This is a genomic window from Deltaproteobacteria bacterium CG11_big_fil_rev_8_21_14_0_20_42_23, assembly GCA_002796345.1.
In the GTDB taxonomy this organism is placed as follows: Bacteria; UBA10199; UBA10199; order 2-02-FULL-44-16; family 2-02-FULL-44-16; genus 1-14-0-20-42-23.
Genome location: PCXC01000011.1, coordinates 1 through 48141, shown reverse-complemented (window position 1 = coordinate 48141; position 48141 = coordinate 1). Strand labels below are relative to the sequence as shown.

The 48141-nt window shown below is 42.7% G+C and carries 47 protein-coding genes and 3 tRNA genes; 44 read left to right on the top strand and 6 right to left on the bottom strand.

The genetic code is table 11. From position 1 onward, the window contains the following. The first annotated feature begins 300 nt into the window (after positions 1 to 300). The 30 genes from lipA (at position 301) to COV43_01580 (ending at position 28418) form a co-directional block, all read left to right on the top strand. A complete protein-coding gene (lipA, locus tag COV43_01725; GenBank protein ID PIR26465.1) occupies positions 301 to 1191 on the top strand; it encodes a lipoyl synthase in 891 nt (296 codons plus the stop codon). A 20-nt stretch (positions 1192 to 1211) separates the two neighbouring features. Further along, positions 1212 to 2201: a fructose-bisphosphatase class II gene (gene glpX / locus COV43_01720; GenBank protein ID PIR26464.1), complete on the top strand. Its 990-nt coding sequence runs from the start codon at positions 1212 to 1214 to the stop codon at positions 2199 to 2201. Then, a complete protein-coding gene (locus COV43_01715) occupies positions 2202 to 2624 on the top strand; it encodes a hypothetical protein (protein ID PIR26463.1) in 423 nt (140 codons plus the stop codon). A 40-nt stretch (positions 2625 to 2664) separates the two neighbouring features. Beyond that, on the top strand, positions 2665 to 3765 hold the full coding sequence (locus COV43_01710; protein ID PIR26462.1) for a rod shape-determining protein RodA: 1101 nt from the start codon (positions 2665 to 2667) through the stop codon (positions 3763 to 3765). Positions 3766 to 3847: 82 nt separating this feature from the next. Next, positions 3848 to 4174: a thioredoxin gene (trxA, locus tag COV43_01705; protein PIR26461.1), complete on the top strand. Its 327-nt coding sequence runs from the start codon at positions 3848 to 3850 to the stop codon at positions 4172 to 4174. A gap of 231 nt (positions 4175 to 4405) precedes the next feature. Further along, positions 4406 to 4482, top strand: a tRNA-Val gene (locus COV43_01700). 31 nt (positions 4483 to 4513) lie between these two features. After that, positions 4514 to 6250 carry a threonine--tRNA ligase gene (locus COV43_01695; GenBank protein PIR26460.1) on the top strand — a complete coding sequence of 579 codons (1737 nt, stop codon included), beginning with the start codon at positions 4514 to 4516 and terminating at the stop codon, positions 6248 to 6250. Positions 6251 to 6314: 64 nt separating this feature from the next. After that, positions 6315 to 6848 (top strand): translation initiation factor IF-3, encoded by a 534-nt coding sequence (locus COV43_01690; protein PIR26459.1) that lies wholly within the window; start codon positions 6315 to 6317, stop codon positions 6846 to 6848. A 27-nt stretch (positions 6849 to 6875) separates the two neighbouring features. Then, the gene (locus COV43_01685) at positions 6876 to 7070 is read left to right on the top strand and encodes a 50S ribosomal protein L35 (GenBank protein ID PIR26458.1); all 195 of its coding nucleotides are present in this window, start codon (positions 6876 to 6878) and stop codon (positions 7068 to 7070) included. Between the two features lie 56 nt (positions 7071 to 7126). Continuing rightward, positions 7127 to 7474, top strand: coding sequence for a 50S ribosomal protein L20 (locus COV43_01680; protein PIR26457.1), 348 nt, complete (start codon positions 7127 to 7129; stop codon positions 7472 to 7474). Between the two features lie 69 nt (positions 7475 to 7543). After that, on the top strand, positions 7544 to 8566 hold the full coding sequence (locus COV43_01675) for a phenylalanine--tRNA ligase subunit alpha (GenBank protein ID PIR26466.1): 1023 nt from the start codon (positions 7544 to 7546) through the stop codon (positions 8564 to 8566). A gap of 37 nt (positions 8567 to 8603) precedes the next feature. Beyond that, positions 8604 to 10667: a phenylalanine--tRNA ligase subunit beta gene (locus COV43_01670; GenBank protein PIR26456.1), complete on the top strand. Its 2064-nt coding sequence runs from the start codon at positions 8604 to 8606 to the stop codon at positions 10665 to 10667. A 129-nt stretch (positions 10668 to 10796) separates the two neighbouring features. Further along, positions 10797 to 11105 (top strand): integration host factor subunit alpha, encoded by a 309-nt coding sequence (locus tag COV43_01665; protein ID PIR26455.1) that lies wholly within the window; start codon positions 10797 to 10799, stop codon positions 11103 to 11105. A gap of 23 nt (positions 11106 to 11128) precedes the next feature. After that, positions 11129 to 11752: a hypothetical protein gene (locus COV43_01660; protein ID PIR26454.1), complete on the top strand. Its 624-nt coding sequence runs from the start codon at positions 11129 to 11131 to the stop codon at positions 11750 to 11752. Between the two features lie 81 nt (positions 11753 to 11833). After that, a tRNA-Pro gene (locus COV43_01655) sits at positions 11834 to 11907 on the top strand. 126 nt (positions 11908 to 12033) lie between these two features. Then, positions 12034 to 13167, top strand: a complete 1134-nt coding sequence (locus COV43_01650) for a tRNA 2-thiouridine(34) synthase MnmA (GenBank protein PIR26453.1) — start codon at positions 12034 to 12036, stop codon at positions 13165 to 13167. After that, entirely contained in the window at positions 13164 to 14495 is a 1332-nt protein-coding gene (locus tag COV43_01645; protein ID PIR26452.1) for a tRNA (N(6)-L-threonylcarbamoyladenosine(37)-C(2))-methylthiotransferase MtaB, read from the top strand. Before COV43_01650 ends, COV43_01645 begins: the two co-directional genes overlap by 4 nt. Beyond that, positions 14483 to 15214: a ribonuclease III gene (rnc, locus tag COV43_01640; GenBank protein PIR26451.1), complete on the top strand. Its 732-nt coding sequence runs from the start codon at positions 14483 to 14485 to the stop codon at positions 15212 to 15214. The genes COV43_01645 and rnc overlap by 13 nt, the downstream gene beginning before the upstream one ends. Before the next feature lie 10 nt (positions 15215 to 15224). Beyond that, the gene (locus tag COV43_01635) at positions 15225 to 16103 is read left to right on the top strand and encodes a GTPase Era (GenBank protein ID PIR26450.1); all 879 of its coding nucleotides are present in this window, start codon (positions 15225 to 15227) and stop codon (positions 16101 to 16103) included. A gap of 71 nt (positions 16104 to 16174) precedes the next feature. Further along, positions 16175 to 16717 carry a hypothetical protein gene (locus COV43_01630; protein ID PIR26449.1) on the top strand — a complete coding sequence of 181 codons (543 nt, stop codon included), beginning with the start codon at positions 16175 to 16177 and terminating at the stop codon, positions 16715 to 16717. 71 nt (positions 16718 to 16788) lie between these two features. After that, positions 16789 to 16865 (top strand) — tRNA-Met (locus COV43_01625). Positions 16866 to 16962: 97 nt separating this feature from the next. After that, on the top strand, positions 16963 to 18264 hold the full coding sequence (der, locus tag COV43_01620; protein PIR26448.1) for a ribosome biogenesis GTPase Der: 1302 nt from the start codon (positions 16963 to 16965) through the stop codon (positions 18262 to 18264). 64 nt (positions 18265 to 18328) lie between these two features. Further along, positions 18329 to 19192 carry a hypothetical protein gene (locus COV43_01615; protein ID PIR26447.1) on the top strand — a complete coding sequence of 288 codons (864 nt, stop codon included), beginning with the start codon at positions 18329 to 18331 and terminating at the stop codon, positions 19190 to 19192. Further along, a complete protein-coding gene (locus COV43_01610; protein ID PIR26446.1) occupies positions 19189 to 20709 on the top strand; it encodes a sodium-dependent transporter in 1521 nt (506 codons plus the stop codon). Before COV43_01615 ends, COV43_01610 begins: the two co-directional genes overlap by 4 nt. A gap of 15 nt (positions 20710 to 20724) precedes the next feature. Then, the gene (locus COV43_01605; GenBank protein PIR26445.1) at positions 20725 to 21450 is read left to right on the top strand and encodes a hypothetical protein; all 726 of its coding nucleotides are present in this window, start codon (positions 20725 to 20727) and stop codon (positions 21448 to 21450) included. Beyond that, positions 21414 to 22652, top strand: coding sequence for a hypothetical protein (locus COV43_01600; GenBank protein PIR26444.1), 1239 nt, complete (start codon positions 21414 to 21416; stop codon positions 22650 to 22652). Before COV43_01605 ends, COV43_01600 begins: the two co-directional genes overlap by 37 nt. A gap of 24 nt (positions 22653 to 22676) precedes the next feature. Continuing rightward, the gene (locus COV43_01595; GenBank protein ID PIR26443.1) at positions 22677 to 24620 is read left to right on the top strand and encodes a hypothetical protein; all 1944 of its coding nucleotides are present in this window, start codon (positions 22677 to 22679) and stop codon (positions 24618 to 24620) included. Between the two features lie 91 nt (positions 24621 to 24711). Next, on the top strand, positions 24712 to 26178 hold the full coding sequence (locus COV43_01590; GenBank protein ID PIR26442.1) for an IMP dehydrogenase: 1467 nt from the start codon (positions 24712 to 24714) through the stop codon (positions 26176 to 26178). A 29-nt stretch (positions 26179 to 26207) separates the two neighbouring features. Next, positions 26208 to 27749, top strand: a complete 1542-nt coding sequence (locus COV43_01585) for a glutamine-hydrolyzing GMP synthase (protein ID PIR26441.1) — start codon at positions 26208 to 26210, stop codon at positions 27747 to 27749. Between the two features lie 159 nt (positions 27750 to 27908). After that, a complete protein-coding gene (locus tag COV43_01580; GenBank protein PIR26440.1) occupies positions 27909 to 28418 on the top strand; it encodes a hypothetical protein in 510 nt (169 codons plus the stop codon). A 58-nt stretch (positions 28419 to 28476) separates the two neighbouring features. Here COV43_01580 and COV43_01575 read toward each other — a convergent pair whose 3' ends face one another. Next, positions 28477 to 29649, bottom strand: a complete 1173-nt coding sequence (locus tag COV43_01575) for a hypothetical protein (protein ID PIR26439.1) — start codon at positions 29647 to 29649, stop codon at positions 28477 to 28479. A gap of 116 nt (positions 29650 to 29765) precedes the next feature. Here COV43_01575 and COV43_01570 point away from each other — a divergent pair, with 116 nt between their 5' ends. The 5 genes from COV43_01570 to COV43_01550 are packed head-to-tail and all read left to right on the top strand — an operon-like array spanning position 29766 to position 36427. After that, a complete protein-coding gene (locus COV43_01570; GenBank protein PIR26438.1) occupies positions 29766 to 33224 on the top strand; it encodes a DNA polymerase III subunit alpha in 3459 nt (1152 codons plus the stop codon). Between the two features lie 12 nt (positions 33225 to 33236). Then, positions 33237 to 34496, top strand: coding sequence for a GTPase HflX (gene hflX, locus COV43_01565; protein ID PIR26437.1), 1260 nt, complete (start codon positions 33237 to 33239; stop codon positions 34494 to 34496). Between the two features lie 32 nt (positions 34497 to 34528). After that, positions 34529 to 35143, top strand: coding sequence for a hypothetical protein (locus tag COV43_01560; GenBank protein ID PIR26436.1), 615 nt, complete (start codon positions 34529 to 34531; stop codon positions 35141 to 35143). A 9-nt stretch (positions 35144 to 35152) separates the two neighbouring features. Beyond that, complete coding sequence (locus COV43_01555; protein ID PIR26435.1) at positions 35153 to 35749, top strand: hypothetical protein; 597 nt, start codon at positions 35153 to 35155, stop codon at positions 35747 to 35749. Then, positions 35750 to 36427, top strand: a complete 678-nt coding sequence (locus tag COV43_01550) for an octanoyltransferase (GenBank protein PIR26434.1) — start codon at positions 35750 to 35752, stop codon at positions 36425 to 36427. It begins immediately after the preceding gene. A 45-nt stretch (positions 36428 to 36472) separates the two neighbouring features. On the opposite strand, the gene COV43_01545 is transcribed toward COV43_01550, so the two are convergent. Then, the gene (locus COV43_01545; protein PIR26433.1) at positions 36473 to 36685 is read right to left on the bottom strand and encodes a hypothetical protein; all 213 of its coding nucleotides are present in this window, start codon (positions 36683 to 36685) and stop codon (positions 36473 to 36475) included. 53 nt (positions 36686 to 36738) lie between these two features. Further along, the gene (locus COV43_01540; protein ID PIR26432.1) at positions 36739 to 37719 is read right to left on the bottom strand and encodes a hypothetical protein; all 981 of its coding nucleotides are present in this window, start codon (positions 37717 to 37719) and stop codon (positions 36739 to 36741) included. Between COV43_01540 and COV43_01535 the strand changes: the two genes are divergently transcribed. Continuing rightward, positions 37651 to 39378, top strand: a complete 1728-nt coding sequence (locus COV43_01535; GenBank protein PIR26431.1) for a hypothetical protein — start codon at positions 37651 to 37653, stop codon at positions 39376 to 39378. The genes COV43_01540 and COV43_01535 overlap by 69 nt on opposite strands. Positions 39379 to 39496: 118 nt before the next feature. On the opposite strand, the gene trmB is transcribed toward COV43_01535, so the two are convergent. Both trmB and COV43_01525 read right to left on the bottom strand, forming a co-directional pair. Then, positions 39497 to 40111: a tRNA (guanosine(46)-N7)-methyltransferase TrmB gene (gene trmB, locus COV43_01530; GenBank protein ID PIR26430.1), complete on the bottom strand. Its 615-nt coding sequence runs from the start codon at positions 40109 to 40111 to the stop codon at positions 39497 to 39499. 33 nt (positions 40112 to 40144) lie between these two features. After that, positions 40145 to 40930 carry a hypothetical protein gene (locus COV43_01525; GenBank protein PIR26429.1) on the bottom strand — a complete coding sequence of 262 codons (786 nt, stop codon included), beginning with the start codon at positions 40928 to 40930 and terminating at the stop codon, positions 40145 to 40147. A gap of 54 nt (positions 40931 to 40984) precedes the next feature. Between COV43_01525 and COV43_01520 the strand changes: the two genes are divergently transcribed. From COV43_01520 to COV43_01485, 8 genes are all read left to right on the top strand, one after another. Next, the gene (locus COV43_01520) at positions 40985 to 41908 is read left to right on the top strand and encodes a site-specific tyrosine recombinase XerD (protein PIR26428.1); all 924 of its coding nucleotides are present in this window, start codon (positions 40985 to 40987) and stop codon (positions 41906 to 41908) included. A gap of 67 nt (positions 41909 to 41975) precedes the next feature. After that, the gene (locus tag COV43_01515) at positions 41976 to 42641 is read left to right on the top strand and encodes a site-2 protease family protein (protein PIR26427.1); all 666 of its coding nucleotides are present in this window, start codon (positions 41976 to 41978) and stop codon (positions 42639 to 42641) included. Between the two features lie 18 nt (positions 42642 to 42659). Beyond that, on the top strand, positions 42660 to 43658 hold the full coding sequence (gene trpS, locus COV43_01510; protein PIR26426.1) for a tryptophan--tRNA ligase: 999 nt from the start codon (positions 42660 to 42662) through the stop codon (positions 43656 to 43658). A gap of 15 nt (positions 43659 to 43673) precedes the next feature. Beyond that, on the top strand, positions 43674 to 44474 hold the full coding sequence (locus tag COV43_01505; protein PIR26425.1) for a segregation/condensation protein A: 801 nt from the start codon (positions 43674 to 43676) through the stop codon (positions 44472 to 44474). Further along, positions 44475 to 45440 (top strand): SMC-Scp complex subunit ScpB, encoded by a 966-nt coding sequence (scpB, locus tag COV43_01500; protein PIR26424.1) that lies wholly within the window; start codon positions 44475 to 44477, stop codon positions 45438 to 45440. Next, on the top strand, positions 45259 to 46116 hold the full coding sequence (locus COV43_01495) for a pseudouridine synthase (GenBank protein ID PIR26423.1): 858 nt from the start codon (positions 45259 to 45261) through the stop codon (positions 46114 to 46116). Before scpB ends, COV43_01495 begins: the two co-directional genes overlap by 182 nt. Before the next feature lie 145 nt (positions 46117 to 46261). After that, positions 46262 to 47533: a glucose-6-phosphate isomerase gene (locus COV43_01490; GenBank protein ID PIR26422.1), complete on the top strand. Its 1272-nt coding sequence runs from the start codon at positions 46262 to 46264 to the stop codon at positions 47531 to 47533. Positions 47534 to 47795: 262 nt separating this feature from the next. After that, positions 47796 to 48056, top strand: coding sequence for a hypothetical protein (locus COV43_01485; protein PIR26421.1), 261 nt, complete (start codon positions 47796 to 47798; stop codon positions 48054 to 48056). A 2-nt stretch (positions 48057 to 48058) separates the two neighbouring features. On the opposite strand, the gene COV43_01480 is transcribed toward COV43_01485, so the two are convergent. Further along, a partial coding sequence (locus tag COV43_01480; GenBank protein ID PIR26420.1) for an IS5/IS1182 family transposase occupies positions 48059 to 48141 on the bottom strand: 83 nt, incomplete at its 5' end.

Below are 48141 nucleotides of genomic sequence, written 5' to 3'. Positions count from 1 at the left end.
AAGCTAAGGATATCAAGAAGTTACCAACAGGGGAGGACATTCTATCCTTGGAATAAGGGAGGACATTTTACCGTGGGAGTAACACCTTGATATGATAGAGATCCAGCTTCCCTCAGTCGTTGAATTTTCTCCAATTAATGAACGAAACGCTGAACAAACTCGCGTGAGAGTGGAGAGAAGTGTGCGTGATTTTATTTCAGCCCATAGATCATTGCAGATGTTTTTGCGATGAGACGATTAAAAAACTGAAGCTTCTTTTCGTTTGACTTGGCATGAGCTCATGCTAAACCCCGGGCTACTATGGAAAAATCAACTCCTATTATGCCGCGTGTGGAGAGAAAGCGATTGCCCAGCTGGCTTAAAAAGCCGGCGAGTGACTGGGATAAAGTTCACAACTTAAAGAAAGACTTGCGTATTCGTAAGCTGGCTACGGTGTGCGAAGAAGCGCGTTGCCCAAACCTGGGCGAATGCTGGTCGCGCGGCACCGCCACCATTATGGTGATGGGCGACACCTGCACCCGCGCTTGCAAATTTTGCAATGTCAAAACGGGAAAGCCGCTTCCACTCGATGCTGGCGAGCCGCTTCAAACTGCCGAACAAGTGAAGGCCTTGGGCCTCAAGCATGTGGTGATTACTTCCGTAGACCGCGATGACATGCCCGATGGTGGCGCAGCACATTTTGCAGAAGTGGTGCGCGAAGTAAGAAGGCTTAATCCTCAAACCAGAATTGAAGTGCTCACGCCAGATTTTGATGCTGTGCGAGAACACCTTGAAACATTCTGTGCGTCAGATCCTGATGTGATGAGCCACAACATCGAAACCGTGGAACGTCTTACACCGCTCATTCGCAGCCGTGCAAAATACCGTCGCTCCCTCGAAGTGCTACGCATTTCAAAAGAACTGTTGCCACATCGCTTGCTGAAGTCTGGAATCATGCTTGGTATGGGTGAAACTTCTGAAGAAGTCATTCAAACTTTGCGCGATCTCTACGATGTCGGTGTTCGCGCCATCACTATTGGTCAGTATTTGCAGCCAACGCAAAAACATTGGGAAGTAAAAGAATTTATTGAACCCGCGCAGTTTGATGTCTACCGCGATAAAGCGCTTGAGATGGGATACACTCACGCCTTCAGCGGACCATTTGTGCGTAGTTCTTACATGGCAGAACAAGTGTTTGAAAAAACTGTTTAGCTTTTATTTTTGGAGAAATCATGGAGCGAAATTTAGCCTTAGAAATGATTCGAGTTACCGAACTTGCAGCCCTTGCAGCGGCCAGGCTTATGGGCCGAGGTGACGAACACTTAGCCGACAAAGTTGCGGTTGAAGCCATGCGACATGCTCTCAATGACATGGACATCAGCGGCAGAGTGGTAATTGGTGAGGGCGAGCGGGACGAAGCCCCCATGCTCTACATTGGCGAAGAAGTGGGAAGAGGCGGACCCGAAATTGACATTGCACTTGATCCGCTTGAAGGCACCACCATTTGCGCCACAGGCAGAGAAAATGCCTTGGCCGTTATTGCTATGGCCGATCGAGGAAATTTTCTTCACGCGCCAGATAGCTACATGCAAAAACTTGCGGTGGGTCCCGAAGCCAGAGATTGCGTAAGTTTGGAGCAATCAGCAAGCGAAAATTTGAAGGCAATTGCAAACGCAAAAAAGTGCAGCGTTCAAGATCTTACTATTGTGATTATGGACAGGCCTCGTCACGAAGACCTCATTCAAGAAGTTCGCAAAGCAGGTGCGCGCATTCATCTTATTACCGATGGTGATGTCTCAGCGGCTATTGCTACCTGCCAACCGCGCTCTGGTATAGATGCACTCATGGGTATAGGCGGAGCGCCAGAAGGCGTATTGTCTGCCGCTGCGCTTCGTTGTTTGGGCGGTGGTTTTTACGGCAAAATGATGTGGCGAAACGATCATGAACGCGAACGCGCGCTCAAAATGGGCGTTACAGATTTAAATCGTATTTACGGCACTGAAGATTTGGCCAAAGGCAATGTGATGTTTGCGGCCACCGGAGTAACCAACGGAGATTTCTTGCGTGGAGTTCATTTTGAGGCGGGGAAAGCCATGACCACATCTGTGGTGATGCGATCCGCTACGGGAACGGTGCGTTACATCAGAACTCATCACGATTTCACGCGCAAACCTTACCGCCCCGAAAAAGACGGAAGCATTTCAACGCACAAGGAAAACTAAATGGCAAAGCTCTCCCGTACGCTTGAGCTCTGCACCTCCGCCGATGTGTTTTACAAGCAATTGCTTGATTTTTCTGCTTATCCCTCATTTTTAAGCCACATAAAATGTGTCCGGATTTTGTTTCAAGATAAGGATGAAGCAGAAGTGGTATTTGGCATCGACCTTGTTCAGTTTTTCGAGGCAAAACTTCACTTCGTTTTTGACTCAGACAAAAAAATTTCATGGAGCTTAGTTGAAAGCGAAATACTTAAAACCTATGAAGGTTCATGGCAACTTTCTCAAAAGGGAAAAAAACTTTTTGCCTCTTATGAAGTAAACTTCGAACTCAAACTCTGGATGCCAGAGATAATGCTTCAAAGTCTTATCGATGCTTCCTTGCCAAAAATGTTAAATGAATTTAAAAGACACGCCGAACAGAAATAAACTCGCTTCACTTTTCTCTTCGTAATCATGAGGAGTAAACATGACAAAAAGATTTTCCGAAACTTTTAACTGGCCGTTCTTTTTTGTTGTTTGTGCACTTGTTGGCGTTGGCTTGCTTAATCTTTACAGTGCGGTTTTTTATTGGGAAGAAAGTGGTTCCCTTTCTATTTTTTGGAACCAACTTATCTGGATTGCTCTTGGCTTGCTGGTGATGGCAGCCACAACCTTTATTGATTATCGCCTCTTCAAAGATTGGGGGAAATATTTTTACCTCATTGTTTTGTTTATGCTTTTATTCACCGCACTTTTCGGCCAAGAAATCCGTGGAACCAAAGGCTGGATACGCATCGGCTCTGTAGGCATTCAGCCAGCTGAATTTGCGAAGCTCACCTATATTTTTGTGATGGCGAAATACTTCAACGATCATCCAAGTGCCGATGGCTATGGTGTTCGTGAATTATGGAAGCCCGCTTTGCTTACCTTTCTTCCTTTTGGAATTATTTTGTACCAGGGCGATATGGGCTCAGCCTTTTTTCTTTTGGCTATTTTTGTTTCTATCTCACTTTTTCTTGGCGTGAAAAAGAAAACGCTGTTGGTGTGTATCGCTCTTGCCTTATTGGCAGGCTTTGGAACGTACAAATTTGGCCTTAAAGAATATCAACGCAATCGTATCTTGGCCTTCATGCATCCTGAAGAAGATGTGCGAGGAAAAGGTTATCACCTCATGCAGTCAAAGATTGCAGTGGGCTCGGGAAAATTTTTTGGAAAAGGATATCTGAAGGGCAACATCAACAAGCTTCAGTATTTACCAGAGAGGCACACCGATTTTATTTTTCCCGTTCTTGCTGAAGAGTGGGGGTTTGTAGGTTCTCTTTTTGTCTTGAGTTTGTACCTTTCTTTTTTGTTGCTTGGGGTTGATATTGCAAAAGGTGCGCGTGATCGTTTTGGTATTTTTTTGGTCATGGGCATTGTGTCGTGGCTTTCTTGGCAGCTGGTCATCAACCTTGGCGGGGTGTTGGGGTTAATTCCGCTTACGGGAGTAACGCTTCCTTTCTTAAGTTATGGAGGTTCTTCCATTATCGTAATGCTTGCTGCATCTGGATTTGTGCTGAATGTCAGTTTGCGAAAACATATGTTTTAAATCAGGCTAAAAAAATTGCACCCGTTGTTGACGTGTATGATATGATGCGCTACGAGCGTGAGACAAAATGTAAGGAGGAGTTATGGCTGAAAATATTATTGAAGTGAGCGACGCAAGTTTTGATGGTGATGTTCTTCAATCCGACGTTCCCGTTGTGGTAGATTTCTGGGCTACTTGGTGCGGGCCGTGTAGAGCCTTGGCACCAACGCTAGAAACGCTTGCTACCGAGCAAAGTGGCAAAGTAAAGGTGTGCAAAGTGGACGTAGATCAAAACCCAAGTGTGGCCGCAAAGTACGGTATTCGCAGTATCCCCACCATTCTTTTCTTCAAAAACGGACAAAAGGTGGAACAACTTGTGGGCAATGTGGCGAAGGGTGCCATTGAAGAAGTGATTAAAAAGGTAGGATAATTCTTACAAAACAAGCACTTAGAAAGTTTTTAGAACCCATTCCTTGAAGGGATGGGTTCTTTTTTATGGTGTAGTGATTTTCTTGACTTTTTTTAAGGGCTTATCTAAGACTGCGCCGCATCTCGCTGTAATTTTTTTGCCTCTACGATAACTCCGGTGAAGTTCATTTCTTCATTTTAGTGTGTTGTTGTTGCGCATGCAGGAAAAATGCTGGAGTTGGCTTTGTCAAGAGGACGTATAGCTCAGTTGGTTAGAGCGCTACCTTGACATGGTAGAGGTCACAGGTTCGAATCCTGTTACGTCCACAAAACGTTAAAGATTTTAGGGGAATGGGAAGTGATGGAAGAAAAACAAGATAAACAATTGAGTGATTTAGAAAAATTGCGTCACTCCGCAGCGCATGTGTTGGCCGATGCCGTTCAGCGGCTTTACCCAGAAGCAAAAGTGACTATAGGTCCAGCTATTGAAGACGGATTCTATTATGATTTTGAATATGAAAAAGGTTTTACGACTGAAGATTTAAAAAAAATTGAAAAGCAAATGAAGCGCATCGTTGCTGAAAATCTTCCTTTTGAAGAAAAGAAAATTTCAAAAGAAGAAGCCGTGCGTTTCTTCAAAGAGAAAAATGAAACGTTTAAACTCGAACTCATCGAAGACATTGGTGAACAAGAGCTTGGCATTTGTAAGCATGGAAACTGGACAGATTTATGTCGTGGTGGTCATGTAGAGAGCACCGGCAAAATCAAGGCCTTCAAGCTTTTAAAGGTTGCAGGTTCTTACTGGCGCGGTGACGAAAAAAGAGAAAGGCTGCAACGTATTTACGGAACAGCTTTTCCTTCGCAACAAGAACTCGATGAGTATTTAGAGCGAACAGCTGAAGCAGAAAAAAGAGATCACCGTAAGCTAGGAAAACAGCTTGGCCTTTTTTCTTCTATGGAAGATTTTGGAGCAGGTCTTATTTTGTGGCATCCAAAAGGCGGCCGCATTAGAAATGTGATTGAGAATTATTGGAGAAGTGAACATATTAAAAATGGCTATGAGCTTGTCTACACGCCACACATTGCGCGTTTAGATTTGTGGAAAGTTTCAGGTCACTGGGATTTCTACCGCGACAATATGTTTGCTCCCATGCAAATTGACAACACCGAATATGAATTGAAGCCGATGAATTGTCCTTTTCATATTCAGATTTATAAAACTGAAATGAAAAGCTACCGTGATCTGCCGCTTCGTTGGGCAGAACTTGGAACGGTATATCGCTACGAACGCTCCGGCGTATTGCACGGTCTGATGCGGGTTCGCGGGTTTACTCAAGATGATGCACATATTTTTTGTAGACCAGATCAACTTGAAGCAGAAATTAGTCATGCGTTGCAATTGTGTTTAAACATTTTACGTACGTTTGGATTTGAAGATTTCGATATTTATCTTTCAACCAAGCCCGAAAAATATGTAGGTGAAGACGCCGAATGGGATTTGGCCACAAAGGCTCTTGAAAGTTCTTTGAAAAATGCTGGTATTGCATATCAAGTCGATCCGGGTGAAGGCGTTTTTTATGGCCCGAAGATTGATATTAAAATTAAAGATTCACTGAAGCGTTCATGGCAGTGTTCTACCATTCAAGTAGATTTCAATCTTCCAGAGCGTTACGATCTCGATTACGTCGAGCAAGGTGGAGAGAAAAAACGCCCAATCATGGTGCATCGCGCTTTGATGGGCTCGCTCGAAAGATTTTTTGGAGTTCTTATCGAGCATTATGCAGGTGCTTTCCCAACTTGGATTGCTCCGGTGCAGGCAAAAATAATTCCCATTTCGGAACATCAGCGTGTCTTTGCAGATGCTGTCTATGCTGAATTAGCGGCCGAAGGCTTTAGAGTAGAAGTAGATGAAAGAAATGAAAAATTAGGCTTCAAAATTAGACAAGCCCAAATGGAAAAAGTGCCATACATGCTTGTGTTAGGTGACAAAGAAGTAGAATCAAAAACACTTGCCGTTCGCTCGCGTGACCAAGGAGATCTGGGCGCCAAATCGGTTCAAGAGTTTGTTGCTCTGTTGAAAGCAGAAACAACAAAGTAGTTTTTCTTCGTGGGAATGTCTCATGAAGAAAATGGTTTAATTAAAGAGGAGGCGTATTATCAACGTGGAACAACGAAGACCAAAGAGAGAAGGACCAAGAATCAATCGTTTCATTCGGATTCCCCAAGTAAGATTGGTGGATGAAAATGGAGAACAATTTGGAATTGTTGACACACGAGAAGCGCTTCAACGTGCCCAAGATGTTGGTTTGGATCTTGTGGAAGTTTCTCCTACGGCAAGGCCTCCTGTTTGTAAGATAATGGATTTTGGAAAATATAAGTATGAAATGAAAAAGAAAATGCATGAAGCAAAGAAACATCAGATTCAAGTGAAATTGAAAGAAATCAAGCTTCGCCCAACAACTGATGATCATGATTTTCAAACAAAATTAAGACACGCAAAAAAGTTTTTAGAGCACGGTGATAAAGTAAAGTTTTCAATTCGTTTTCGTGGAAGAGAAATGGCGCATCAAGAAATTGGAATGGGTCGCCTGAAAGAAGTGACTGATCTTTTAAAAGAGATTGCTCAAATTGATCTTGCACCAAAACTTGAAGGTAGGCAGATGGCAATGGTGTTGTCTCCACTCAAAAAGAAATAAAAAAGCAATTTAGTACAGGAGCAGGTTATGCCAAAATTAAAAACAAATAAAGCAGCTGCAAAGCGCTTCAAAAAAACAGCAAGTGGAAAAATTAAAGTGAAACGCTCTAAGCTGCGCCACATTTTGACTTCAAAATCTACAAAGTCAAAACGTAAGTTCCGTAAAGGTGCTTACTTGAGCAAAGCTGATCAAGCGAATGCTACACGCATGTTAAATGGATAATTGGATCTTGTCTCTTTAAGAAAAAACAGACGATCGTAGAAAAGAAGGAGTAGGTTATGCCAAGAGTTAAAGGTGGTTTTCAGGGAATGAGAAAAAGAAAAAGAATTTTGCGTCAAGCAAAAGGCTTTTTCAGTGCGCGTCACCGTTTGCTAAGAACGGCAGTTGAGGCAGTTGATAACGCACTCAAGACTGCATACAAAGGAAGAAAGCTTCGCAAAAGAGATTTCAGAGCGGTGTGGCAAACTCGTATTGCCGCAGCGGTACAAGCTCACGGAGTTTCTTACAGCAAATTTATGGGAGCGCTCAAATCAAAAAATATCGAGCTCAACCGTAAAATGCTTTCCGAGATGGCAATTCATCATCCTGCAGACTTTGAACAACTTGTTGCAGTTGCGAATAAGTAAAATAAAAAGCACTTGATTTGGGTTGAATTCTTCTGTCCATGTCAGGTGCTTTCTTTTATGGGTCAAACTATGAGCGATTTCCTTGAATCGATAGCATCAATTAAGGCTTCGGCAAAAGCAGAAGCGTCTCGCGTTACAAGTCTTCAAGAAGCCAAAGAAGCGAAAGTTCAATACTTAGGCAAAAAAGGAAAAGTAACCGAGCTTCTCAAAGGTCTTGGACAAGTGAGCAAGGAAGACCGTCCGCTCGTAGGAAAAAAAGTAAATGAGCTCAAACAAGAGCTTGATGAACTTTTTGATACTCTTCTCAGCCAGCACGAACAAAGCGAGCAGCTAAAGAAAATCCAAAGTGAACAGGTTGATATCACTCTTCCTGGAAGAAGGGTAAGACCTGGTTTTCGCCATCCTTTGCGTAAGGTAATGGATGAAATTATTGCTGTCTTTCAAGGTTTGGGTTTTTCTGTTGAAGAAGGACCAGAAGTTGAAACCGATTTTTATAACTTCGAAGCCTTGAATGTGCCTGCCAATCATCCTGCGCGCGACATGCAAGATACTTTTTACGTTTCAGATGAATTGCTTTTGCGTACGCATACTTCACCCGTTCAAATTCATACTATGCAACGGGAAAAGCCTCCCATTGCTATCATTGCGCCGGGTTGCGTTTACCGTCGTGACAACGATGTTTCCCATTCACCCATGTTTCATCAAGTAGAAGGGCTTTTGGTTGATGAAGGCATTAGCTTTGCTCACTTGAAGTCTGTACTTTCTCTTTTTTGCAAACAAATGTTTGGAGAAAGAGGCGTAAGATTTCGTCCAAGTTTTTTCCCCTTTACCGAACCGTCAGCTGAAGTAGATATCGAATGTGTTATTTGCGATGGCAAGGGATGTAGAGTGTGCAAAAATACAGGTTGGGTTGAAATTTTAGGTTCGGGCATGGTTGACCCCGCCGTGTTTGAAGCTGTTGGCTACGATCCAAAAAAAGTAAGTGGTTTTGCATTCGGAATGGGTGTGGAACGTGTTGCGATGTTGAAGTACAGCATAGATGACATTCGACTTTTTTATGAAAACGATCTTCGATTTTTAGAGCAATTCTAAAAAAGAAATTGTTCATTTCTTATATGAAAGAAAAGCTATGCAAGTTTCCCTAGAATGGTTACGCGACTACATTGACATCAAAGAAAAACCAGCAGATCTAGCGCACAAGCTAACAATGGCTGGGCTCGAAGTAGAAGAAATAATTCCTTTTGCGAAAGATGTTTCATTTGTTTTGGGTATTACTCCAAACAGAGCAGATTGCCTTTCCCTTTTTGGTATTGCACGTGAGCTTTCGGCGCTTTCTGGAAGAGCATGCCATTTCCCGACATCAAAAATTCCAAGCGGAAAAGAAAACATTTCAAACCAACTCTCGGTCTCACTTACGTCAGCAAAGCTGGGCTGTTCGCGATATACCGCTAGAGTAATTCAAGATATAAAAGTGAAACCTTCTCCAGATTGGCTTGTGAAACGCCTTGAAGCTTCGGGAATGCGTTCCATTAATAACGTTGTTGATGCCACCAATTATGTGATGTTGGAAACGGGTCAGCCGTTGCATGCCTTTGACGCTTCAAAAATTTCTGGAAAGAGTATTGTTCTCCGAAAAGCAAAACAGAATGAAAATTTTGTTCCTCTTGATGGCATAGCTCGAAAACTCACTGAAGAAGATTTGCTCATTTGCGATGCCAGCAAACCTATAGCCCTAGCGGGTATCATGGGTGGCCAAAATTCTGAAGTGGATGAAAAAACTCAGTCCCTCATTCTTGAAGCAGCTTATTTTGATCCAAGTGGAGTAAGAAAAACATCAAAACGCCTTGGCCTCTCAAGTGATTCTTCACGGCGTTTTGAACGAGGTGTTGATCCTCATGCAACGCTTTCAGTGCTCCATCGAGTGTGCGATCTCATCTTGGAACTCGCCGGTGGAACTGCAACTGCAGACTGGATAGATCATCAACTTTGCGAATACGCATCGCCTTGTGTGGAATTAAATGCAGCTGAGGCAAACAGAATTTTAGGCACATCACTTACGCTTAAAGAAATGCTAACACTTTTGCTTCCCTTGGGCATTAAGGTGCTAAGCCAAGAGAACGAAGACGCAAAATGTGAAATTCCTCTTTTTCGTCCAGACCTCACAAGGCCTATCGACCTCATCGAAGAGATTGCTAGGCTGCACGGTTATGACAAAATCGAAGAAAAACAACCCTCGCTTACCTTGCACCAAGTGAAGGAAACGAAGCGTGCAGAATTTTCGCGCATTGCCAGCAACTACTGTATTGACGCTGGTTTCAGCGAGTCTGTCCTCTTGAGTTTCATCGGCGAAAAGGAACAGGCTTCGTTTGCTACAGCTCTGAAAAAAGATGCTGTCTCACTTCAAAATCCTCTTTCTCAAGAACAAGCTCAGATGCCCGTTAGTCTTTTGCCCGCACTGCTTCAAGTGGCATCACGCAACAAAAGAAGGCAAGAGCCAGACCTGAAATTGTTTTCACTTCAACGTGTTTATGAAAAAGCAAAAAAAAATACTGTAAAGGAATCTCTCCATTTAACTGGCCTTGTTGTGGGAAGAAAAAATAAAGCCGATTGGAGTTCAGGTTCCAGCATGGCTGATTTTTTTGACCTTAAGGGATTATTCGAAGGGCTGTGTGAAAGAGCTGGTATTGATCTCGCGGCATTTCGTTTTGTTTCCGAAACCTACGACTTTCTTCATCCTGGAAAATCCGCATGCATTTTTCACGGCAATTCCAAAATTGGTTTTCTTGGTCAGCTTTCTCCCGTGCTTTCAGCAGAACTTGAATTAGGCGATGTTTTTGTATTCGAACTTGATGTAGATGCGTTTACTCAGATTTTTGCTGCAGTGAAAAAAACCTATCACGCTTATTCAAAGTATCCTTTCATAGAACGAGATCTTTCTTTGCTTTTGGATGAAAGTATTTCAGCTGAGAAAGTAGAACAGCTTATCCGAAAAGAAGGTCAAAAACTTTTGACGCATTATTTTCTCTTCGATCTCTACAAAGGCAAAGGAATTCCAGCCGGAAAGAAAAGTATCGCCTGCACGCTGCGTTATGCTTCAAGTGAAAAAACACTGACGGATAACGAAGTGGAAGAGCTTCACCAGCGAGTTGTGAAGAGCCTCAGCGAAAAACTCAACGCCGTATTAAGGGTTTAAACGCTACTTTAAAGCTGTTTTTAAGCTTTTTACGGTAAGTGCAGAGAATTATAGACGAAAGCGCTCTTTAGTGTTATGATGCCGTCTACAGCCTGGATTTTACTCGCTTATTTACGTCAAGGAGGGCACATGACAAAAGCAGAAATAATAGAACAAATTTATGAGAAGATCGGTTTTTCCAAGAAAGAATCTGCAGAAATTGTAGAGCTTGTCTTCGACACCATGAAGGAAACCTTGGAGCGTGGCGAAAAAATAAAGATTTCTGGTTTTGGAAATTTTGTTGTTCGCCAGAAACGACCGCGCGTTGGCCGCAATCCTCAAACAGGTGAAGAGATAGAAATTTCAGCAAGAAAAGTGCTCACCTTTAGGCCGAGTCAAGTATTGAAAGCAGCACTCAATAAAGAAGAGGAAGAAAAAGCACATCAGTTTAATATGTAATATAACGATGGGAGCGTGTTCAAGTGAACCAAGAATATCCTTTTCATGAGCAAATTCCGAACAAACTTTATTTTCGCATTGGCGAGGTAAGTGATCTTGTTGGAGTAAAGCCTTATGTTTTGCGGTATTGGGAATCAGAGTTTACGGACATCAAACCTTCAAAGTCAAAATCAGGACAACGTCTCTACAAACGAAAAGATGTTGAAATGCTTTTGCTCATCAAAGAACTTTTGTACCGCGAACGTTTTACCATCACGGGTGCCAGAAAACGTTTGAAAGAATGGGCAAGAGCTCCCTTCACATCAAATGGAAACGGTACGAATGAACACAAGACAAATCACTCTCCTTCGGCTGAAGACTTAGCTGCTGAATTGCTTGCTTCTTCCAGCTCTCTTGAAGAGAAACGTGAAAGCGCACATCATCCGATACCAGTTGAAAAAAATACAGCTCCTCTAGAACAAAAGAAAGAAATTGTGCAAACCCAAACACCACCAGTGCTAAAAGTTTCTCCTGTACTTCACGCAAACGTAAAACAGAAGTTGGTCTCTCAGCAGCCCAATGATGAACATCACCACTACGAAGGAAAAAAAGTTTTGTTGAAACTCAAAAAAGACTTAAGCGAGATTTTGCACATTATTCGCACCTAATCCTTGTTTCACTCTTCACTTGCAATTTTTTCCAAACTAAGGTTGAACACCCGCGTTTCTCTTTGATTTTTTAGCCTATTTCGGGGCGTAGCGCAGCCTGGTAGCGCGCTTGCATGGGGTGCAAGAGGCCGCTGGTTCGAGTCCAGTCGCCCCGACAGAGCGGCTCGGTTCGCCTTATAACGTGAAAAACCTTGACGATCCGAGCCTTGCTCTATTAGAGTCCCGCCTCACTTAATTAAGGACTAAAAGCACTTAAGCTCTGAAAAAGTAAGTATTTCTTTATGAAAAAAACGCTGCCAAAAACACTCGTCGCCATGTCTGGCGGAGTCGATAGCTCTGTTGCTGCCTTGCTGCTAAAAGAGGAAGGCCGCGATGTGGTTGGTGTTGCCATGCACTTGGTAAGTTGTCATCGCACCACCGAAAAAAGCTGTTGCTCAGCCGCAGATAGACTTGATGCCCAAATGGTGTGTCATCGCCTCGGCATTCCTTTTCACAGCCTTGATTATCGTGAAGAGTTTAAGCAGCAGGTTATCCAACCCTTTGTAGCCGAATATGCAAAAGGCAGGACTCCAATTCCGTGTGTCAGCTGTAATGTGAAGCTCAAGTTTTCGGCATTATTTAAAGACATGCATCGCATGAATGCCAGCAAAGTCGCCACAGGTCACTATGCGCGCATTCAAGAAAAAGATGGACGTTACACTTTGCACTGCGGAGTTGATGGTGGAAAAGATCAAACGTACTATCTCTTTCACTTAAGCCAAAATGAGTTGAAGTCGATTGAGTTCCCTTTGGGAAATCTGCATAAAACAGAAGTGCGCGCGATGGCCAGATCATTTGGTTTGGAAACCAGCGATAAACCTGACAGCCAAGAAATTTGTTTTGTCACAAAAGGTTCCTATGTTGATTTCTTGGAAGAGTTTGATCCTGATTCACTTGGAACTTCAGGTTCATTTGTCGATAGCGCCGGAAATATTTTGGGAAGGCACGAAGGAATACATGTCTATACCATTGGGCAGCGGAGAGGCTTGGGTATTAGCACCGGAAAGAAAATGTACGTTCAAGAAATCCGCGTAGAAAGCAATGAAGTGGTTCTTGGGGATGAAGATGATTTGCTTCGTGATACCATGATGGTGGATGAAGTGAACTGGACCAACGCACCTGTTTCACGTTTTGCTTCCGAAGAACTGAAAAAACAATTTGGCGCAGCTGCCAATGGTGATGGAAGTTCCTATATGGGCAGAACGATTCAAGTAAAAATTAGAGCAAAGCATTTGGCTGCCGATGCAACATTAACCCAAGTGGGAGAAGACAAACTTTCAGTTCGATTCCATGAACCGCAAAGTGCCATTACACCTGGGCAAGCGGCAGTGTTCTATGATGGTGATGAAGTGTTAGGTGGAGGCTGGATTAGATGAACTTAGCCTATCAAGAAAAAAAACTTCCCTTTCTAAAAGAAAGAAAAGTGAAGCTTGCTCTTGAAACCTTAGGCTGCAAAGCAAATGTCTATGATTCAGAATCCATCGCAGCACGGTGTGAGCAACTTGGTTTTGAAATCGTTCCTTTCGAAAAAGGTGCCGATGTTTATGTGGTGAATACCTGCACCGTCACTCACGCTGCCGATCGCAGCGCCAGAAATTTGCTTCGCAAAGCGCACAGACTTAATAAAGAAGCTTTGGTTATTGCAACGGGTTGTTCTGGTGAAATGTATCCGGAACAATTGAGAGCAATTGACGGAGTGGATGCTGTTTTTGGAACGAGTGATCGTCATCAGTTAATTGAATATCTTTTTAAATCTTTTTCTCCTCTTGAAGAAACACCTCCATCAACTTTGGATGATCTCGTGCCATATCATCAGCAACGCGCTAGAGCTTATCTTAAAATTCAAGATGGTTGTGACCGCAGATGTACCTATTGCATCATTTGGCGTGCACGAGGAAAAAGTGTAAGTAAGACTATTCCTGAACTTATTCAACACACCAATGCATTAGTTGAAGCTGGCTACAATGAAATTGTACTCACTGGAATTCATATTGGAAGTTATGGAAATGATTTCGATGAAAAGTGTAAGCTTTCAGATTTGGTAAAAGCTCTTCTTAAGCATACCGATATCAAACGCATTCGTCTCACTTCACTCGATCCAGAAGGTGTTGATGATGATATTAAACATCTTTTAGAAAACGAAAAAAGAGTATGCAGATATTTACACCTTTCTTTGCAAAGCGCTTCCAACACAGTGATTAAGCGCATGATGAGAAAAACTGATTCGCATCAAGCAAGAAAGCTTGTTCAATCGTTAGATAAGCATATTCCTGATATGGCAATTTCTGCAGATATTATTGCTGGTTTTCCTGGTGAAACCGAAGAAGAATTTTTGGAAACAAAAACTTTTTTGGAAGAAGCACCTTTGTCGTGGATTCATGTTTTTCCTTTTTCAGCGCGAGAAGGCACTGCGGCTGCAAGGCGCGTTGATAAGCTCGATCCGCAGGTGGTAAAGCAGCGAGCTCGCGAACTTTCGGCCATTGCACATCAGAAACGAGAAGCTTTTTATGCTTCCTTGCAAGGAAAAATATGTGAAGCCATTGTGATTGACAAACGACAAGGTGAAAGTGGTTTCACAACAGCGATAAGCGATAACGACGTTCCTCTTTTGCTTGCGGAAAAGCATTTGGCGCATCGTTCACTTTGTACCGTGAAGGTAGAAAAGGTAGAAGGGTTAAAGGTATACGGAACATGCCTAGAGTAACACGTGAAGAAAAAAAAATTATAAAAGCATTCGAATCGCATCTTGGATATTCGTTCAAAGATAAAACGCATCTCAAAAGAGCGCTTACGCACAAATCATATACCAACGAGCAAAAGCTTCCTGCCACTGAACATAATGAACGCTACGAATTTTTGGGCGATGCCGTTTTAGAATTATGCATCAGCACTTTGTTGATGCAGCAGTTTTCAGATCAACCTGAAGGCGAGCTTTCAAAAATGCGCGCTGCACTTGTGAATGAACATGAGTTAGCTGAACTGGCAAAAAAACTTTCGCTTGGAGAATATCTTTTTTTAGGAAAAGGTGAAGATTTAACTGGAGGAAGAGAAAAAAGCTCGCTCCTCTCTGATGCTTATGAGGCGGTGCTTGGCGCCGTCTATCTTGATCGCGGATATAAAAAAGTTGCAGCGCTTGTTGCAAAACATTTTGCTTATGTAGTTACCAGATCACATATTGTTGGCTTTGAAAAAGATTATAAAACAAGATTGCAAGAAGAAGTGCAAAGTCGTTTTCGTACTATTCCTCGTTATGCACTCCGAAAAGAAACAGGTCCGGATCACAAAAAAATCTTTGAAGTAGAACTTTCAGTTCGTGATAAAGTACTAGGCTTAGGAAAAGGCAGCAGTAAAAAAGCTGCCGAGCAAGACGCAGCAAAACTTGCACTAGAACATTTAGCACAAGAAGAGCTGCAAGAAAAATGAGAACAAACTCATGACTAAGTGTGGATACATTGCTATTATTGGCCAGACAAACGTTGGGAAATCAACACTGCTCAATGCTTTGCTGGGTGAACATCTTTCTATTGTAAGTCCAAAAGTTCAAACAACACGTCAACGTATTTTGGGGATCATTACCAAAGATAACTGTCAGATGATTTTTTTGGATACTCCGGGCTATCACGAATCTTCTAAAAAATTGAACCAGTCTATGTTGAGAAGCATTGATGAAGTGCTGTTGCAAAATGATATGGTTTGCCTTGTGCTCGATCCAAAACTTCCACGCCTAGAACAAGACAAAAGCTTACTACAAAAAGTTGATCGCGAAAAATGTATTGTCTTGGTGAACAAAGCAGATCTTGTCTCCAAAGAAGAATATGAATCACTCGCCAATAAAATTTATGCTGAGTTAGGTGTGAAAAATATTATGTTTCTTTCCGCGCTAAAAGAAGAAGGAACGGAAGAGCTTATTCAGTATTTCATGCAGCACTTACCGGAAGGCCCGTTTCTCTATCCCGAAGAGTATTATACCAATCACACCGAACGATTTTTATGTGGCGAAATTATTCGGGAAAAGGCTTTTTTGCATTTGCATGAAGAGATTCCTTATTCATGCGCAGTAGAAATTGAAAAATTTGAAGAACCAAGCGGAAGTCATAGTGTTTATCGTATTTTTGCGGCCATCATCGTAGAAAGAGATTCTCAAAAGGGCATGGTGATTGGAAAGGGCGGAAAAAAATTAAAAGAGATTGGGTTCGCCGCCAGAAAAGACCTTGAACTTATGTTTGGAACGTCAGTTTATCTTGAACTTTTTGTAAAAGTGAAACAAAGCTGGACAAAAAACGATTCGCAGCTAAAGGATTTTGGGTATTAGGCTCCATTTTTTTACGCAACTTTTTTTGAGAAGAAGCGATAAGCTTCTGAAGGAAAAGCGAAGGAGGAAATATGGACAGCAATTTTTATGAGCTCTTACGCGTAAGCCCAGAAGCTCCCACCGAAGTGATTCATGCGGCTTACTTGGTTTTGATGTCTGCGCTCAAAAAACACCCCGAGCTTGGGGAAAGCTCGCAGGACGCCTCTTTGCTGGGAGAAGCCTATTCAACCCTTTCCCATCCCGAAAAAAGAGCCGTCTACGATAAAACCTTAATTCAAAGCGGAAAAAAAGCAGAAAGAAACAGCCAAGAAGAACGAAGAATTGCAGCACGAAAAGAAATTGCAGCAGGTATTTCCTATTGTGTGGCGCAAGACCATAGATGGTATGCAGGTCGTGTTTGTAATATTTCCTCCACGGGAATTAAATTTCAAACTGCCGAGCCCGTAGGAAAAGGGCAGCGTATTGTGATTGTATGCTCGAACCCTGCCAGCCAAAGTATCCCTGGCACCGTCTGCTGGGCTCAAATGTATAATCCATCGTTGTTTCGACGCGTCTACGAGGTGGGAGTGGCTTTTGCTGAGGAAATTTCAGATATCGAGCGAAGGTTTTTCTAGGCTCTTTCACCCCTAAAAATGGATTGACTTTTTCCTTGAAACGGGCAATTTGCGCCCTAATTTTGCGACATGGCGGGGTAGCTCAGTTGGTGAGAGCGGTGGATTCATAACCCACAGGTCGGCGGTTCGAGTCCGCCCTCCGCTACCAAAATTGCCAGTACAGCAGTAAAAGCACTTTTTCCTCCATAAAGTATCAAGAGTGGCTACAAAGAACTGTAAACTATAAGCCAGAAATTGACGTAAACATGAAACCAATCGTTGCCATTGTTGGCCGTGCAAATGTGGGCAAATCCAGACTCTTCAACCGTTTGCTGGGGTCTGAGAGTGCTATCGTTCACAACCTTGCTGGCGTGACGCGCGACCGGCACTATGCCGATGCCACTTGGCTTGGCCGTGACTATATCCTTGTTGATACCGGTGGTATCGATCTCATTCCCGAAGTGGATTTAGAGCAAAAAGTTTCATCGCAAAGCATGAAGGCTATGGAAGAGGCCGATGTGGTGATGGTGGTGTTTGATGGCCGTGCCGAACCTGGTGTTTTGGATGAAGAACTTATTTTGTATCTGCGAAAATTGAAGCGACCCGTTATTTGGGTAGCAAATAAAATTGATGTTCCTCGCGATGAAAAAAATCTTGTTCAGTATTACAAATTTGGTTTGGGAAAAATTTTTCCAGTATCAGCCGAACACGGACTTGGGATAGATCTTCTCCTTGATCAAATGCTTTCTTGTTTTCCAGAAGAAATTCCGTTTGAAGACAAAACAAAAGGAAGAAAAATTGCTGTTGTTGGTAAACCGAATGTCGGCAAATCCACATTTATCAATTATTTGGCAGGTGAGAACCGCTGCGTTGTTCATAATGCACCTGGAACTACGCGCGATGCCATCGATGTGGAAATTGTGCACAAAGAAAAGTCTTATACTTTTGTAGATACCGCCGGAATTAAAAAAGGGTATCGACTTGAACAGCCCCTAGAAAAAAATACGGCTTTTAGAAGTCTTCGAGCCATTGAACGAAGTGATATTGTTTGTCAGCTGATTGACGCCACTCACGGCATGACCAAACAGGACTTGCATTTGACGGGTTATGCTCATGAACAAGGAAAGGCTGTAGCCTTGCTGGTGAATAAATGGGATTTGATGGAAAAGCCGTGGCCAGAATTTCAAGCCGATCTAGAATATCAGCTGAGAGCCTTTGGTCACATTAAAATGCTGAAAGTTTCCGCTAAAACAGGGCAGGGGTGTGTAAAAGTATTTCACCTTCTCGATGTGATGGATGCGCTGCTTTCGAAAAAAATAAGTACTTCAAAATTGAATGCAGTTCTTGAGGAAACTCTTGCTGCACATCATCTTCCCGTTTACCGTAGTAAATCTGTGAAAATTAATTATGTAACGCAGATGACAAGTTATCCTCCCACTTTTCTCTTTTATTCTAATTGCCCCGAAGGAATTCCGGAAGCATACAAACGCTATGTCATACATGCTTTTGAAGAGGCTTTTGGATTTAAAGGTGTTCCCATTCGAGCCTTCTTCCGCAGAAAAAATTAATTCACGCCAAATTGTTTCTCTTTCCGATAAGAAACTTGCACTTCACATTATGACATTATAGTTTTTGAAGCTCGAGGTGCACGTGCAAATAAAAATGAAAAGTAAGAAAGTTTTTCTTCACATCTTCCAGGCATTTTTTGAACATGATTGTTTAAACCTTGCTGCAAGCCTCTCGTTTTATGCCATTCTTTCACTCATTCCACTTTCCATTATTATGCTTTCAGTTGCAGGTTTTCTTTTTGGCTCCTACGAAGGTCTTGTTGAAAAACTTGCACAAGATTTTGTACACATGGTTCCGCTTTCGTATCCTGATTTACTTCAAAACATAAACACACTTCTTGCCAACAAATCCTCTTTTGGAATTTTGGGAATTTTCTTTTTGCTTTTTACAGCAACTATTCTCTTTACCAATCTTGAAAAGGTGATGAATAAAATTTTCCAAACCACGAGATCGCGAAATATTTTTCAGTCACATATGTTAGGTATTTTAATTATTTTTCTGATTAGCATTCTCTTTTTTGCACCAAGTATGCTTCAGCTTCTTGCTGGTCTTTTTGGTGGCTATGCTGTTCCGTTTGCTCTGCGCGATTTTTTTAATGCGAAAGTTTTTTTTATTTTGTCCACCTTTATTGCTTATCTTCTTGCAGTGCATATTATTCCTACCAGAAAGGTGGCGCTTAGATATTCTGCTTTTGGTGCGCTTGTTTTTTCTTTTGGTTTGCTGGGAGCAAAGTTGTTTTTCCGTTGGTACATGTATTTTGCACTTGAACGGTACAATTTTGTTTATGGTTCTTTGTCTGCTTTGGTTCTTTCCATTTTGTGGATTTATTATCTTGCCGTTGTCACTCTTTTTGCGCTTGAAGTTACAGCCGTATTACAGTCACAAAAAATGTTTCACTTCCCGGTGAAACAAGGAGATGAAAAATGATGCGAGGAAGATGGGATTCACGGTATGGTTTTCTTCTTGCGGCCATAGGTTCGGCTGTGGGCTTGGGAAATATCTGGCGATTCCCTTACATTTGCTTCAAAAATGGCGGTGGCGCTTTTCTTCTTCCTTATCTTATTGCGTTGCTTCTCGTGGGTATTCCGTTGATGCTTTTGGAACAATGCACGGGAACATACTTTCAGCTCTCATTTCCAGCGGTGGCGGCGAAAATTAGAAAACGATGGGAAAAGGTAGGGTGGTGGGCCGTTTGCTTTTGTTCCTTCGGAATTTTATTGTACTACAACGTAGTTATTTCATGGTGCGCCAATTTTCTTTTCTATGCTTTCAACTTGAAGTGGGGAGTGGATACCGAACATTTTTTCTATCACAGTTTTTTAGGCCTAACTTCTGGGCCCAGTGAGATAGGGAGTATGCAGTTTCCCATTGTGGTGGGAACGTTGTTTGCGTGGGTGGCAGTATGGGCCGTAGTGGGAAAAGGCATTGCAAGTGGCATTGAGAAAATGAGCAAAATTATTATTCCTGTTCTCTTTTTCCAAATGGCGGTGCTTGTGGTGTGGAGTTTATTTTTACCAGGCGCTAAAGCAGGCATAGCAGCTTACCTTACTCCCGATCCATCGCGTTTGTCAGATCCTCAAGTGTGGTCGGCCGCTTTTTCACAAATCTTTTTTTCACTTTCACTTGGCTTTGGGATTATGGTGGCTTACGCAAGTTATCTCCCTCGCAAAACTCCTGTGCTGAGAAACTCGCTCATTACGTGCATTGCAAACTCAAGCTTTGAAATTTTTGCCGGGCTGGCTGTTTTTTCTGTGCTTGGTTATATGTCTTTTGTTTCCAGCACTCCAGTTGGAGAGGTGGTGACAGGTGGCCCTGGTTTGGCCTTCATCACTTACCCAAAAGCTATTTCACTGCTTCCTTTCGGGCAGCGAACATTTGCCATTCTTTTCTTTTCTGCCTTGCTTCTCGCAGGAACCTCATCGGCCATTTCTATTTTTGAAGCCTTTATTTCTGGTGTGGTTGATAAGTTTCAATGTTCTCGCTTGAAAGCAACTTCTTACTTTAGCCTTCTCGGTTTGACGGGAAGCCTTGTGTTTACCTTTGGTTCCGGTTTGTACTGGTTGGATATTGTTGATTACTTTCTCAATCATTTTGGTTTGCTGTTGATGGGCTTGCTTGAAGCTATTCTTATTGGATGGATTTTTGGAGCCAGCAAAATTATTTGCTATTTGCCCGAAAGAGAAAGCACGCTTCTTAGAGCCTGGACATTTTTGGTGAAGTACCTTACTCCCAGCCTGTTAACTCTTTTGATTATTGTAGAAGTAAGAAGAAATATTTCAGAGCCTTATGGAGGCTATTCATGGGTTTCTCTTCTTGTGCTTGGCTGTGGGTGGCTTGTCTTTACGTTTGGGCTTGCTTGTTTACTTGCAAAAAAAGCCTGGGTCAAAGAAGAGCCAGACGAAGAGGGAACAAGCTCATCAGAAAAGTTTTCGAGCAAGGTTTGACTTTGGAAAGCGGCTTTGCTACGTGCTCTAGCCTTAATTCTACAGAGGGAGTGTTTTGTGAAACAGGGAAATCTTCGAAAAGCGTATCGCCACGATGCTGTAAAAGAAACACTTCTGCATGGTTTTCTTTTTTTTAAAGAAAGATGGAAACAATTATTAGCAAGTGTGTTGGTATTGGTGGGAGTGCTCGCTTCTGTTTATGGTTTTTCGTATTACAAAAGCCAAAAAAATGAACAGGCTTCGCTTGCCTATTACATGCTTCAAAAAGAAAAACTCGAAGGTGAAAAAGAACGTGAAGCCCTTAAGCATATTGTGGCTCAATATGAAAACACAGCAACGGCAAAGCTAGTTCAGTTCAAGCTTCTCCAAGGTTACATCTCAGATCAAAACAAGGAAGAAGCCGAAAGTATTTTTCGGGCACTTGAGAAAACGTCGCGCAACGATCCTTTTTTTCATACAGCGCTTTTGTTTGAGATGGCCAATTTTTATCGCGATACCAAATCATTTGGCCTTGCAGCAAAACTCTTTGAAGAAGCGTCTCACATAAAGGGTAATGTGCTGGAAGCTGAAAGTTTGTTTCAGTTGGCACTTTGTTTTGAACTTGATGGAAAAAAAGCCGAAGCCAAACACTTGTACCAAGAACTTTTGGAAAGAAGTGAAAAAGCGTTTGAATCTGTGAAAGAACGAAGTCAGGAGAGACTCATATGGCTTTCAGCCGTCAATCAAGAAAATGTTTCCTAAGTATTTGTGCTTTTCTCTTGTGCTGTTTTTTTACTCCTGTTCTTCAGGCGAGCACGTGCTTTAAGCCTCACGTTTCCAGTGTAGAATCTCTCCAAATTAAAAAGTGTTACCGCGAGTGGAAAGATATCCGAAAGCAAACAAGACACTTAAAGGTAACCCAACGTAAACTAGTGCGATTCAAAAAAAGTTCTTTCTTTAACAGAAGACCTTTTCAATTTTCTCATCCTGCTATCGATCAAAAAACCATCTATCTTGGTGTGGAAGCAAATCGTTTTTATGCGGTTGATCTTTTCACGCTCAAAAAACGATGGTCCTTTGAAACGCTTGGCCCCGTTGAATCTACCGCCGCTTTTGATGACAACACTGTTTTTTTTGGAGATGCAAAAGGCTTTCTGTATGCTCTCTCAAAAGAGACGGGTGCAGAAGTGTGGAGACGTCAGTTGGATGATGCCATTATTTCAAAGCCTCTCGTAGCGGATGGAAAAATCTATGCCTTCACGCATTCGGGCAGACTTTTTGCGATAAGCAGAGAGACTGGCGCTGAACTGTGGCATACCGATGCGCTTGAAAAAACGTGGGGGTTTTCCATTCATGGCTTGAGCAACCCCACACTCTTCCAAGATATGATTTTTGTGGGAAGTTCTTCGGGCTTGCTTGTGGCTTATCAAAAAGACACTGGAGATATTCGTTGGCTGAGGCAGTTGGGAGACAGGCGCGAGCAGTTTTTTGATGTTGATACGCAAAGTCTTGTTGCCGATGATTCACTCTACACGGCTACGGCAGACGGAGGTCTCTTTCGCATCGATCCCTTCACCGGAAATATTATGTGGTCTCATGATAATGCCGGTGATGGAAATCTCTCTTACCACGAGGGCAAACTTTTTGTGACGGGCAGTGGAGTGTTGTCGGCCTTCGATGCAAAAACAGGTTTTCTTGTGTGGCAGCAAGACTTTGGAGTTTCGTGGTTAGGTTCACCTGTTTTGGGAAATCCAAGTTTCATCGCTGTGACGACCACTGAAGACGAAGTGTATTTTGTTGATCGTGATAATGGTGATTTGCTCTTTACGCGCTATATTCCTCATGGTGCTTACGCAGATCCTGTGGCGCTTGAGAATACCTTGTATATTTTGGCAAATAAAAGTTATTTGTACGGATACAAAATAGAAGAGAAGAAGAAAAAATGGGTTCCCCTTGCAAAATAAAAAACTTCATTTTATGAGAACGTAATGATGAAAATATTTTCGTGTTTTCAAAAAAGTTTTTTTTATTTCATCCTTTTTCTATTTTTCATCGTTACTCACATTTCATTTTTACCCAAAGTGTACGCAGCAAATACAACCTTTAATGCACTCTTTTTCACCCCAGCAGTAGGCAAGAATGACTACGCCATGTTGGATGGAACACGCGTCCTTTATCCTTGGCAGTTGTATGTGAGTGAATCCACTACATACGCTTACCATCCCCTCGATCTTCGCCAAAGTGGAGTGAAGCTTCAGGGGGTTATCGATCAGCTGATCGTGACGCACGCTGCATTTGCGCTTGGTCTTACCAATTGGCTTCAGCTTGGGGCCCAAGTGCCATATGTTGTCTACAATCGTTTTCAAGATCCAAATACAATTCCAGGAACGGGTTTCACAAACAAAATGAGTCTTGGAGATGTAGAAGTAGAAGCAAAAATTCGCTTACTCGATCTTACCCGTCACAAAGTTGGAATTGCTTTTCTTCCTTATGCAACACTTCCCGTGGGCAAAAGTACTTATTTTGTAGGCGACGCCACATATGCTTTTGGGGGAAAGCTTCTTTTCGATTGGGTTCCGCATCCTAAATGGCTCATCACTTTAAATGCAGCACTTCAGTATAATGATCGTGTTACTTTTTATAATATCAATTATAGAGAGCGGCTTTTCTTAGGTCTTGGAAGTCGGTTTAAGATTTCTCCGCTGTTTTCACTTTTTGCAGAAGTGAATGCCTTTGGGCCGATGAACAGCAATTTTTTTAACAACGGAGACTTGAATCAATCCGAAGCCTTGGCTGGTGTTGCCATTGATTCTTCTCGTATTGGCCTTGGTGCAAAGTTGGCAGGCGGAACCTGTATCTCTTGTGGTGTCGGTGGGGCGCGTGTCCGCGGGGTGGCTCAGCTGAGCTATCGTTATATGAACAACAACTATCGATCACGCGACAAACAGTACGACAACGCCATTTTGGCTCTTTTTGATAAAACGGTTTCCACAACGGCTTTTTATGAACTTCAAGAATCGTGTCCTGCTGATGCAGAAGAATATTCTCCAGATACTCATGACAGGCGCTGCCCCAAGTATTACGAGCTGCGTGATGTCGCTGCACTTTATTTCTCCTGTCCAGATGCAGAAAAGTTTGATCCAAAAATTCACGATCCAGCTTGTCCAAAGGTGTTTAGCTTAGCCGACAAATACAGTGAATTCGATTTGTATAACATGGTTACCCTTTCGGTGAGCCAAATGAAACTTCGTTGTCCAAACAATCCCGAAGACTTTGATTCAGCTTTACACGATCCCGGTTGCCCGAAATATTACGAGCTGGCTTCAGTCGTTGAACTGATGGACACTTGTCCAGCACCCGAAGCGTTTGCACAAGGCATCGATAGCCCACGTTGTCCCAAGTATTACGAGCTTCGGCAAACATACGCTTCTGCCGAGTGGTCGGTGGTGGAAGCCATGGCTGGAAGAGATTCAGATGGAGATGGCATCCTCGACTTCGATGATGCTTGTCCGGGTCAAATGGAAGATAAAAATGGCATAGCCGATTATGACGGTTGCCCAGACAACAAGCGTTCTGTGATTGCGGGTGGACAAGTTCTAGCTGCAAGGCCAGTTTACTTTGACTTTAACAGTTGGGATTTGGGTCGTGATGCCGTTGCCGCTTTGGATGACGTGGTTGCAGTGCTCAACCAAAACACGTGGATTCGCACCGTGAAAATTTCTGGTCATACCGACAGCATTGGTTCTTCAGCAGTGAATAAGCTTGTTTCCGAGCGTCGCTCGGGAGCAGTTATCAAAATGCTTCAAGCAAGAGGCATAAGAAAAAGCTTAAAGCTAGATCCCGTCGCCTTCGGAGCCAGCAAACCCGCTGCACCAAACAACTCAGCATACAACAGAGCAAAAAACAGACGGGTGCTTTTTACGATTCGTTAAAAAGAGTTCATTTTAGCAAAAGGAGAGCAAAAGGGCGTTTAAAGCCCTTTTTTGCTTGACAATGGAACAAGCTTTTATGTAGGGTCCCGCGATGTTGGAAGGACGCATCCAAGAAGGCCTCACCTATGATGACATTTTAATTGTCCCTGCGCGTTCGCGAGTACTCCCAAAAGACGTTGATGTTTCTACACTTTTAGCACCACAATTCACCCTAAGCATTCCCCTTATTTCTGCGGCGATGGATACGGTTACCGAGTCAAAAGCTGCCATTACCATGGCGCAAGAAGGTGGCATTGGCATTATTCATAAAAACTGGAGCATCGAATCTCAAGCTGCAGAAGTGGCAAAAGTAAAACGCTTCGAAAGTGGCTTGGTTGATCATCCGGTAACGGTGGCGCCTGGACAAACGCTTGGCGAAGTAGAGGCTCTCTCGAAAAGTGAAGGTGTAAGCGGATTTCCCGTTACCGAAGGAAAAAAACTTGTCGGCATGCTTACTCGACGTGACTTTCAGTTTGAAACAGACACATCACGCCTTGTTTCGCAAATGATGACGCCAACGGAACGGCTTGTGACGGCGAAACCAGGTACTTCGCTGGAAGAAGCAAAAAAAATATTGCATCAGCATCGCATCGAAAAGCTTCCCATTGTAGATGCCAACTTTCACCTTCAAGGCCTCATTACCATTCGCGATATCAAGAAAGTGCAAGACTATCCCAAAGCTACAAAAGATGCCAATGGCAGACTTCGAGTTGGTGTTGCCGTTGGAGTGGGTGATAAAGAATTCGACCGAGCCAGCGCTTGTGTGCAGGCTGGTGTAGATCTAGTGGTTATTGATACAGCGCATGGTCATTCCGAAGGCGTCATTGAAATGACGAAAAGAATGCGTAAAGCTTTTCCCGATCTTATTATCGTGGCTGGAAACATTGCCACTGCTGACGCTGCCGAAGATCTCATTTCTGCAGGAGCAAGTATTTTGAAGGTTGGTGTTGGCCCAGGTTCTATCTGTACCACACGCATTATTTCTGGTTGCGGAGTTCCTCAAGTAACGGCACTTTCCGAAGTATTGAAAGTAGCCAAAAAGAAAAATGTTCCCGTTATTGCCGATGGCGGCGTGAAACACTCCGGCGATATGGTAAAAGCGTTGGCAGTAGGAGCAAGTGCGGTGATGGTGGGTTCGCTTTTTGCGGGAACGGAAGAGACGCCAGGAGAAGCCATCGTCTACCAAGGCCGAAGCTACAAGCTTTACCGCGGCATGGGTTCACTTGGTGCGATGCAACGTGGCAGCAAAGATCGCTATTTTCAGGGTGAAGTAAATGATGCAAAAAAACTGGTGCCGGAAGGAATTGAAGGGCGGGTTCCGTACCGAGGAAAACTAAGGGATGTCATTTATCAGCTCATCGGTGGTCTTCGCTCGGGCATGGGATATGCGGGTTCAAAAAATCTTCTTGCCCTTGCAAGTGAAACTCGATTTGTAAAAATTACTTCAGCAGGCCTCAAAGAATCTCATGTTCATGATGTTGTGGTAACAGAAGAAGCCCCTAATTATCGTGGAGCATAATTTCCATTTAGAAAGCTAAGGTTTTAGAAATGTCTACAGACAAAATTCTTATCCTAGATTTTGGTTCTCAATATACTCAACTTATCGCAAGACGCATTCGGGAAATGCATGTGTACTGCGAGATTCATCCTTGCACCTTACCCTTAAAAGAAGTGCAACAATTTGGGGCAAAAGCCATTATTCTTTCTGGCGGACCAGATTCTGTTTTGGATAAAAAATCACCAAAGCTTCATCCCGAAATTTTGCAAATGGGAATTCCTGTTTTGGGAATTTGCTATGGTATGCAAGCCATTACTCAAGTGCTTGGCGGAAAAGTTGAAGCTGCTGCTCATCGGGAATATGGTAAGGCTTATCTCAAGGATACTAAATCGACAGTACTTTTCAATCACCTCAAAACCTGGCCAATGCAAGTATGGATGAGTCACGGTGATCGTATAGCCAAGGTGCCACCTGGGTTTGATGTCATTGCCATTAGTGGAAATTCTCCATGTGCAGCATTTGCGAATGCAAGTTCAACTATCTTTGGATTGCAGTTTCATCCTGAAGTGGTTCACACGCTTGAGGGGAAAAAAATTTTAAAAGCTTTTCTTTTCGATGTCGCGAAATGTGAAGCTAATTGGAACATGCATTCCTTTATTGAAACTCAAATTGAAGTGCTCAGAAAACAAATTGGAAAAGAGAATGTCATCTGTGGTCTTTCCGGTGGTGTTGATTCTTCGGTTGCTGCTGTGCTGCTGCACAAGGCCATCGGCGATCAGCTCACGTGTATTTTTGTAGATAATGGTTTTTTGCGAAAAGATGAACGTCACTATGTAGAAAAAATCTTTCGAGATAATTTTCACATTCAACTTGATGTGGTTGACGCAAGCGATCGCTTTCTTAAAAAAATAAAAGGCATTAGTGACCCTGAAGAAAAAAGAAAAAAAGCGGGAAATCTTTTCATCGAAATTTTTGAAGAAGAAGCAAAGCGAGTTGGTAACGCAAAGTTTTTGGCTCAAGGAACCTTATATCCGGATGTGATTGAATCGGTTTCCTTCAAAGGTCCATCGGCTACAATCAAGACGCACCACAATGTTGGTGGCTTGCCCGAAAAAATGCATTTAAAACTTGTTGAGCCATTTCGTGAACTTTTTAAAGATGAAGTGAGGGCTGTTGGTGAAGAACTCAAACTTCCAGCAGAGATGATTCACCGTCATCCTTTTCCTGGGCCAGGTTTATTGATTCGTGTTTTAGGAGAAGTGACGAAGGAAAAGCTGGATATTTTGCGTGAAGCCGATGCCATTTTTATGGAAGAGTTAAAGAACTCTGGTTGGTATGAAAAAACGTGGCAGGCCTTTTGCGTTTTCTTGCCAGTGAAAGCCGTTGGAGTGATGGGAGATGAACGCACCTACGAAAACGTAATTGCACTTCGTGCGGTAAATAGCACCGATGCAATGACAGCCGATTGGTCGCATCTTCCGTATAACCTTTTGGGTACCGTTTCCAATCGCATTATCAATGAAGTGAAGGGTGTAAATAGGGTGGTGTACGATATATCTTCAAAGCCACCAGGAACCATAGAGTGGGAATGATTGCTGCGTAATAAACGCTAGGGCGTGTGTGGATAATGAGGATTTTGTCATTGCGAGTTTCGTGAAACGAAACGTGGCAATCTCCTCCGACAATTCAAAAATCGAGATCACCACGTCAGCTTCGCTTCCTCGTGATGACAGCACATTAATTATCCACGTATGCCAAAATTTTCTTACTATAAAAAGCTCACCAAAAAAGAAAAAGCCATCTACGATAAAAGCGATGCCATTGTCGTTGCGCGGGTGAAAGATCCTCAAGCCTTTCTTCCTTTTTTAAACAAGATCAAAATGGCATTGGCGCAAGAAGATGCATCTGCGGTTCAACGTGAATGTGCTGCGTGTCTCAAAGCCTTGTCAGCCGTGTTTTTCGTGTCAGTTCCAAAAATGAAAGTGCTTGCCGTGAGGCCTTCCAATTCACATGGTGAGCTGCATGGTTTGTATCAATTTGAAGGCGGTCCTCAACATGCAGTGATCACCTTATGGCTGAGAACCGTGAAACAAAAGAAAGTGGTTGCGTTCAAAACTTTTTTTAGAACCCTCATTCACGAATTTTTACATCACCTCGATTATACAGCCCTACAGCTTGAGGACTCTTTCCACACGCAAGGATTTTACAAACGAGAAAACAGTCTCACGAAACAACTTTTTTCTGTTTTAGAAGTGAAGTAAAAAAATAAAAAAAGCCCACTTTACAGTGGGCTTTTTGGAGTGCGAAGGAGGTCTTTTATTAACCACCAATCCAATAACAAATTTGTGCAGCCAAAAGAGCACCATAATTACCAACAGCATAACCAATTAAAGACATGAGGATGGAAACGGGCACGAGGCTTTCGTTATGGTAAGCTGCAACAATTGGTGCTGATGCAGCTCCACCAATGTTAGCTGCAGAAGCTATGGCTGCAGTGTGGACATCAACCTTCATAATTTTTGCACCAAGCAAACAGAATAAGCCATGGATGAAAATCCAAATGAAAGCACCAGCGATAAACCAAGGTGCTTGAGTGAGACCGCTTAAGTCAGCTCTTGCTCCCATCATAGAAACAAAAACGTAAATCAGAGCCATAGCAATAGCATGACTTCCCTGAAGTTTCTTTGCTGGAGAAAAAGAAAGCAAAAGAGCAAATGTAGTAATAAGCAGCATTCTCCACACAGCAGGTGAGAAAACGGGCTCAAGCACAGGAAACAAGGTTGAAAGAGTAGTAGCTGCCCAGGTAACGGCAAATCCGCAGAACAGCAGGCCAAGAACATGGGTCATTTCAACTGTTTTATCCTTTTGGACCATGTTTGAAGCAAGTTCGTGCATTTTCTCAGTGTATTCATCGCTTACTCCGGTGAAACGTTGGAAGAAACGATTCCAATTTTTTGAAGCGAGCATAATGGGAAGCCAAACTAAATAGACAAGGTTATCGGCCAAAACTGCAATACCAAAAAGATGCTCCGGTGTATTAAGAGCGCCGGCAACGGCAGCCATATTTCCGGTTCCGCCAATCCAGCTTCCAGCCAAGGTTCCAAAGGCCTTCCAAGCTTCTGGTTCAAGGAAATTTTTTACGATGGCGTAAGCACCAACGGCTCCAACTATAACGCCAAGCGTTCCAAACAGCATCACCACGGTTCCACGTTTCATCACCTTGACGCATTGACGAATATCAACATCAAGCAACATGAGGGTAATGAAAAGAGGGAGTAAGTAGGTTTTGAGCGTGTCATATACTGGTGCACTTTGAGGTATAAGGCCAGAGTTGCTGTAGAACACTGGAATCAAATAAATGAAGATAAGCGGTGGAAAAATTTTGAAAATACTTTTCATTTTGCCAGTTTTTTCCAAATAGAAAAAAAACAGACAGGTGGCGATGAGGATTGACAAAATCCCCTCAGGGCTTGTTACGAGTGTTGTTTCCATGGAATATACTCCTTGAAAAAGGTTGAAAGCATGGGTATTAAGCTACGAACTTTTACACAAAGCGGTTTTTTTGAGTAAAATCAACCTTTTTCTTATAATGTCTTTGGAGTTTTCTCATGCGGGGTTTTGTTCATCTTCACCTTCACACCAATTATAGCCTCTTAAGCGGTGCATGTTCCATTCAAAAGCTTGCAACAAGGGCGGCAGAGCTTGGTATGCCAGCTGTTGCCATTACTGACTATGGAAATATGTTTGCGGCCTACGAATTTTTTCAAACAATGATGAAGGCAGGAGTGAAGCCAATTATCGGCTGTGATATTTATTTTCTTCCAGAAGGAAAGCGAAAAGAGCGTGATCCTCGGTATGCAAAAAGTTTAACGCACTTAACGTTGTTAGCGAAAAATATAAATGGATATAAAAATTTATGCCGCATGGTCAGCAACAGTTATTTGGAAGGATTTTACTATAAACCTCGAGTAGATTTGGAATTGCTCACGGCTTACAGCGAAGACCTTATTGCTTTGTCAGGAGGCATGACAGGCCCGCTTGCGAAGCTTTTGCTTCAAGACAAAACTGAAGAAGCTCATCAACAAGCAGACGCGTTGCTCAAACTTTTTGACGGGCGTTTTTATGTTGAGCTGGTCAATCATTGTTTGCCAGAAGAAGAAAAGGTAACTGATTCGTTGTTGTATCTTGCCAAGCAAAAAGGCCTGCCACTTGTTGCTACGAATGATGTCCACTATTTGCATCAAGAAGATGCAGAATCATTTGATGTGCTGATGTGTATTAAAGATGGAAAAACCATTCATGATGATCGACGTCAAAAAATGCAAAATGATGAGTACTATTTCAAGTCACCACTTGAAATGGGAAAACTTTTTCAAGATCATCCTGAAGCACTGGACAACACGATTGTCATTACCGATTCCATCGATCTCGATCTGAACACCACAGAATATCACTTTCCTCATTTTGAACCGCCACAAGGGCAAAACTTGGAAGCCTTTCTTGAATCTGAATCCAGAAGGGGATTAGACGAAAAATTATCTCACCTCGAAGCAAAGGGTGAACTCAATGAAGAAAAAAGAAAAGTGTATCTCGATAGGCTTGAACGAGAACTTGGCATCATCAAACAAATGGGTTTTGCTGGTTACTTTCTTATCGTTGCTGATTTTATTTCTTTCGCACGCAAGAGTTCACTTCCTGTTGGTCCGGGAAGGGGCTCTGCTGCAGGCTCTCTTGTTGCCTATGTAATGGGGATTACCAATATCGATCCTCTTCTCCATGATTTACTTTTCGAGCGGTTTTTGAATCCCGAACGTATTAGCATGCCTGATGTTGATATCGATTTTTGTATGCGACGACGAGATGAAGTCATTGACTACGTTGCACAAAAATATGGAAACGTGGCGCAAATTATTACCTTCGGAAAAATGAAGGCAAAGGCAGGAATTCGAGATGTGGGGCGGGTTTTAGGTCTGCCTTACGCCGATGTAGATAGAATTGCAAAACTTGTTCCCGATACACTTGGCACCACGTTGCAAACTGCTTTGGAGCAAGAACCAAAGCTTGTAGATGCGATGAAGAAAGATCCGCAAATTGCGAAGCTGATAGAAATTGCAAAAAAGCTGGAAGGTTATCCGCGCCATGCTTCAACGCATGCAGCGGGAGTGGTGATTGGGGATAAAGAACTCACTGAATATCTCCCTCTTTCAAAAGGCCAAAATGATGAGGTGATTACACAGTTTGACATGAAAGCAGTTGAAAGTGTTGGTCTCATTAAGTTTGACTTTTTAGGATTGAAAACGCTTACAGTAATAGATGACACCCTCCAGCTTATTCAGAAGCATCGTGGCGAAACCCTCAATATAGATGACATTCCGCTTGATGATGAACTTGTGTATCAAAAACTTTCCGAGGGCGATACACTTGGCATCTTTCAGCTAGAGGGTCAGGGAATGACCGAGCTTATTCTAAAGCTAAAGCCTAGTAGTTTCGAAGATATTGTAGCTCTTGTAGCCCTTTTTAGACCCGGTCCACTTGGAAGTGGAATGGTGGATGATTTTATCGACCGCAAGCATGGCAGAAAAGCGATTGAATATTCGTTGCCACATCTTGCGCCCATTTTGAAAGATACGTACGGAGTTATTGTTTATCAAGAACAGGTAATGCGCATTGCATCTGAGCTTGCGGGCTTCTCTCTTGGCGATGCAGATTTGCTTCGTCGAGCAATGGGAAAGAAAAAACCAGAAGAAATGGAAAAGCAGCGCGAAAAGTTTTTAGAAGGTGCAAAGAAAAATGAAATCCCAGATGCAAAGGCTGAGTTTATTTTCGATCTTATGGCGAAGTTTGCTGAATACGGTTTTAACAAAAGTCACTCGGCAGCTTATGCCCTTGTTTCATATCAAACAGCCTACTTGAAATTTCACTATCCCACCGAATATATGGCCGCCATCATGACCTGCGATCAAGGAAGCACCGATAAAGTTCTTCCCTACATTGCTGACTGCAAAACGCATGCTATTCAAGTTCTGCCGCCAGATGTAAACGAAAGTGTAAAAGATTTTTCAGTTATTGAAGAAGGTATTATTCGTTTTGGTTTGGGCGCTGTAAAAAATGTAGGCGCAGCAGCTATCGAAAGTATTGTGCATGAACGTGAGAAAACAGAAGCCTATCGTTCGCTTCACGATTTTTGCCGACGCGTTGATACAAGAAAAGTGAACAAGCGTGTTTTAGAAAGTTTAATAAAATGTGGAGCTTTTGATTTTATAAAAACGACAAGGGCTTCGCTTTTTTCCGGACTTGATCACGCTTTAGAGATGGCGTTCTCGCATCAACGAGACAGGCTTTCAGGACAGGTAAGTTTTTTTGATACCTTCAACAGCTCCGACACTGAGTTTACAGAAGAAAAACTTCCAGAGCTTCCGGAATGGCAGGAAAAAGAACGGCTTTCTTACGAAAAAGAAACGTTGGGGCTTTATATTACTGGTCATCCTCTTCATCAATATGAACTGCTTTTAAAAACGTATGCCACGAGCAATACGCTATCTGTTCAAGAAGTGAAAAAAAATAAAGAAGTGAGAGTTGGCGGTCTCGTTTCAAGAATGAAAGAAATTATGACACGCAAAGGCGATCGCATGGCTTTTGTGACGCTTGAAGATTTGCAGGGAACAGTTGAGTTGGTTGTTTTTTCCGATCTCTATTCTGAAGCTTCCGATCTTATCAAATCCGATGAACCACTTTTTGTGACGGGGCTTGCAGAGTCTGATGGTGAAACAGTAAAAATAATCGCGAAAGACATTTGCTCTGTTGATGAAGTGGCGATTAACTTTACGAAGAGTGTCCATTTTTATTTGGATACGAAGCAAGTTCAAAGCAGTGATTTAGATGAATTAAAAAAAATGCTCACTCAGCATAAAGGGAGTTGCCCAAGTTTTCTGCATTTTCTTACAGATGGAAAAACAGAAACGGTTTTATCTCTTCCCCCGCAACTCTACGTCATGCCTTCACGAGAGCTGGCACATGATATTTCGCATCGCTTTGGTGAAGACGTGATGAAGTTTACGACTGTTTAGGAATTACTTACGATGATGTCTCATCTTAAAAGCGAAGTGATGAAAGAAAAGGCTCTTCTCATTGGTGTTGGAAAACCAAATATGAAAAGAGAGGACATGCTGTTTTCTCTTGAAGAACTTAAAAATCTTGTTTCCACAGCAGGTGGAGAAACAGTTTTTACCATTACCCAAGAACTGAAACAAATTCATCCCGCTACTTTTATTGGAAAAGGAAAAGTAGCAGAAGCCAAACACCTTTGCGAAGAACATCATCTTGACCTTGTGGTGATTGATGATGAGTTAAGCCCTGTGCAAAATCGTAACTTGGAAAATGAATTTGGCGTTCGTGTCTTAGACCGAACGGCAGTGATTCTCGATATTTTCGCCATGCGAGCACAAACAAAAGAAGGGCGCTTGCAAGTTGAGCTTGCGCAACTTGAATATTTAGCACCGCGTCTTGTGGGCAGTGGAAAAAATTTGTCGCAACAGGTGGGGAGAATTGGAACAAGAGGCCCAGGAGAAACAGCGCTAGAGCAAGATCGCCGACGCATTCGAGAAAGAATTACACAACTCAAGCGTGAAGTGAAGGAGGTGCGAAAACACCGAACACTTCATCGCAAAAGAAGAGATAAAGTTCCGCTTCCTCTCATTTCTCTTGTTGGGTATACCAATGCCGGAAAATCAACCCTCATGAAGTCGCTTACCAAGGCCGATGTGTTGGTTGAAGATAAACTTTTTGCAACCCTCGATCCTACCGTAAGAAAACTGAAACTTCCTTCAGGAAGAATTGTTTTACTTGCAGACACTGTAGGTTTCATCCACCGATTGCCGCATCAATTGGTGGACGCATTTCAAGCCACGTTTGAAGAAGTTCGAAATGCGCACTTGCTTTTGCACTTGGTTGATGTGTCACATCATCGGTATCAAGATCACATTGCAGTGGTGTCGAAGGTGCTTGAAGAGCTTCAGCTTTCAAAAAAACTTTTAGTTTTGGCCTACAACAAAGTGGATACGTTGGATGAGTTCCATTGTCCGCAAGATGTTGAATGTATTTCTGCTCTGGAAGGTACTGGCATAAGTCATCTTTTAGAAACGCTGGATAAAGCTTTGCGAAAAGAATTTCTTGCTACTTCACTTTTTATTCCCTACGAGAGAGGAGATATCCTCTCGCATCTTTACGAGCTAGCCTTTGTAAAAAAAGTTGAGCGCCTTGAAAAGGGGATAAAAGTTGAATGTGATCTTCAAGAAAAATTTTTAGGCAAGTACAAAGCATTTATCCAAGTCCAGCAGTAAAAACTAGGGCCCCTTGAGGCCGAAAAACGTTTATGAAACTTTTTTTACATTTCTTTTGTTTTATTGTTTTTCTTTTTTGCTCACCTCATACTCTTTTAGCACAACCTCAAGATGCCAATACCTTTTTCGTGGCGCAGATATTTGAACAACATAAACTTGCTTCACCTGGCCTTATTCAAAAAATATTTAAAGCCAACTTCGATGGAAACCTTTCACCAGTTTACAATGCCTGCGAGCAGGGAATAGCTGCGGCACTAAGTGAAGATAAAAAAAGAAGTTTCCCGCAAACTGTTTCCAAATCTGCGTTAGCGGCTGTCTATAAATACAAAAATGCACTTCAAAGATATGCGGAAGAAGTAGACGAAATGCCGCGTGAACTTTTGCTTTCATTTGCTTTTCCCCTAGCTCCAAACATGAACAGTCTCATCAGCTGCGAGGCAAAATTGAAGAAAAAAGAAAGGTCCAGAGACTTCAGAATCTCTGTTTATACCGAAGCAACATGCTTGCTTTCCACCACAAGTACTGCAATGGCAAAGAAAGAAAAAAGCCTTGCTCAGGCAGTTCATGTTTCAGAAGAAGAAGCCTTCCAGATTTCCTCTCGGAAGTCTTGCTTTGATGCTGTAAAGAGACTTGTCAAAATAAAGTGAGAGGTTATAATGCGCGCCATGAAACATAAATATACAATAGCTGATATGCTGACGCTTTCACGACTTGCGCTGGTTCCAGTTTTTGTTCTTTTGTTTTTTCTTTCCGAGCATCTTTATGCGGTTTTGTGTTTTGCCATCGCCGGGTTTACCGATCTGATTGATGGAACAGTAGCAAGACTTTTGAAACAACCTTCAAAACTTGGAGCTATTCTAGATCCTGTTGCGGATAAACTTTTAGTAGAATCGTGTTTTGTTTTGCTGACCATCGTTGGCATTTTGCCTTGGTGGTTTTTTGCCATCGCTTTTACGAGGGATTTTTTTATTTTATGTGGGATTTATTATCTTGAACGCAACAAAATTTCTTTTCGCTACGAACCCGTACTCACCAGTAAATTTGCAACGTTGTTTCAACTTTCAACGGCCGTGCTTGGACTTATTTTTTGGTGGAAGCCGTTTTTGCAATTAGGTTCGTCTGAATATGTTTTTGCTTTTCAGCTTTTCCTTTTTGTCTCCGCAGGTCTTATTGCCTTAAGTGCCTTGCAGTATTTCATCACGGGTTTAAAAATTTTGAAGCACAATGTAAAAAAGAAAAAAGAAATGTCGTAAATGTTTGGTGTTGGAGGCAAGGTGATAGACTGCAAAGATTTGGGTGTGCTTGAATACCAAAAGGCTTGGGATCTCCAAGAAGAATTACGCGCGCTTAGAATTTCCAACAAAATTCCCGATACTTTTCTTCTGGTTGAACATCCTCCCGTCTACACTATGGGCCGAAGAGATTCGGCTGAAGACTTTCTTTCCTCTGAAGATGAAATTCGTAGTGATGGCATCGACATCATCAAGTCAAATCGAGGTGGAAGAATTACCTATCACGGTCCACGGCAAATTGTGGGCTACTTTATTTTTTCCCTTCATTCTACCAAAAAGGGCGTTAAAGATTTTGTGTGCGCCGTTGAAGAAGTGTGTCTTCGAACACTGCAGCATTTTGGAGTGGAAGGCCGCAGAGATCCTGAATATCCGGGTCTCTGGATTGGGCAAAATAAAATCGCAGCTGTTGGTCTTAACTTTGTGCAAGGTGTCTCCCAGCACGGATTCTCATTTAACGTTGATCCAGATCTTTTGCATTATCGTCACATTGTTCCGTGCGGTATTGCGGAACGAGGAATTACTTCTTTAAAAATGCAGCTGAAAGAAAACACTCCAAGTGAAGAGGAAGTGAAAAAGGAAATCATAAAGCAAGTGAGGGCGGTGTTTACTGAAGAAGGAAAAAAGTGTCAGCACAAATAAAAAAAGCAGCACGAAGCTGCTTTTCTTTTGAAATGTTGAGTATTCTTAGAGTGAAACTGGAGTAAAAGTAAGCTCGCCAAGTTCGCCATCGTCACTTCCATTTGAGTTGTGCTCAAATTCAACGTAGGTAACGTTTTCCGCGTCGTCTTCTAATTTGCTAAGGTAAGCGCTGTATTCTTTTTCGGTAAGGGTAGTGTCGCGAAGTTGTCGCTCTACAAGTCTTCGGTCAAATTTCATGCTTTCAAGTTTCTTCAACATCTTTGTTTCTCCTTCGTGGATGGTGTGCCTTCTTAAGATTTGTGCCGAAAGCCTTACTTTTTAGAGGGGGCCTTTTCAATGTGCATGACCACTTTTCCACCTTTAAAAATGCGGACATCGCCAGAGGACTCGCTGATAGCAATGGCCACCGCATTCGTCAAGCTGGTAATTCCGGCAGCTGCCTGGTGTCTGCTGCCCAAACCTCGGGGCAAATTGGAATCGTCGATGGCGGCTCCTAGGTACCTTCCGGCGGTCAGCAAAGTGCCGTCATCACTGATGATAAAAGCGCCATCTAAGGCAGAAAACTCTCTAATGGTGTCTTTAAGCTGGTTTGAGAGGACATGTCTGTCTTCTTCGTCGTAGCCCTTGAAAGGGTTCATAATCATTTGCTTTGAAAACTGAAGCACCTTTTCATGATCTCCAATAACGAAGATAGTGCCCACCGGTTTTCCCTCACGGCCCTTATCAGCCAATTCGATGGCAAGGTTTAGGACTGCTTGAAACACTTCAGGATTTGCAGCGTGGCTAATTTTGGAAAAGTTTTTTCCAATGATAATTTCAGACTCTTTCGAAGTATCCACAATTTGAATCAGATCAAGTTTATTGTTTTCGGCTTGTCCAACGGCAAACACAATTTTCTCACCAGGCTCGATAAGCTCTTGCGACATGGCAAGTGTGGTGACAACTTTAATCAGTGAAAGCCTTGTGAGTGAAATTTTGGGAACGGTGATGGTTGCCTTTGCTTCAGAAAGGAAAAGATCATTTTCGGGACTTTCAAGTTTCTTCTTTTTGGAAATGAAAAACAGTTTAATTTTTTTCTTTAGAAATTTTTCATCATAAATCAGATCATCAAGGGGATCGGCATGGATAAATACTGCACTTGAATTGGTTTTACTTGCAATCGTGAAGGCTGCCTTGATAATGTATTTGTTCTCAGAATTCATGTAAACGAAAGCCCTCTGTAAATGGTTGATTTTTCTCATGTTAAAGCCAATACAGCGAGACTTCAAGTAAATTATAACATTGGAGAGCATTTCATGATGAAATCCCTGAAATATCTAGTGCTGCTGGTGGTTCTTTTCTCGTCTTATCTGGCTCGGGCGGCGCTTATTCCAGACTCGCCCTTTAACGCCTACCTCGATCAGTCACATCTGTATCTTGAGACCGGAAGCCAGTTTGAGGCGAACCTCGTTATCGATATGCCAGAAGATCATTATGTCTATGCCGATAAAACCGAAGTTTTTTTCGAAACCTTAGAAGGTGTTCAAATTGATGACATTGCTTATCCCACCGCAACATCACACGAAGATCCTTTTTTGGGAAAGCAATCTCTGGTGTATACGGGAAGAGCTGTCATTCGTATCACTGGCCACATTCCCGAAGACTTAGAAGTGGGAAAACGGGAACTTGTGATGGGGCTTGAGTTGCAGGGCTGTACTCCGCAATTGTGCTTGAGGCCAGAGTCGCGCAGTCTTTCCCTTTTCATCACTGTTTTGAATGCGCAAACTCGAGATTCATCACAAAGCCAAAACGAAATAAAACGCTCTGACGAAGCTCCAAGTTTTTGGAATCTCCTCGACGCAGAACGCTTCTCAACCCTCACTCAGCACGGAATGGGGCTAACGCTTTTAGTGGTTTTTTTAGCTGGTTTGCTCACCTCGCTTACACCCTGCGTCTGGCCATTAATTCCGGTAACACTTTTGGTGGTGGGTATTCACCCCGAATCAAGCTTGAAGCGCAATGCCTTGCTGTCCTTCAGTTTAGTGTGCGGTATGGTTTTGGTTTATGCAGTTTTAGGAATGATGGCAGCCTTGCTGGGAAAAAATTTGGGGTTTCTTTTTCAGAGCAGGTTTTTCTTGGCGTTGATTGTGATTGTGTTTCTCACGATGAGTCTTTCTATGTTGGGCTTGTTTCACCTCCGCTTACCCCAAAAACTCCATCACTTTTTACATCAACTTGGGGGAAGCGGTATTTGCGGTGCTTTCCTGGCAGGGCTTGGAACCGGTATTATAGCAACACCTTGTGTTGGGCCAGTTATTGCTGCCATTCTCACCTATGTGCTGTTGCAAAAAAGTTACCTCTTAGGTTTTGTCATGCTTGTCGTTTACGGTTTTGGAATGGGGCTTCTGTTTTTGCTTTTGGGTATTTTTTCGGCAAGTGTGAGCAATGCGCTTAAAAATGGACCTTGGATGGTGTGGGTGAAAAGGCTTCTGGGACTGATTTTGCTGTTGCCAGCATTGTACTATTTTGGAGTGCTTGTTGGTTATACTCCGAACCGTTTTTTTGGACAAACTCAAGTGCAAATGGTGCATTGGATTTCTTCAGAGCAAGAAGGTTTGCAATTAGCGCGCGACTTGCAAAAGCCCATTGTCATTGATTTCTACGCCGATTGGTGTCCTCCTTGTTTGGCATTGGAAAAAAAGTTTTTCTCACGTTCGGACATTGCAAGCTTAAGTGAAAAGTTTGTGATGATCCGCGTTGATGCCACCACTGAAACAGAAGAAGTGAAACGCGTGATCGATAAATATAAAGTAGTAGGATGGCCAACCGTTTTACTTCTTTCTCCAGATGGAACTGTCTACGAAGACCTTGTGGTAACCGCTTACGATCCAGACAGGCTCGAGAGAAATATGTATGAAGCGCTAAAACTTTTGCCGAAGTTGAATGAAGAAAATGAAAACGTTTTACCGTGATGAAAAGTTTTTATCCCTCCCCTTAGATTAAGGGGAGGTTAGGTGGGGTTATTGTTTTTTCACACTCGAAAATCATAACTCCCCCAGCCCCTCTTAATTTAAGAGGGGAGAATTGCCGTCACACTTTTCGATAGCGCTGATAATAAAAACTGCGGCCCATTTGCTTCCACTTTTCAAAGAAGAAAGTAGGAAAGGCGTGCTCTGCTTCTTGGACGATGCGCTCTTCGTAGTAAGTTTTAAATGCTGGAAGGGTGCTCACAAGTTTTGCAACTGATTTTGCATAGTCTTCGTAATCGGTAGCAAAAAAGAATTCTCCCTCTTTCTTCAACCGTTCAATGCAGCTCAATAAAAAATCTCTTTGCAACAGTCTATTGCTTCTGTGTTTTGTTTTTGGCCATGGATCAGGAAAGTTTACGTGTAATTCAGAAATAGATTCTAATGGAAAAAATGCGGGTAAGGCCTGTTTCGCATTTCCTTGCACAATCACAATATTATCAAGTTTTCGTTGCTGACTTCTTGTAATGAGTTTTGCGCTGCGTTTCCCTTTTATTTCAACTGCCACCACAATCGCATCAGGGTTGCTTTTGCTGAGATGCCACAAAAAATCACCACGTCCAGGTCCAATTTCAACAATCACTTTTTTGGAAGGTGAAATATCGAGGCCGGCAGGATAGCAGTAAAGCTGCTCTTTGCGTTCTTTGGAAGTTTTTTCGTGAAAGCGAGGGCAAATCATCTTGGCAGCGAAAACCAAGCTTTGCTGTTTTTGTCAAGGCTGATCTGTTTCGGAAAGTTCCAGAAACAGAAGTGTTCCTCCCACCACCATAGCAGGCATGAGGAAAAAATTGAGAAAAGGAATGAGCAGAAACGAGCCAAAACCCATAATGCTCCACTTGTGCTGAAGTGAAAAAGAGAGACGCTGTTTAAGAGGATACCCTTTTCGCGCCATGGGCAAATCGACATACGTAAACCCAAAATCAAATGACGAGAAAGCAGCGGTAATAAAGGGATAGAGAAGGGAACCCAATACTGGAATAAAAGCAATCAGCAGCAAAACCAGTGGAATAAGCAAAAAGATTACTGTTTTAATGTTTTCATTTTTGATGGCTCTTAGAGAGTCGATGGCGAGCCGTTCCCAAGAAAAGGGCGTTTCATTTTTTCCGCGTTCAATTTCTTCCACTTTTTCTGATAGAGCATCATTGAATGGTGATGAAAGAATAAGTCCAGCCATATAAAAAAACAAAAAGAGGAAAAGAATGCTCAAAAGCAAAATCAAAAGTTTTATGATTTGTTTTGCAAACCAAATGAGTGCCGACAGCAAATGTGCAAGCCAAGCGGTTTCGATGTTCACGTTGAATGAAGGCAAAAGGTCGATCAAAATATGATAAGCCGTGTTGAAAAAATCGGTGAAGTAGCTAATGAGCACACTCATGAGAGCAAGATTGATAAGCGTAGGAATAATGGCGTAGAGAAAAAGTTTTTTGTGCTTGGCAAAATAATGAAAACCTTTGAAAAAATAGGCCAATCCATCTCTAAATGATTTTATTGTTTTCATAGCGTTGTGATATAGTAGGCCTGTTCAAAGTTCAAGCACGATTCCCTTGGGGTGATGATGACGCAAAAGCAAGAACAACTTGTATTGAGCTTTGATCAGCTTTTGGATGATTTTGTGGATTACCTCAAGCTGGAGAAAAGATTTTCACAGAATACCATTCTTGCTTATTCAAAAGACATTGCTGATTTTATCACGGTGCTTTCTTCCTACAAACTTACTTCGCCAAAAGAAATTGGAAGCGAACATCTTTTGGCTTTTTTGCTGAGCTTGCATAAAAAAAATATTTCAGCCAGATCGCAAGCGCGCATTCTCTCGTCGCTGAAAAGTTTTTTTCAGTTTTTGCGCTATACTTCTGTTTTGCAACACGATCCCGCCCAGTTTTTGGAGTCGCCAAAACTTCTTTTTAAGATTCCAGAAATTTTGTCGCCAGATCTAGTCGATTCATTACTCAATGCTCCAGACACCAGATCCCACCTGGGTTTGCGGGATGCTGCACTTCTTCAGGTGTTCTACGCCAGTGGCATGCGTATTTCAGAAATGGTGAACCTTTCGCTGGAGCAAATTGATTTTCAGTCGGGATGGGCGAGGCCAACAGGAAAAGGCAACAAAGAGCGTTTTGTGCCTTTGGGTTCAGAGTCCATCAAAGCCCTGCAGGCCTATTTGGAAAAAGAGAGGCCACAACTCTTGAAGGGCAAAAGCACCAATGCGGTGTTTGTAGGAAGAGGCGGGAAAACCTTAACTCGTCAACGTTTGTGGATGTTGGTAAAAAAATATGCAAAGCTTGCGGGCATCACAAAACGCGTTACACCTCACATCTTGCGGCACTCGTTCGCAACACACATGATGGAAAACGGAGCCGACTTGCGCTCGCTCCAATTGCTCTTGGGCCACGCCGATATCGCTAGCACGCAAATCTACACTCACGTCTCCAAGAAACACATAAAAGCCCTCCACAAAAAATTCCATCCACGCGGGTGAGAAGGCCTTTCTCCCGCAGACGAGAAGCATTGACAAATCAAGTGCTTAACCGTAAACCCTGCAGCCTATGCACGATAGAATCATACAATTGTTCCTCTTTTATCCGCTTTTTTTGTTTTCGCTTTCTGTTCATGAAACGGCACATGCATGGATGTCCAATCGTTTTGGCGATAGTACGGCAAAAGACTTGGGCCGCGTTACGTTGAATCCGCTGCCGCACATGGATGTGATTGGAACTGCCTTCTTGCCCATTTTTGGGATTTTGACCGGTTTTCCGATTATCGGATGGGGAAAGCCTGTTCCGGTAAATGGAAATAGACTCAAAAATCCGCGTAAAGATCACTTGTGGATTGCAGCGGTTGGACCGCTTTCAAACATCGTTGTGGCAAGTGTTTGCGCAGCTTTGTCTTGGGCGCTTTTGGCCTTGATTCCGCAAGTTTTTTCAACGTTTCCTGAATCTGGCACAACTTCTTTTTCGGTTCTCATTGGCATTAAATCTATCTTAGAAATGGGAGTGATCATCAATCTCTTGTTTGCTGCCTTCAACATGCTGCCTTTCTTTCCCTTAGATGGCAGTGCTGTGCTAAGAGGCCTGCTTCCAGAACGCATGGTGCACGGCTTTGATCAGTTTTCACGATATGGAATGGTTATTTTGTTAGTCCTTTTTATTGCAGGTTTATTGCGCTATGTGCTGATTCCAGTTTTCGTGGTGGCGAAGTGGATGTTACCTTAAAAAAGAGATGGGAAGAGAATGAAGAAAAAACGACTTGTCAGTGGCATGCGGCCAACCGGAAAATTGCATTGGGGAAATTATTTTGGTGCACTTAAGAATTGGGTTGAGCTTCAAGAAAAATTTGACTGCTTCTTTTTTATCGCCGACTGGCATGCCCTTACTACAGCTTATGAAGATGTGAGTGACATTCAAAGCAATGTGAAAGAAGTGCTGAAAGACTGGCTGGCTGTGGGCATTGATCCCAAAAAATCTACTCTCTTTTTGCAATCGTTTGTAACAGCACATGCCGAGCTTCACCTTATCCTCTCTATGATTACGCCGCTTTCGTGGTTGCAACGTGTTCCATCCTACAAAGACATGAAGCTGCAAATGGAAGGCAAAGATTTGGATACCTACGGTTTCTTGGGCTATCCTGTTTTGCAAACGGCTGATGTGGCGCTTTATGGTGCGGCTTGTGTTCCGGTGGGTGAAGATCAGCTAGCGCATATTGAGTTGTCGCGAGAAATTATCAGGCGTTTTCACTTTGTCTTGAAGGCTGAAAATATTTTTGTGGAACCTGAAGCGTTGCTTACCAAAACTCCTCGAGTGCCTGGCATCGACGGCAGAAAGATGTCGAAAAGTTTTGGCAATGCCATCTACATTGCTGATGACGAAACAGAGATGAGTAAAAAAGTGATGGCCACCATCACAGACCCTGCACGGCAAAGACGCGCAGATCCTGGAGATCCGGACAAGTGCCGGCTCTATGATTATCATCGTCTTTTTACACCAGATGAAGAACGCGCCGAAGTAGATGCCGATTGCAGAAGTGCCAAAATTGGCTGTGTGGACTGCAAAAAGAAATGTATTGCCAATGCGCTGAAGTTCTGGAATCCCATACGGGAAGAGCGTAAAAAGTGGGACGGAAAAGAAGCAGAGTTGCTTCAAATGCTTAGCGCTGGCTCAAAGCAGGCAAGTGAAAGCGCAGAAGCCACATTAGAAAAAGTGAAAGAAAAGGTGGGACTTCACTACACCTAGTGTTAAGAGGAAACTATGGAAGCTACTCAATTTGCTCAAGATTACCGCGTCAATTTAGATGCTTTCGAAGGTCCGCTGGATATCTTGCTTCACCTCATCAAAAAAAATGACATCGATGTCTACAACATTCCCATCACCTTCGTACTTGAAGAGTATATGAAGTACATCGAAGAGATTAAAGACATCGATATTGATTTTGCGGGTGAGTTTTTGCTGATGGCTTCTGAACTGGCGCACATCAAATCGCGCTTGTTGCTTCCCATTGAAGAGCAGGGTGTGCTTGAAGATGAAGGCAATGATCCACGCGCAAGTCTTGTGGAACGTTTGCTGGAGTATCAAAAATATAAAGAAGCTGGCAATCAGCTGGAAGGCCGCGCCCAGCTTGGTCGCGATGTTTTTCTTCCGCAAAGTCCTGAAAGAGTGAAGCCCACGCATGATGGTCCACTCGAAGTTGATATTTACGAATTGCTTGAGGCGTTTGGAAAACTTATTGCGCGTGTCCCCGAGAAAAAATTTCACGGCGTTGGACTCGATCGCATTAGCGTCAATGCTCGCATTTATCAGCTGATGGATCGCATTCAAAAAGATGCCACCACCACTATGGAAGAAATTTTAACCGATGTGTTTGATGTGTACGATGTCATCATTACTTTTTTATCGTTGTTGGAAATGTGCCGTCTTAAAATGATTAAGCTCTACCAAATTGAACGCGGCGGCACTATTTACCTTCGTGGTTCAGTTGAAAAAATTTCTGAAGAAGAGCGAATGAAAATTCAAGTTGATGAATATGGTTCCGTAAAAAGTGAGGAAAGCTAAATGGAAAAGCAAGAACTCTGTTCTCTGATTGAGGCCTATATTTTTGTTTCCGAAGAACCTTTAAGCGACAGACGCCTTGCCGATCTTTTGGAAGATCAAGGTGTTTCAAGAGATGAAGTGAAAGAAGTGTTGGATGAGCTTGAGCAAAGTTACAATGAAAATCCAGCGCGAGGGATTCAGTTCAAAAAAATTGCAGGTGGATACCAGTTTCGTTCAAAAGAAAAATGTGCCGATGCCTTGAAGCGTTTAAATCTTCCAAAGCCAACAAGGCTTTCACCAGCTGCCTTGGAAACCCTTGCTATCATTGCTTATCAGCAGCCTTGTATTCGTTCAGAAATTGAAGATGTGCGCGGAGTTGATTCTGGCGGTGTCATCAAAACTTTACTTGAAAAAGACTTGGTGAAAATTGTGGGTAAGCGCGACGAAGCGGGTCAGCCGTTGTTGTATGGAACCACTAAAACATTTTTGGAATTATTTGATCTTTCCGATTTAAAAGCCTTGCCAAGTCTTTCTGAAATTCAAGAAATAATGCAGAAGAAACAAGTGCTCACCGAAGAAGGCACCGGACGGCAAATGGAGCTGCTATCAGGTGATGGTGACGATGATGAAGAGCAAACCGAAGTGATTGAGCAAGGTGAAGAAGAAACCGAAGTGATTTCGCAATTAGAAATAAGTGAAGAAGAAGATGAAGAAGCCATTGCAGATCTTGATTATACGTTAAAATCTGTGCGCTTACTCGAAAAAGACATTTTTACACATCCCGTAGTAAAGGAACAATTCAAGGATGTTAAACTCGATGACGAGGGGGAAGAAAAAAGTGGAAAACAAAGTCATGAAGAACAGAGTTTATCAGCCCAAGAAGAAGAGTACTCCGTCGCATCAGAAGCGGAATCAACACATTCCCATGCCGAAGATGAATCTGCCGCAAACGATGAGACTGAACCGTCTGATAGCTCTTACCACTGAGTTGTCGCGCAGAGCAGCTGATGAAGCCATTGAAAAAGGCCGCGTTATTTTAAACGGTGCCGTCATTACCAAATTGGCAACTCAAGTTGATCCCAGCAAAGATCACGTAAAACTCGACGGCAGAAATTTAACGTTGCCTAAGCGGTTTACCTACGTTGCTTTTTACAAACCACCACTTTGTCTGGTGACAAAATCAGATCCAAAAGGAAGAAATACTATTTGGGATCATCTTTCTAAATTTAAAAACTCGCTCAATTCTGTGGGCAGGTTAGATTTCGAAACTGAAGGCTTGTTGTTGCTTTCGGATGATGGTGATTTTATCCAACACCTCACGCATCCAAAGCATGAGTTCTGGAAAACCTATCAAATCAAAGTCTCGGGAAAGCCTAGCAGACATACATTAGATGAGTTGCGCCAAGGTGTTGAGCTTGAAGATGGAAAAACTCTACCGGCAAAAGTTTCGTCAGTACGAGAAGGGGAAGAACATTCTTGGATTGAAGTTTCTATTCGAGAAGGAAAAAACCGTCAGCTTCGCTGCATGTGCGATGCCGTTGGCCATCCGGTGATTCGTCTTCGCCGCATTGCAGTGGGCTCACTCAAAATTGGACGCCTCAAAAAAGGCGCTTGGCGTTTTTTGAATGCTAAAGAAATCGCGTCACTTAAAAATATGTTGTGATTTTCCTCCTCTCCTAACGTGCTGTCATTCTGAGCGTATGCGAAGAATCTATGTCATTTTAAGGAGATCCTTCGTTTCACTCAGGATGACAATCATGGACAACGAAATGAAAAAAACCGAACACAAAACATCCTAAAGGTGAAACATGATTCAATTCGACATCAAGAATATTTTTGCAGAACACGTGGGCGAAGCGCATGGGATCAGCCAAGCTGAATGGCAAGTAAGTGAAGTGGAACTTTCCAAAGCGCAACAACAATTACAAGTCTGGGAAAAAAGTGGAGAGGCTTCTTTTCTTCGCGCGCCTCATGAACGTGATGAACTGGCCGAAATAAAACGTATTGCAACAAAAGTACGAGAAAAATTCAGCACGCTTGTAGTTCTTGGTATTGGCGGATCAGCGCTTGGTACAAAATGTTTGCTTTCAGCATTAACTGATAACGATGCTTTGTTTTCATCTGTATCAACTCGTGTTGTGGTGTGCGATAACATTGATCCATCTACTTTTTATCCTTTGCTGCATAAACTCGATCTCAAGAAAACGTGTTTTTATGTGGTTTCAAAATCAGGTGGAACTACTGAAACCATTTCGCAATTACTTTTGGTAATGCAACAGTTGCAAACGAAACTTCCAGCAGAATGGAAAGAACATGTGCTGCTCTGCACCGATGCAAGGCAAGGAAAATTGCGTGCATTTGCAGATGAACATCAGCTTCGTTCGTTTGTTGTGCCCAGCCAATTGGGGGGAAGATTTTCCGTGCTCTCGCCGGTGGGGCTTCTCCCCGCTGCAGTTGCGGGTGTTGACATTGATGCGTTGCTTGACGGAGCAGATTATGCGCAGCAAGAGTATGCGTACGATGCGTGTAACGTAGCGCGCATTCATTTTTTGCTGAATACCAAAAAACAAAAACACATTTCAGTTTTATTTCCGTATACCGATAAGCTTTCGTTGTTTGCAGATTGGTATATTCAACTGTGGGCAGAAAGTTTGGGCAAAGAAGGGAAAGGGCAAACTCCACTCAAAGCCTTAGGTGCTACCGACCAGCATTCGCAATTGCAATTGTTTATGGAGGGGCCAAACGACAAAGTGTTTACGTTTTTCAAGCTTGAACAGTTTGCAGTGGAAGAAACACAAATAAAAAACATCTCACCATTTTCACTTCCTCTTGAAGGAAAAAAGCTTTCAGAAATTCTTCATGCCCAGCAAATGGCGGTAGCAGAGGCTTTGCGAAAAGTTGACCGCCCTAATATATGTGTGAAGCTGGCAAGGCTAGATGCCAAAAGCCTTGGCGGACTGTTTATGGTGTATGAAATGGCCACGGCACTTTCGGGTGCTCTTCATGACATCAATCCCTTCAACCAGCCTGGAGTAGAACTCGCAAAAAAACTCACGGAGGAGTATCTCCAGAGCAAATAAGCGCTCTTCTTTTTTTTCAATGCTGACTTTAGTCCCCACCTTTTCTAGCGGGAGTGCATTCTTTCCCCTAAGCCTAGCCCCCTGATTTTTATACGGTTTTACCATTAAGTTATCAAAATGATAAATTTGTAATCATTAATTCCTCAAATGTGAAACAAAAAGATCAAAATAAGAAAAGACATGTTCATTTTGGAGCTTGGATGAAGTATACTTTCCTGAGTCATTTCAGAACTTTTGAGAAAAGTAGGGGGATGGAAAGTTCATGAGAAAATGCCACTCAAATTTTTTACAGAGACACCCTTCGTCTTTTCAGATGCTAAAGAGAAAATTGCTTACACTCTCATTTGGTTTTATTGTGGTATTTTGTCTTTCGTCTTCTGCTTTGGCTGATAGCATTAGTTGGGATGGAGGTGCGGGAAATGGTTTGTGGGAATCTGCGACAAACTGGAGTGGAGATGCTGTTCCAACTTCTAGCGATGACGTTACCATTAACAATACTACGGTTACACTTAGGGCGTGTTAACACTATTTAAGACCCTCCACGATAAGCACGAAAAGAATAAAGCCAATGAACATGATGTCGAGCTTTTCAAAGCGACTGAAGATAC

Bases quoted from the DNA above. Each gene is read 5' to 3' on its own strand.
- COV43_01485 (PIR26421.1), top strand. From the start codon at position 47,796: ATGAGAAAATGCCACTCAAATTTTTTACAGAGACACCCTTCGTCTTTT.
- COV43_01715 (PIR26463.1), top strand. From the start codon at position 2,202: ATGGCAAAGCTCTCCCGTACGCTTGAGCTCTGCACCTCCGCCGATGTG.
- COV43_01560 (PIR26436.1), top strand. From the start codon at position 34,529: ATGAAACTTTTTTTACATTTCTTTTGTTTTATTGTTTTTCTTTTTTGC.
- COV43_01630 (PIR26449.1), top strand. From the start codon at position 16,175: ATGGACAGCAATTTTTATGAGCTCTTACGCGTAAGCCCAGAAGCTCCC.
- COV43_01695 (PIR26460.1), top strand. From the start codon at position 4,514: ATGGAAGAAAAACAAGATAAACAATTGAGTGATTTAGAAAAATTGCGT.
- COV43_01540 (PIR26432.1), bottom strand. From the start codon at position 37,719: ATGCTCTCCAATGTTATAATTTACTTGAAGTCTCGCTGTATTGGCTTT.
- trxA (PIR26461.1), top strand. From the start codon at position 3,848: ATGGCTGAAAATATTATTGAAGTGAGCGACGCAAGTTTTGATGGTGAT.
- COV43_01490 (PIR26422.1), top strand. From the start codon at position 46,262: ATGATTCAATTCGACATCAAGAATATTTTTGCAGAACACGTGGGCGAA.
- COV43_01585 (PIR26441.1), top strand. From the start codon at position 26,208: ATGTCTACAGACAAAATTCTTATCCTAGATTTTGGTTCTCAATATACT.
- COV43_01595 (PIR26443.1), top strand. From the start codon at position 22,677: ATGATGAAAATATTTTCGTGTTTTCAAAAAAGTTTTTTTTATTTCATC.
- der (PIR26448.1), top strand. From the start codon at position 16,963: ATGAAACCAATCGTTGCCATTGTTGGCCGTGCAAATGTGGGCAAATCC.
- glpX (PIR26464.1), top strand. From the start codon at position 1,212: ATGGAGCGAAATTTAGCCTTAGAAATGATTCGAGTTACCGAACTTGCA.
- COV43_01650 (PIR26453.1), top strand. From the start codon at position 12,034: ATGAAAAAAACGCTGCCAAAAACACTCGTCGCCATGTCTGGCGGAGTC.
- COV43_01710 (PIR26462.1), top strand. From the start codon at position 2,665: ATGACAAAAAGATTTTCCGAAACTTTTAACTGGCCGTTCTTTTTTGTT.
- COV43_01635 (PIR26450.1), top strand. From the start codon at position 15,225: ATGACTAAGTGTGGATACATTGCTATTATTGGCCAGACAAACGTTGGG.
- COV43_01590 (PIR26442.1), top strand. From the start codon at position 24,712: ATGTTGGAAGGACGCATCCAAGAAGGCCTCACCTATGATGACATTTTA.
- COV43_01610 (PIR26446.1), top strand. From the start codon at position 19,189: ATGATGCGAGGAAGATGGGATTCACGGTATGGTTTTCTTCTTGCGGCC.
- COV43_01505 (PIR26425.1), top strand. From the start codon at position 43,674: ATGGAAGCTACTCAATTTGCTCAAGATTACCGCGTCAATTTAGATGCT.
- lipA (PIR26465.1), top strand. From the start codon at position 301: ATGGAAAAATCAACTCCTATTATGCCGCGTGTGGAGAGAAAGCGATTG.
- COV43_01525 (PIR26429.1), bottom strand. From the start codon at position 40,930: ATGAAAACAATAAAATCATTTAGAGATGGATTGGCCTATTTTTTCAAA.
- COV43_01570 (PIR26438.1), top strand. From the start codon at position 29,766: ATGCGGGGTTTTGTTCATCTTCACCTTCACACCAATTATAGCCTCTTA.
- COV43_01555 (PIR26435.1), top strand. From the start codon at position 35,153: ATGCGCGCCATGAAACATAAATATACAATAGCTGATATGCTGACGCTT.
- trpS (PIR26426.1), top strand. From the start codon at position 42,660: ATGAAGAAAAAACGACTTGTCAGTGGCATGCGGCCAACCGGAAAATTG.
- COV43_01575 (PIR26439.1), bottom strand. From the start codon at position 29,649: ATGGAAACAACACTCGTAACAAGCCCTGAGGGGATTTTGTCAATCCTC.
- COV43_01685 (PIR26458.1), top strand. From the start codon at position 6,876: ATGCCAAAATTAAAAACAAATAAAGCAGCTGCAAAGCGCTTCAAAAAA.
- COV43_01520 (PIR26428.1), top strand. From the start codon at position 40,985: ATGATGACGCAAAAGCAAGAACAACTTGTATTGAGCTTTGATCAGCTT.
- scpB (PIR26424.1), top strand. From the start codon at position 44,475: ATGGAAAAGCAAGAACTCTGTTCTCTGATTGAGGCCTATATTTTTGTT.
- COV43_01645 (PIR26452.1), top strand. From the start codon at position 13,164: ATGAACTTAGCCTATCAAGAAAAAAAACTTCCCTTTCTAAAAGAAAGA.
- COV43_01495 (PIR26423.1), top strand. From the start codon at position 45,259: ATGTTAAACTCGATGACGAGGGGGAAGAAAAAAGTGGAAAACAAAGTC.
- COV43_01600 (PIR26444.1), top strand. From the start codon at position 21,414: ATGGCTTTCAGCCGTCAATCAAGAAAATGTTTCCTAAGTATTTGTGCT.
- COV43_01550 (PIR26434.1), top strand. From the start codon at position 35,750: ATGTTTGGTGTTGGAGGCAAGGTGATAGACTGCAAAGATTTGGGTGTG.
- COV43_01670 (PIR26456.1), top strand. From the start codon at position 8,604: ATGCAAGTTTCCCTAGAATGGTTACGCGACTACATTGACATCAAAGAA.
- COV43_01665 (PIR26455.1), top strand. From the start codon at position 10,797: ATGACAAAAGCAGAAATAATAGAACAAATTTATGAGAAGATCGGTTTT.
- COV43_01680 (PIR26457.1), top strand. From the start codon at position 7,127: ATGCCAAGAGTTAAAGGTGGTTTTCAGGGAATGAGAAAAAGAAAAAGA.
- rnc (PIR26451.1), top strand. From the start codon at position 14,483: ATGCCTAGAGTAACACGTGAAGAAAAAAAAATTATAAAAGCATTCGAA.
- hflX (PIR26437.1), top strand. From the start codon at position 33,237: ATGATGTCTCATCTTAAAAGCGAAGTGATGAAAGAAAAGGCTCTTCTC.
- COV43_01580 (PIR26440.1), top strand. From the start codon at position 27,909: ATGCCAAAATTTTCTTACTATAAAAAGCTCACCAAAAAAGAAAAAGCC.
- COV43_01675 (PIR26466.1), top strand. From the start codon at position 7,544: ATGAGCGATTTCCTTGAATCGATAGCATCAATTAAGGCTTCGGCAAAA.
- COV43_01535 (PIR26431.1), top strand. From the start codon at position 37,651: ATGGTTGATTTTTCTCATGTTAAAGCCAATACAGCGAGACTTCAAGTA.
- trmB (PIR26430.1), bottom strand. From the start codon at position 40,111: ATGATTTGCCCTCGCTTTCACGAAAAAACTTCCAAAGAACGCAAAGAG.
- COV43_01545 (PIR26433.1), bottom strand. From the start codon at position 36,685: ATGTTGAAGAAACTTGAAAGCATGAAATTTGACCGAAGACTTGTAGAG.
- COV43_01515 (PIR26427.1), top strand. From the start codon at position 41,976: ATGCACGATAGAATCATACAATTGTTCCTCTTTTATCCGCTTTTTTTG.